The 56,350-nt window shown below is 63.3% G+C and carries 52 protein-coding genes and 2 tRNA genes (1 of these 54 cut by a window edge); 22 read left to right on the top strand and 32 right to left on the bottom strand.

Features of this window, described 5'->3' with window-relative positions:
* The 3 genes from Q0D44_RS15925 to traA form a co-directional block, all read right to left on the bottom strand.
* Positions 1–17: the 5' portion of a type II toxin-antitoxin system RelE/ParE family toxin gene (locus Q0D44_RS15925; RefSeq protein ID WP_294137941.1), read on the bottom strand. The gene continues 274 nt to the left of window position 1, outside the view; 17 of the gene's 291 nt are visible here — the first part of the coding sequence; it begins with the start codon at positions 15–17; its stop codon lies beyond the left edge, outside the window.
* 108 nt (positions 18–125) lie between these two features.
* Positions 126–878 carry a DUF6118 family protein gene (locus Q0D44_RS15920; RefSeq protein WP_294137940.1) on the bottom strand — a complete coding sequence of 251 codons (753 nt, stop codon included), beginning with the start codon at positions 876–878 and terminating at the stop codon, positions 126–128.
* A gap of 18 nt (positions 879–896) precedes the next feature.
* Entirely contained in the window at positions 897–3,893 is a 2,997-nt protein-coding gene (gene traA / locus Q0D44_RS15915; protein ID WP_294137939.1) for a Ti-type conjugative transfer relaxase TraA, read from the bottom strand.
* Between the two features lie 173 nt (positions 3,894–4,066).
* Between traA and Q0D44_RS15910 the strand changes: the two genes are divergently transcribed.
* On the top strand, positions 4,067–4,372 hold the full coding sequence (locus Q0D44_RS15910) for a conjugal transfer protein TraD (protein ID WP_294137938.1): 306 nt from the start codon (positions 4,067–4,069) through the stop codon (positions 4,370–4,372).
* A gap of 22 nt (positions 4,373–4,394) precedes the next feature.
* Entirely contained in the window at positions 4,395–4,625 is a 231-nt protein-coding gene (locus tag Q0D44_RS15905; RefSeq protein WP_294137937.1) for a conjugal transfer protein TraD, read from the top strand.
* Here the strand turns inward: Q0D44_RS15905 and Q0D44_RS15900 are convergent.
* Both Q0D44_RS15900 and Q0D44_RS15895 read right to left on the bottom strand, forming a co-directional pair.
* Complete coding sequence (locus tag Q0D44_RS15900; protein WP_294137936.1) at positions 4,622–6,136, bottom strand: HEPN domain-containing protein; 1,515 nt, start codon at positions 6,134–6,136, stop codon at positions 4,622–4,624. The two genes, Q0D44_RS15905 and Q0D44_RS15900, sit on opposite strands and share 4 nt — an antisense overlap.
* Positions 6,133–6,585, bottom strand: a complete 453-nt coding sequence (locus tag Q0D44_RS15895) for a hypothetical protein (protein WP_294137934.1) — start codon at positions 6,583–6,585, stop codon at positions 6,133–6,135. Before Q0D44_RS15895 ends, Q0D44_RS15900 begins: the two co-directional genes overlap by 4 nt.
* Before the next feature lie 324 nt (positions 6,586–6,909).
* Between Q0D44_RS15895 and Q0D44_RS15890 the strand changes: the two genes are divergently transcribed.
* Positions 6,910–7,116, top strand: coding sequence for a hypothetical protein (locus tag Q0D44_RS15890; RefSeq protein WP_294137933.1), 207 nt, complete (start codon positions 6,910–6,912; stop codon positions 7,114–7,116).
* A 369-nt stretch (positions 7,117–7,485) separates the two neighbouring features.
* Here the strand turns inward: Q0D44_RS15890 and Q0D44_RS15885 are convergent, their stop codons facing one another.
* From Q0D44_RS15885 to Q0D44_RS15875, 3 genes are all read right to left on the bottom strand, one after another.
* Entirely contained in the window at positions 7,486–9,687 is a 2,202-nt protein-coding gene (locus tag Q0D44_RS15885; RefSeq protein WP_294137931.1) for a hypothetical protein, read from the bottom strand.
* Between the two features lie 262 nt (positions 9,688–9,949).
* Complete coding sequence (locus tag Q0D44_RS15880) at positions 9,950–10,270, bottom strand: DNA-binding transcriptional regulator (protein WP_294137930.1); 321 nt, start codon at positions 10,268–10,270, stop codon at positions 9,950–9,952.
* Positions 10,260–10,685, bottom strand: coding sequence for a type II toxin-antitoxin system RelE/ParE family toxin (locus tag Q0D44_RS15875; protein ID WP_294137928.1), 426 nt, complete (start codon positions 10,683–10,685; stop codon positions 10,260–10,262). Before Q0D44_RS15875 ends, Q0D44_RS15880 begins: the two co-directional genes overlap by 11 nt.
* A 424-nt stretch (positions 10,686–11,109) precedes the next feature.
* Between Q0D44_RS15875 and Q0D44_RS15870 the strand changes: the two genes are divergently transcribed.
* Complete coding sequence (locus Q0D44_RS15870) at positions 11,110–11,313, top strand: AlpA family transcriptional regulator (RefSeq protein ID WP_107124454.1); 204 nt, start codon at positions 11,110–11,112, stop codon at positions 11,311–11,313.
* 60 nt (positions 11,314–11,373) lie between these two features.
* On the opposite strand, the gene Q0D44_RS15865 is transcribed toward Q0D44_RS15870, so the two are convergent.
* The 3 genes from Q0D44_RS15865 to recJ all read right to left on the bottom strand — a co-directional run bounded on the left by Q0D44_RS15865 (position 11,374) and on the right by recJ (position 14,715).
* A complete protein-coding gene (locus tag Q0D44_RS15865) occupies positions 11,374–12,609 on the bottom strand; it encodes an integrase arm-type DNA-binding domain-containing protein (protein ID WP_294137922.1) in 1,236 nt (411 codons plus the stop codon).
* A 164-nt stretch (positions 12,610–12,773) separates the two neighbouring features.
* Positions 12,774–12,848, bottom strand: a tRNA-Glu gene (locus Q0D44_RS15860).
* Positions 12,849–12,948: 100 nt separating this feature from the next.
* Entirely contained in the window at positions 12,949–14,715 is a 1,767-nt protein-coding gene (gene recJ, locus Q0D44_RS15855) for a single-stranded-DNA-specific exonuclease RecJ (protein WP_294137921.1), read from the bottom strand.
* Positions 14,716–14,864: 149 nt separating this feature from the next.
* On the opposite strand from recJ, the gene Q0D44_RS15850 reads away from it, so the two are divergent.
* Both Q0D44_RS15850 and Q0D44_RS15845 read left to right on the top strand, forming a co-directional pair.
* Positions 14,865–16,916, top strand: a complete 2,052-nt coding sequence (locus Q0D44_RS15850) for a BamA/TamA family outer membrane protein (RefSeq protein ID WP_294137920.1) — start codon at positions 14,865–14,867, stop codon at positions 16,914–16,916.
* Positions 16,916–21,133, top strand: coding sequence for a translocation/assembly module TamB domain-containing protein (locus Q0D44_RS15845; RefSeq protein ID WP_294137919.1), 4,218 nt, complete (start codon positions 16,916–16,918; stop codon positions 21,131–21,133). The genes Q0D44_RS15850 and Q0D44_RS15845 overlap by 1 nt, the downstream gene beginning before the upstream one ends.
* A gap of 128 nt (positions 21,134–21,261) precedes the next feature.
* Here the strand turns inward: Q0D44_RS15845 and Q0D44_RS15840 are convergent, their stop codons facing one another.
* From Q0D44_RS15840 to dapA, 7 genes are all read right to left on the bottom strand, one after another.
* Positions 21,262–22,047 (bottom strand): transglutaminase family protein, encoded by a 786-nt coding sequence (locus tag Q0D44_RS15840; RefSeq protein WP_294137917.1) that lies wholly within the window; start codon positions 22,045–22,047, stop codon positions 21,262–21,264.
* A 315-nt stretch (positions 22,048–22,362) separates the two neighbouring features.
* On the bottom strand, positions 22,363–23,436 hold the full coding sequence (recA, locus tag Q0D44_RS15835; RefSeq protein ID WP_006959190.1) for a recombinase RecA: 1,074 nt from the start codon (positions 23,434–23,436) through the stop codon (positions 22,363–22,365).
* A gap of 99 nt (positions 23,437–23,535) precedes the next feature.
* Positions 23,536–23,892 carry a response regulator gene (locus Q0D44_RS15830; protein ID WP_119745027.1) on the bottom strand — a complete coding sequence of 119 codons (357 nt, stop codon included), beginning with the start codon at positions 23,890–23,892 and terminating at the stop codon, positions 23,536–23,538.
* Positions 23,893–23,988: 96 nt separating this feature from the next.
* On the bottom strand, positions 23,989–26,418 hold the full coding sequence (locus Q0D44_RS15825; RefSeq protein ID WP_294137915.1) for an ATP-binding protein: 2,430 nt from the start codon (positions 26,416–26,418) through the stop codon (positions 23,989–23,991).
* 47 nt (positions 26,419–26,465) lie between these two features.
* The gene (locus tag Q0D44_RS15820) at positions 26,466–27,062 is read right to left on the bottom strand and encodes a DUF2062 domain-containing protein (protein WP_217675441.1); all 597 of its coding nucleotides are present in this window, start codon (positions 27,060–27,062) and stop codon (positions 26,466–26,468) included.
* The gene (gene smpB, locus Q0D44_RS15815) at positions 27,062–27,544 is read right to left on the bottom strand and encodes an SsrA-binding protein SmpB (protein WP_006959198.1); all 483 of its coding nucleotides are present in this window, start codon (positions 27,542–27,544) and stop codon (positions 27,062–27,064) included. Before smpB ends, Q0D44_RS15820 begins: the two co-directional genes overlap by 1 nt.
* A 44-nt stretch (positions 27,545–27,588) precedes the next feature.
* The gene (gene dapA, locus Q0D44_RS15810; RefSeq protein ID WP_294137911.1) at positions 27,589–28,467 is read right to left on the bottom strand and encodes a 4-hydroxy-tetrahydrodipicolinate synthase; all 879 of its coding nucleotides are present in this window, start codon (positions 28,465–28,467) and stop codon (positions 27,589–27,591) included.
* A 99-nt stretch (positions 28,468–28,566) separates the two neighbouring features.
* On the opposite strand from dapA, the gene Q0D44_RS15805 reads away from it, so the two are divergent.
* Complete coding sequence (locus Q0D44_RS15805; protein ID WP_294137910.1) at positions 28,567–30,654, top strand: lytic transglycosylase domain-containing protein; 2,088 nt, start codon at positions 28,567–28,569, stop codon at positions 30,652–30,654.
* A gap of 128 nt (positions 30,655–30,782) precedes the next feature.
* On the top strand, positions 30,783–31,268 hold the full coding sequence (greB, locus tag Q0D44_RS15800; protein ID WP_294137908.1) for a transcription elongation factor GreB: 486 nt from the start codon (positions 30,783–30,785) through the stop codon (positions 31,266–31,268).
* 212 nt (positions 31,269–31,480) lie between these two features.
* Here greB and Q0D44_RS15795 read toward each other — a convergent pair whose 3' ends face one another.
* The 5 genes from Q0D44_RS15795 to aspS all read right to left on the bottom strand — a co-directional run bounded on the left by Q0D44_RS15795 (position 31,481) and on the right by aspS (position 37,508).
* Positions 31,481–33,085, bottom strand: coding sequence for a GMC family oxidoreductase N-terminal domain-containing protein (locus tag Q0D44_RS15795; protein WP_294137907.1), 1,605 nt, complete (start codon positions 33,083–33,085; stop codon positions 31,481–31,483).
* A 76-nt stretch (positions 33,086–33,161) separates the two neighbouring features.
* On the bottom strand, positions 33,162–33,347 hold the full coding sequence (locus tag Q0D44_RS15790) for a hypothetical protein (protein WP_006957563.1): 186 nt from the start codon (positions 33,345–33,347) through the stop codon (positions 33,162–33,164).
* A gap of 74 nt (positions 33,348–33,421) precedes the next feature.
* A complete protein-coding gene (locus Q0D44_RS15785) occupies positions 33,422–34,735 on the bottom strand; it encodes a methyl-accepting chemotaxis protein (protein ID WP_294137905.1) in 1,314 nt (437 codons plus the stop codon).
* An 84-nt stretch (positions 34,736–34,819) separates the two neighbouring features.
* Positions 34,820–35,611, bottom strand: a complete 792-nt coding sequence (locus Q0D44_RS15780; protein ID WP_294137903.1) for a polyphosphate kinase — start codon at positions 35,609–35,611, stop codon at positions 34,820–34,822.
* Between the two features lie 112 nt (positions 35,612–35,723).
* Complete coding sequence (gene aspS, locus Q0D44_RS15775) at positions 35,724–37,508, bottom strand: aspartate--tRNA ligase (protein WP_294137901.1); 1,785 nt, start codon at positions 37,506–37,508, stop codon at positions 35,724–35,726.
* A gap of 125 nt (positions 37,509–37,633) precedes the next feature.
* On the opposite strand from aspS, the gene rnd reads away from it, so the two are divergent.
* The 3 genes from rnd to Q0D44_RS15760 are packed head-to-tail and all read left to right on the top strand — an operon-like array spanning position 37,634 to position 39,522.
* A complete protein-coding gene (gene rnd / locus Q0D44_RS15770) occupies positions 37,634–38,800 on the top strand; it encodes a ribonuclease D (protein ID WP_294137900.1) in 1,167 nt (388 codons plus the stop codon).
* A gap of 6 nt (positions 38,801–38,806) precedes the next feature.
* Entirely contained in the window at positions 38,807–39,088 is a 282-nt protein-coding gene (locus tag Q0D44_RS15765; protein ID WP_294137899.1) for an I78 family peptidase inhibitor, read from the top strand.
* Between the two features lie 44 nt (positions 39,089–39,132).
* Positions 39,133–39,522: a nuclear transport factor 2 family protein gene (locus Q0D44_RS15760; RefSeq protein WP_294137897.1), complete on the top strand. Its 390-nt coding sequence runs from the start codon at positions 39,133–39,135 to the stop codon at positions 39,520–39,522.
* 82 nt (positions 39,523–39,604) lie between these two features.
* Here Q0D44_RS15760 and Q0D44_RS15755 read toward each other — a convergent pair whose 3' ends face one another.
* Complete coding sequence (locus Q0D44_RS15755) at positions 39,605–40,390, bottom strand: TerC family protein (RefSeq protein WP_294137894.1); 786 nt, start codon at positions 40,388–40,390, stop codon at positions 39,605–39,607.
* Between the two features lie 217 nt (positions 40,391–40,607).
* Between Q0D44_RS15755 and Q0D44_RS15750 the strand changes: the two genes are divergently transcribed.
* The gene (locus Q0D44_RS15750) at positions 40,608–41,612 is read left to right on the top strand and encodes a class 1 fructose-bisphosphatase (protein ID WP_294137891.1); all 1,005 of its coding nucleotides are present in this window, start codon (positions 40,608–40,610) and stop codon (positions 41,610–41,612) included.
* Between the two features lie 392 nt (positions 41,613–42,004).
* Entirely contained in the window at positions 42,005–43,852 is a 1,848-nt protein-coding gene (locus Q0D44_RS15745) for an acyltransferase family protein (protein ID WP_294137889.1), read from the top strand.
* Positions 43,853–43,855: 3 nt separating this feature from the next.
* On the opposite strand, the gene Q0D44_RS15740 is transcribed toward Q0D44_RS15745, so the two are convergent.
* Entirely contained in the window at positions 43,856–44,749 is an 894-nt protein-coding gene (locus Q0D44_RS15740) for an N-formylglutamate amidohydrolase (protein WP_294137887.1), read from the bottom strand.
* Between the two features lie 142 nt (positions 44,750–44,891).
* Here Q0D44_RS15740 and cpdR point away from each other — a divergent pair, with 142 nt between their 5' ends.
* Positions 44,892–45,269: a cell cycle two-component system response regulator CpdR gene (cpdR, locus tag Q0D44_RS15735; RefSeq protein ID WP_017182848.1), complete on the top strand. Its 378-nt coding sequence runs from the start codon at positions 44,892–44,894 to the stop codon at positions 45,267–45,269.
* A 10-nt stretch (positions 45,270–45,279) separates the two neighbouring features.
* On the opposite strand, the gene Q0D44_RS15730 is transcribed toward cpdR, so the two are convergent.
* Entirely contained in the window at positions 45,280–46,611 is a 1,332-nt protein-coding gene (locus Q0D44_RS15730) for a dicarboxylate/amino acid:cation symporter (RefSeq protein ID WP_294137882.1), read from the bottom strand.
* 128 nt (positions 46,612–46,739) lie between these two features.
* Between Q0D44_RS15730 and Q0D44_RS15725 the strand changes: the two genes are divergently transcribed.
* Together Q0D44_RS15725 and Q0D44_RS15720 are read left to right on the top strand one after the other, a co-directional pair.
* Positions 46,740–46,814, top strand: a tRNA-Val gene (locus tag Q0D44_RS15725).
* 64 nt (positions 46,815–46,878) lie between these two features.
* Entirely contained in the window at positions 46,879–47,517 is a 639-nt protein-coding gene (locus Q0D44_RS15720; protein ID WP_294137879.1) for a 5'-methylthioadenosine/S-adenosylhomocysteine nucleosidase, read from the top strand.
* On the opposite strand, the gene Q0D44_RS15715 is transcribed toward Q0D44_RS15720, so the two are convergent.
* The 5 genes from Q0D44_RS15715 to petA all read right to left on the bottom strand — a co-directional run bounded on the left by Q0D44_RS15715 (position 47,512) and on the right by petA (position 51,390).
* A complete protein-coding gene (locus tag Q0D44_RS15715) occupies positions 47,512–48,051 on the bottom strand; it encodes a shikimate kinase (protein ID WP_294137876.1) in 540 nt (179 codons plus the stop codon). The two genes, Q0D44_RS15720 and Q0D44_RS15715, sit on opposite strands and share 6 nt — an antisense overlap.
* Complete coding sequence (locus Q0D44_RS15710) at positions 48,041–48,574, bottom strand: adenine phosphoribosyltransferase (RefSeq protein WP_294137873.1); 534 nt, start codon at positions 48,572–48,574, stop codon at positions 48,041–48,043. The genes Q0D44_RS15715 and Q0D44_RS15710 overlap by 11 nt, the downstream gene beginning before the upstream one ends.
* 78 nt (positions 48,575–48,652) lie before the next feature.
* Positions 48,653–49,504 carry a cytochrome c1 gene (locus Q0D44_RS15705; protein ID WP_294137870.1) on the bottom strand — a complete coding sequence of 284 codons (852 nt, stop codon included), beginning with the start codon at positions 49,502–49,504 and terminating at the stop codon, positions 48,653–48,655.
* A 15-nt stretch (positions 49,505–49,519) separates the two neighbouring features.
* On the bottom strand, positions 49,520–50,812 hold the full coding sequence (locus Q0D44_RS15700) for a cytochrome b/b6 (RefSeq protein WP_119749072.1): 1,293 nt from the start codon (positions 50,810–50,812) through the stop codon (positions 49,520–49,522).
* 11 nt (positions 50,813–50,823) lie between these two features.
* Positions 50,824–51,390: a ubiquinol-cytochrome c reductase iron-sulfur subunit gene (gene petA, locus Q0D44_RS15695; protein ID WP_006957600.1), complete on the bottom strand. Its 567-nt coding sequence runs from the start codon at positions 51,388–51,390 to the stop codon at positions 50,824–50,826.
* Between the two features lie 196 nt (positions 51,391–51,586).
* Between petA and Q0D44_RS15690 the strand changes: the two genes are divergently transcribed.
* From Q0D44_RS15690 to Q0D44_RS15680, 3 genes are read left to right on the top strand one after another with little or no spacing between them, the layout of a single operon-like run.
* Entirely contained in the window at positions 51,587–52,057 is a 471-nt protein-coding gene (locus tag Q0D44_RS15690; RefSeq protein WP_294137946.1) for a tRNA (cytidine(34)-2'-O)-methyltransferase, read from the top strand.
* Complete coding sequence (hemF, locus tag Q0D44_RS15685) at positions 52,054–52,956, top strand: oxygen-dependent coproporphyrinogen oxidase (protein WP_294137864.1); 903 nt, start codon at positions 52,054–52,056, stop codon at positions 52,954–52,956. Before Q0D44_RS15690 ends, hemF begins: the two co-directional genes overlap by 4 nt.
* A gap of 5 nt (positions 52,957–52,961) precedes the next feature.
* Positions 52,962–53,561 (top strand): GNAT family N-acetyltransferase, encoded by a 600-nt coding sequence (locus Q0D44_RS15680; RefSeq protein WP_294137862.1) that lies wholly within the window; start codon positions 52,962–52,964, stop codon positions 53,559–53,561.
* On the opposite strand, the gene Q0D44_RS15675 is transcribed toward Q0D44_RS15680, so the two are convergent.
* A complete protein-coding gene (locus Q0D44_RS15675; protein ID WP_294137860.1) occupies positions 53,543–54,337 on the bottom strand; it encodes a hypothetical protein in 795 nt (264 codons plus the stop codon). The two genes, Q0D44_RS15680 and Q0D44_RS15675, sit on opposite strands and share 19 nt — an antisense overlap.
* Positions 54,338–54,417: 80 nt before the next feature.
* Here Q0D44_RS15675 and lipB point away from each other — a divergent pair, with 80 nt between their 5' ends.
* The 3 genes from lipB to Q0D44_RS15660 all read left to right on the top strand — a co-directional run bounded on the left by lipB (position 54,418) and on the right by Q0D44_RS15660 (position 56,206).
* Positions 54,418–55,113 (top strand): lipoyl(octanoyl) transferase LipB, encoded by a 696-nt coding sequence (gene lipB, locus Q0D44_RS15670; RefSeq protein ID WP_294137857.1) that lies wholly within the window; start codon positions 54,418–54,420, stop codon positions 55,111–55,113.
* Positions 55,114–55,162: 49 nt separating this feature from the next.
* Complete coding sequence (locus Q0D44_RS15665; RefSeq protein WP_294137855.1) at positions 55,163–55,441, top strand: hypothetical protein; 279 nt, start codon at positions 55,163–55,165, stop codon at positions 55,439–55,441.
* Between the two features lie 69 nt (positions 55,442–55,510).
* A complete protein-coding gene (locus Q0D44_RS15660; protein WP_217675466.1) occupies positions 55,511–56,206 on the top strand; it encodes a hypothetical protein in 696 nt (231 codons plus the stop codon).
* Positions 56,207–56,350: the final 144 nt, after the last annotated feature.

Below are 56,350 nucleotides of genomic sequence, written 5' to 3'. Positions count from 1 at the left end.
ACGTTCCTGATTTTCATAAGTAGCGTCTACCAAAATGACCGTTCGGCGTCAAGCTACACCATACACCTTGCGATTCCTATGTTGCATCGAGCGCCTAGTTCGATGGCGGCCCTACTGTTCGCCGTTTAGCCGTTTCTTATGCGAATGGTGCAACGTATCGGCTTGCCTGCCTTGGCAACGGCCCTTTTGCACGCGGCAATGGTATCGCGGTTCTCGTGTGTTAGGTCGGCGGCGTCTACGATTGCCTGCCAGCTTTCCGGATTTCCGGCACGCATAAGGCGGATACCTGCATCCCACAGGGTAGGCTCGCCTAGCATGCGACTGGCAACCCGTTCCGGCCAAAGCCAGCTTTGCGGGCCGATGCTGGCCGCCCAGCCGGGATAAACCAGCCACAGAAGCGACATGGCCAGCGCCGCGCCTCCGCCGCAATAGAACATCTGCCAGCGCTGTTTCTGTTTGGTGCGAATGGCTCCGACCGCGCGCATCTGGTCCGCATGGGCTTGATGATGCAATTCCAGCGATTTCTTGATGGTCGCCTTATCAGTCGCTCGTGCGGCATCCGCCGCTATGTCAATCCGCTCTGCCATGCTCTCCGGCGTCAACTGCATGGCGGGCGCTTCCATGATTGTCTTCGTCTGCCCCGCCAGCGTCGCGAGATAGCCGTTCATCTTGGCAAGCGTTGGGCCGTAGTCGGGAAATTCGAGGCTCTGCTTCTCGATGGCGATATGCTCAAGCGCGCGGGCCATCACCGCCATGCGCCCTTCAAGCCGTTCCTCCATAGCGGCCACGCGCTCCGAGAGGTGCGCGAACGCTTCGGCGGCGGCATTGGGCCGGGGTTCCGGCTCCGGTTCGTTCAAAAGGCTCTGTTCGTCATCCATATCATGGTCTCCTTGGCGTTAGCGGCTCATGCCGCGACTGATGTCGCGTCCGTGATCGAGGGGGATGGAGGATGCGAGGTCGTGGGACAGACTTCGGCCCGCCTGCTGGCCGATCTCAAGTCCAAGCTCGCGGCTGCGCAGGCCCAACACCGATTCAAGCTGGGGGTCACGCTCAAGGCTTTTCGCCATGCCCGCCATCTGCTGCGCGGCACTTTTCGCACCTCTGAAATTGCCGTCGCGCACAAGCTCGGCGTGATGACGCTGCAATTGCTGCCACCCTTCCACGAACCGGTCGGCTCGGCTGTAGGGGTCCATGCGGATTTCGGTCTCCAACTGCATCGCGCGCACAGCCGCCTGGCCGCGCTCCTCGGCAGCCTCGCGGACAAGCTCCGGGCTGCTGCGGAAGGCGCTGTTCAGGTCCGAAGACCCTTCGGGGCGGATCGCGTCCAGAGCATCCCGCGCCCTGTCGACCGCCTCGCGCTGGTGCGGCATGGCGTCCAGACCCTGTGCGCGGGTCTGCTGGATCGCATCGAGCGCTTTGGCATAGCGCTCCACCGCGCCACGCACACCGCCAGCCCGAAGCGGCTGCGCGTCATGTTCGGGCTGGCGCTGAACGGCCCGCTCCTGCGCCGGGGGTTCGGCCTTCGGCTGGAAGCCCGCGAAAATGTCGTGTTCCCGCTGCTGCGGCGGGATAGTGGGCCGGAAATTGTCGAAGATCCCGCGTGCCTTCTCGACGATGGGCCTGACGATTTCCGCGATCCGTTCGCCAAAGCTAATGCCACGCCGCTCGGCATATTCCCTTGCTGGGTCGGCTTGTCTGTAATCGGTCGCCATATCCTTGCCGCGCTCGCGTGAGAGCGTGCGAACAAGCCGGGACTGATCGCGGAAATCATCGCGGCCATAATGAAGCGCCATGCCATCGCGATGGCGGGACATGGCGACATAAGCCCCGTGGCGATCCATCCCCGGCGTCGCCAGCACGTGGGCCTTGTCCACTGTCATGCCCTGCGCCTTGTGGACGGTGGCGGCATATCCGTGGTCGAGGTCGCTATAATCTTTGGTGTCGAACGATACGGAACGCCCGTCATCGGTGCGGACGAACATATGGCCTTCGCTTACCTGCTCGATGGTGCCCAGCGTGCCGTTTTTGACCTCAAGGCTGCGCTCGTTGCGCAGGAACATGATGCGGTCGCCCGACGCGAATAGTCGGTCGCCGCGCTCGGTCTTCACCTGGCGCTCGTCGCCTAGTTCGCCCGCATTGCGCATCGCCGCGCGCGCAGCCTCATTGAGGTCGCGAACTTCCGCATTGGTGTGGGTGAGGATGATGCGGCTGGCGTCTGGATCGGCTTGCCGTTCACGATCCCAGCGCTCGACAAGTTCACGCCGCGCATCTTCGCGCGTCTCGGCCTGATGTACCATGGCCTTGTCGGCATAGGCGGCAATGGCATCGCCGGTCCTGCCGGTCGCCAGATGCCGGGTAGCATCCTGCTGCCATCCTTCATGCTGGCGGCGAACCTGCGTGATTTCAACGCCGCCATGGCGCTCATGGATCGCGCGGAACGCCGCACCCGCCTCGATCGACTGCAATTGCTGCGGATCGCCGACAAGGACGACCTTCGCGCCAACGTCGGCGGCATGGGACAGCACGCGCTCCATCTGGCGCGTGCCGACCATGCCCGCCTCGTCGATCACCAGCACGTCGCGCGCGGTCAGCAAATCGCGGCCCTGCGCCCAGCCATGTTCCATACTGGCGATCGTGCGCGACGCGATGCCGGAGCCATTTTCCAGACCCTCGGCGGCGATGCCCGCAAGCGCCGCGCCGCGCACATTGAGGCCCGCGCTTTCCCACACCTCGCGCGCCACGCCCAGCATGGCGCTTTTGCCGGTCCCGGCATAACCCAGCACCAGTGACAAGCCGCGCCCGTCCGTTATATGGCGCAGCGCGGCTTCCTGCTCTGCTCCCAGAGCAAGACCACCACTCTCGGCGGCGCGACTGGCGTAGGTCGCCGCCGCCGAGAGACCATCGCTCCGGTCCATCGCCAGCCTGTCAGCCGCATGGCTCATCCGCTGCTCGGTCTCGATCATGTCGCGCGAGGTGAACCGATCGTCGCCGCGCCCGTCCTTGCCCAAGGCGATCAGGTCCGGCGAATTACGCACCGCGCGCATGGCGGCGTTGAACTGCTCCTGCCCATCGCTGTGCCGATGAATGAACATCGCCATATCGCGGTTGGTGAATGTCGCCTGTTGATGGGTGATGGCGTTGAGCGCGATGCCGGGATCGGCGATGATGCGTTCGCCATTCTCCCGCGCGATCTCTCGGTGCATCTCGGCGCGGTCGGCTTCCAGCCCATGGGCGTCCATCCGGTGCGCAGGACCGCCGATCTTGCTTTGCGGTTCGAGGTCGATGCCCTGATCGGCAAGGCTGCGGTGATCGATCCGCGCATTGATGTCGAGTTCGGCAAGGCGGGTGTTGACGTGGGTCTCCCAGCGTTCGCGCCAGCGCTCAACATTCTCATGATCGTTCCACTCGCGCACCTTCGCCCCGAAGCCAGCGGTGCCGTCCTCGCGCTGCACGACCTCCCGCATGGTGAGCATGACATGGGCATGGGGTTTGGGTTGTCCGTCCGCGCCGATGTCCCAATGCACATTTAGGTCGGCGATCATGCCGCGATCCACGAACTGCGCGGACACAAAATCGCGGGCCAGTTCGATGCCCTGCGTCTTGCTCATTTCGCGCGGAATGGCGAACTCGACCTCGCGGGCAAGCTGGGCGTCCTTGCGCTTCTCGAATGCCTCGACATCGTTCCAGAGGCGTTCGCGGTCGCGCCATTGTTCCGGCGCGCCTTCCGGCAACATGATTTCGCTATGCTCCACGCCGGAGCGGGCGCGGAAATCTTGGGGCCGGTCGAGGCGCTCGTCGTGCAGCCGCTCGCCCGCACGATAGGCAGCAGCGGAGACGGCGGAGCGCCCCGCCGCGCGACTGATGACCTGAACGGAGAAATGGAAAATCGCCATGATGGCAATCCATTTACGCCATCAAAGCGCACGTCGGAACGACGTATAAGCGCGCCCTTCTCGAAAATTTCTCGGAAGGGACTAGGCGGTGTCAGGCTGTCCCGGCGACTCTACTGCGCAGCGGGTGAGATCATCTTACCATAGCCCCATCGTCACTCAATGGAGACTTTGCAATGCGCAAACCCCGCGATTTTGATTCGGAACTCAAAGCCCTGGCCGACAAGGCCAAGGCGCTCAGGGAACGGCGCGTCCGCCAGCTTGGCGAACTGGTGTCGGCGACCGGGGCCGATACACTCGACGCCGATATACTGGCCGGGGCGCTACTCCATGCCGCTACGGTGAAAGACGCCGCGACAAAGGAGGGATGGCGCAAGGCGGGCGCGGCATTCTTTCTCGGCAAAGGCGGCGAGCCTGCGAGCGGACCTTCTGGCCAGCAAAGCGGCACTCTCCCGCTCGGCGGCGGCGCGGCATCGGCTTGAGGCTCGGAAGGCACGAACCGACATGCGGGATTGGCAGGTCAAGCGGCGGGAACGAACGCGGCATCTGATCGAACTGGGCGGCCTCGTCATCAAGGCGGGGCTGGTCGATCTGACCAATGATGACCGGGCAACGATCTACGGCGCGTTCCTCACCGTTGCCGACCGGTTGCGCGGCGAGGAACGCGCCAACGCTCTCGCCCTCTGGAGGCGCAAAGGCAAGCGGGCCTTCGAGGCGGAACAGGACGGCGGTTAGCGCGAAACTGACAAGTGAACATTGCTGTCCGGTTCGGCCTGATACTCGACCATCGCCGCGATGGGTGGACTGCTCTTGTCGCAGTAGCGCACGGTGATGAAGCCTTCTCTGATCGCAGGGCACAGGCCGGAGCCATAGAGAATGTCCGCCAGCGCGTCGAAGGTCGTCGCCTTGGCGCGATAGGCCCCGGTCCATTGCACCGTCCAAATGTCCTCGTTGGCCTTGACCCGGTAGCCCGCCCTCTGCGCAACATCCATGACCGCGCCCAACACGGTGTCTGCGCGCACGTCGAAGTCCAGTACGGCGGAGAGGTCTGCCGGTTCGGAACGCACGGCCTGCGCAGACTGCACCCGCCATAGCATTGCCTCCGCACCAGCCATGAAAAGGCATAGACCGATCACCGCCAAGAACAGATGGTCTTCCCAGCGCACGAACCTGGCAGAGCGCCAGAATCGCCGAAGCGGAATGAGCGGATTCCATCGGTACTGTGGCGGGGCGACACGTCGCACGATTCGCCATGTCCGTTGCAGCATGTTTGCCCGACCAGCAGGCTCGGAAAGGGCTATCGCTGTCGTCGGCACTTCGGGGGGCGGAAGCATCGGCGCTGGCAGGCTCGCGGCAAGCGAAGCTTGATGATCCGCGACGGCAAACGCTGCCCGTTCCTGCAATATTTCCACTCGCGCGAACGCCCATGACAGTTCCTCGCCCGAAATGCGGTATGATCGCCCATAGCGCGCTTCGACATAGGCGCGGCGTATGCAGCCGAACGCGCGCCGCTCAAACCGGCTATCGCGCGGCCATGCCGAACACAGACGCGGGTCCAGCGCTTCCGCCGCCTCGCGCAGTTCATCCAACGCATGGGTGCGCGGGGCGTGCAGGCTGATCGACTGCAAGACGGACAGATAGAAATGCTCGCATGCCTGATGCAGCATCAGCGCCGCCATCGGCGCATCGCCTCGGTTCCGATAGAAAGCCGCGCCAGCCAGAAAGCCGGTTCCGCGCTTATGCCACCGGATGAACTCCGCCACGCCCCGGCTAGCCCGTTCTCGCGCTGGCAGGTGGCGCGGCTCTTTCAGCCGCAAGCCCTCCATCTGGTAGAGCGCGATACCCTGCTCGGCGATGGTGACGAAATGCGGGACGCCTTCGGCAAGAGCGCCGTTCACCCGTTCAAGGCTTTCGACCGCCAGCCGCACCGGGCGGGTAATTTCGCCATGCTCCCACGCGCGGCGCAGCCTGTCACGCACCAGCCGCCAGTCGCGTTCGCTGCGGGCAAGACGCGGGTAGTTGACGATCACCAACAGGCGGAATGCTTCCCCCGGCGCAACATCTTCCCAGTCCTTCTCGGCGTGGGGACCATGCAGGATCAGGGTGAGGATGCGGCCTGCCCGGAAATGTTCGGAACATCGGCCCTTGGTTGTCTTCTCGAACGCCTCGAACAGGATTGTGACGACGTGAAGAAGCTCCTCCGTGATCGGCGCTGGCAGATGATCGGTATCGGTGCGCAGCATCATGACAGCGCCTCCTGTGGGCGACGCTGGCAACCTTTCGGGCGCGGGTGGCCTGTCACATCATGCACGCGATCCACCAAGGCACGGACAAGGGGTGTGATCGTGGCGGGAATGAAGCCGCCTGTGCGCGGCCGGTCTTCCTCCCAATCATGATAATAATAGCCCCACTTCCAGTAGGGCGAGAGTATCGCCGCCAGCCGCGCCATATCGGGGCAATCATGACCAAAGCCGCAGGCATTGGCGTAGGCCAGCGCCTTGGCGATGTCCTGCTTGATGTGGCGGGCATTCCACGCATCGGCAAAGCCCACGTCCAGCAGATAGGCGCACAGGGCCTGCTGGGTCACGAAACCGGCCTGATGCAGCGCTTCCTTTGCATGTCGCGGTTCGGCTAGGAAATCTGCTTCGAGCGTGGTCATCCAGCGTTCGGCATTGTGATAGCGGAAGCGGCTCACGCTTCGGCCCTCTTTAGTCCGCACCAGTGTCGCGGGTTCGTCTTCATGCCGCTGGTGGAGCGGTGACAGGGTCTTGGCCCAAGGCGAGGCGATGGCCGACGCCGTAACTGGTATGACGGTCAATCCGCGTAGCAGAGCGCGGCGAGATGTACCGATTTTCGAATCGTCAGACGGATATTCACCTTTCGCCATTGCCTTGCCTCCATCGGCTAGGTCCTCTGGATTACATCTCGCAAAGGACTATCAGATATCGCTTATACGACAAAAGAATGGCATTGATCAATAACCGATATCTCTTAGTGAACTTGTGATTGAACGGGCGTCATGGCCGGTTACGAGACTTCCATGGGAAGACCGCCGCTCGGAGTGAAAACAACCGTTGTCCGTCTGCCGAATGGCTTGGCGGAGCGCATTGACGATCTGATCGGCCCCAATCGGCGCGCTCAGTTCATCCGCAGCCTCGTTGAAAAGGAGGTTGAACGATTGGAGAGCGAACGTACCGCAAAATCGGGCAGGCATTCTTCAACCTGAAAGAAGCGTTCGGTTGCAGTTGTCGGGCAAATCGCCAATCCGGCGGTAATTCTCACCCATTCCTTGTGACACCGTGATTTGCAGGGGCATCGCAGAATTGTGTGGCTCGTGCCCGACGCCAATGCGCTTCCCGACTGACCGCAATGCGCCAGTTTACGCCGTTCAATTGGGCCAATGGCGCGCCCATGAGCAGTCAGTCCGCTTATGACCAGGGCTGGGACGAAGCAGTCATTCCCGACGAAATGCTGAAGCGCCGATCATGCCCGAAGCGGCCTGACCCGACTCGGCGAATGATCGGCGCGGAATGAGCAACTTTGATGCAAACCGGAAAGCCGCTTTTAGCGGCGTAGCGGAAACAGCGGACGATACCTAAAGTGAATTGAGCTGCGTCCATATTTCATCCGACGAGGCCGAACGCTGATCTGAGACATCCTGCATTCTGCGTGTGAAGCGGCGTTGAGGAACATACAATGTTCCATGATCCCCCCGTGTTTTCAAAACCATCTGGTGGGTCTCTAGGTAGCGAAGCGTAGCCTCAGCCGCTTTCGCATCCCAGTATCCCTCCGTGCCTCTCAACAAAGCGTCTTCCTGCCGCCCTCCTCCCGGCTGAAAAAATAATTTTTTCAAGAGGGCCATGAGCGTCTTGTGGGCATCGCTCAGGTTTAGTTCGCTAATTCTGCTAACGGTGAGCGCCGGTTCAAACTTTTCCGCGACACAGTTGTCTGCAAAAACATCTGGGAAGGCGTTCAAAGAGCCTATGCCCTCTACCATAGCGAATATGCAGTTGCCGAACCCGACTGATTCAAATTTTGAATCGTCGATCACAAGGCGCCTGACATAAACGTTTGAAACATTTAAGTTACTTGAAGTAGAACCAGAAAATGAGAGCAGCTCAATGTCGCCGCCAGTGATCATCAAACCATTATAGTTGTGATCGCCGCTTTCCAGTAAGCTAATTGTAGCCACTATGTCGCACGCTAGCTGCTGATTCCCGTTCTTGGAGCAGTTTTTGGCATATTGAACCGCTTGCCCGCTAGTGTGGCCTTTTGCAGCCAGCACCTCAACACCAAATGATTTTAGGGGCTGTACCCATTTCTTGGCGGCAACCTCAGCATCATAGGCTAGTATGGCCCCTGCGGTAGCTAAGCCGCGGAGACCGTCTTTCGCATACTGATCGATGAAACGGCGATCTGGGCTCCCCGCGCCCACGCGGCCTAGATAGGGAAGCCGCTGCAGTAGAATCGCAGCTTCATCGAGCGGTGCATATCCGGCTGCCTTGTAAAATGCTTCATTTACAGTTTCTGGGGACAGGTCGTCTTTACCGTCGGGTTTTTCGCGCGTCGATTGGGCTAGATTAAGAAGCACCTCCCGAAGCGTGCCAGTCTGAACTGTCGCGTGAATTTTGGTCTCGCGAACGCATACCGCATCAAAGACCTGTTCAAAGAATTCTACTTCGCCCTTCGCGGAGGACTGTATTCGGTCTATCTCTGCAGGATCAAGCCTAGCAAGAAGCTGACAAATGAGCGGCTTCTTGGGCATCCAATCCGGGACATTGCTTCGACCTGTCGCAAGTGAAATGTATGCAGCGGCTTCGGCATCGCTAAATTCGGCTGGACATTGCAGCAGGAGAAAACCTTCGCTTAGCCCAAGGCTTTCCGCCATCTCCTCATAAGTATCGAAATAGTGTTCTCGTCCGGTAATTAGAACTCCTGAACCCTTCGAGTTGGATAATAAGTCTCGCACCGCCTCGCTGCTGGCTCGCCGAACTTCTGCGAGGCGCTCAGTGGCACCTGACCACGATTGCGAGCCGATTTCATCGAAACCGTCCAAAAGCAAAGCATGCTGGCCTCGCTTGACGCTGCGTATCAAAACATCAGCAAAGGAAGATAGCCCTATTCGACTTAGATGATCGACAATAAGAGTATTAAATCTCCTGAATCCCCAATGATCTCGCAAGTTTATGGCGAACGGCGTGAATACGGATTCAAATTTAATCAGAGCGTTAAATGCTTCCATCAAGCAACGCGATTTTCCAGATCCAAACTCACCTAGCAAAACAACCTGACGGCCTCGAGCGACCTCTTTAGCAATATCGTGTACATTGTATTCGTTATTTTGGGGATCGCGATAGGTTATAGCCACATATGGAACCTCATCGGCCTCCCCAGTGTTTGGGTCTACGGCGCTGCCAAACGGAGCAAGCTTCCGCTCGTTAATGTATTGAGAAGATCCAAGAAATTTGCTCGCGAAATCGGCAATGCTATAAACCCCGATGTTGAGTCCATCTCCGGTAGTTTTTAGTGAGGATGTGTCACCGGACGTGACGAAATAGCACTCGGAATATATTTGCCTAGCCATGAGGGACAGGCGCATTGCGCCAAATTTGGTTACGTCCTCACGCAGCTTATCGAGTGTGTCGCTTTTCGAGACCTCGATTAAAATCCAATAGTCAGGGCGAACTTTGATAACCCCATCACACCTGACGCCGTTTACTAGCTCGGCAGTGCAGGGCGCTGCCCAAACAGATGCTGCAACCTTCCGAGCTTCCGCTTCAAGTACGCGCCAGTCCATATTCCCCCCATTTCCTCGCAACCGACGTGGGATGAACGAACGGTCGCATCGTGGCAACCCAAGGTTTTAATCGAACGGCCGCTTGTGGGGCAGCGGCGGCCCGTCAGCTTCATGACGCTCGGTCACGGCTTCTGTCAGATCCAGACGTCCGCGCGACCTAGGAGCAACGGAAATAGCTGGTCGGCAGGCGACCCAACGCAAGAGTCAGCTATTCTCGCACCCCAACTACAGACCGGACATTCGCCTAACGGCCATTGGACAGCTACGCGACCGCCTGTAATCCTTTGCGCTGGATGATCGACAGAAGACGCAGAGCAGGGCCGCCGGGCCGCTTCACGCCGCGTTCCCAATCCGACACGAGATTGCGCGAGACGTTGAGATAGGCGGCGAATACTGGTTGCGAGACATGCTCACGCTCGCGGATCGCCCGAATTTCATCGCCTGCCAGCGCAGGGGCGGGGGTAAGGCACGCGTCATCGAATGTACGCAGCGTCGCGCGCGACACCACGCCCGCATCGTGGGCGTCGCTCATCATTTCATGGATCGCGCCTGCAATCTCGCTGCGATAGCCTTTATCCTTCATCACGGTTCCCATCGTCTATCTCCACCAGCGTTCCCGACGCCACCAGTCGGTCCAATTCCCCGGCGCTCCACTCCAGCGCCTCGCTTGCCGCGTCGCGAAGCAGGGCCAGGTCCGCCTTTGTTATGTTCGCCTGTGCACTCTTGGCGAACCCGAAAGTGAATATCGCCCTGTCACCCTGCCGGAAAAGGATCAACGTGCGATAGCCGCCCGCCTTGCCTCGCCCTGTGCACGCGACCCGCTGCTTGATGACACCGCCGCCAAGATCGGCATCCACCAGACCGCTTTCTGCGCGCTCCACGGCTTCAACAAGCGAGGCATCAGCAATCCGCTCTTTTCGCGCGAAGCGCTCGAACCAACCATTTTTGAAGATGCGCGCGATGGCGGTTCTCCTGCTCTCTGTGATTCTATATAACACTTAGCATTATAGTTCAATATGGATAGGAAGGAACGACACGGTATCCGCCTTCTTGACAGCGCATAGGCTGCGGGTGAGCATGGGTTTGCTTCACGACGCTACCGACGGTGGTCCTTTCAAAGGAGCCTCCAATGACCGACTCGACCTAACGCCTGCTGGCTGTCCCCTGAGACGGGGCGGATGAGAAGGCGTGGCATGAAACTTTGGTACAGGCTGGGAAAAAATCTTCGCTGATCGCTATCAGTGAGAAGCCTACGCAAAATTCCGCCGTCTTCCGCCGCTGACCGCCAATTGCCGCCAGCGTTCACCGACCCATGAAAGCGTAGCTGCCTGCGCGCCCGGAACACTCTTGTCCGGGACGGCAAGGCATCCAATGCTCGTGGTCGGGGGCGCGTGCAACATCCTGATTTGAAGAGACTGCCCCATGAACAACAGTGATCGTATCATTCGCCTGAAAACCGTACTTGCCCGCACCGGGCTTTCGCGCACGACGCTTTATCGCAAGATGGGCGAAGGCACTTTCCCGCGCCAAGTGAAGATCAGCGTCCACGGCGCTGGCTGGCGCGAGTCCGCCATCAACCGCTGGATTGCCGATCCGGTAAGCTATCGGGAGGAGTTGGGCGTTTGATCATGTTGCCGTGCCCAACCTGTTGCAGGCGTGGGGCACGGCAACATCGACGGCTTGCGATCAGGCGGCTTGGCTCTTCGCCTTACCGAACTTGCCGGTTACGACCTTATGCCCGTCGCGCAGGAAGTCGAGATGGTCGGACCAGTGCTGCATCATGCGGACCCGCTCGTCCCAATATTCGCCCCGCGTGTATGCGCGACGCACGGCGTTGTTGTCGCAATGGGCAAGCTGCCGCTCAATCGCGTCGGGATGCCATAGTCCCATTTCGTTGAGCAGTGTCGCCGCCATTGCGCGGAAGCCGTGGCCGGTCATTTCATCCTGTGCAAAGCCCATGCGCCGCAAGGCGGCGTTGATGGTGTTCTCCGACATGGGCCGGTCCACCGAGCGGAGCGACGGGAACAGGTAGCGGCTATAGTCGGCATCATGTTCGATGGCACCAAGGATCGCCAATGCCTGCCGGGAGAGGGGGATAGTATGGGCGCGGCGCATTTTGGTCTTGTGCGCCGGGATGGTCCACAGCGCCTTGTCGAAATCGAAGTCGGCCCATTCGGCATAGCGTAGCTCGCCTGGGCGCACGAACACGTGCGGGAGCAGTTGCAGCGCTGCTTTGGTATTTGCAAAGCCCTCGAACGCCTCAATGGCGCGCAACAGTCCGCCCGCATTGTCCGCGCTGGTGATGGCGGCCCTGTGGACGGTCTTGGGCGCGATGAGAGCGCCGCGCAGGTCGGCGGCCACGTCGCGCTCCGCGCGCGCCGTGGCGATGGCATAGCGGAATATCTGACTGCATGTGCTGCGCAGGCGCTTGGCCGTCTCGTAGCGGCTCTTGCCCTCCATTTTGCGCAGCATGGTCAAAACCTCCTGTGCGGTGATGGCGGTGACAGGGCGCTTGCCCAGCGACGCATTGATGAAGGCCAGCAGCCAGCGCAGCTTCTTCATCGTGACGGAGGAGCGGCCTTCACGCTCGACTTTCACCAGCCATTCGTCGGCAACCGCCTTGAAGCTGTTGGACGCGGCCACGGTCGCGGCAATACGATCCAGCCTGATCTTCTCAGCGGGATCATTCCCCTTTGCCAGCACTTTGCGGGCGGCGTCGCGCTGTTCGCGGGCGTCGGCAAGGCCGATGTCGGGATAGATCCCGAAGGCCAACGTCTTTTGTTTGCCAAGGTGGCGATAATTCATCCGCCAGTAGCGCCCACCATTGGGTGCCACATAGAGGAAAAGGCCATCGCTATCGGTGAGTTTATAGGGCTTGGCTTTGCCCTTGGCTTTTTTGATCGCAGCGGCGGTGAGCGCCATGATGGTATCTCCTTTTCGAGGAGGGCCGCGATACCATCAGACATACCATCAAGTTGCTGGTATCCGGTGGTCCGAGACCGCTCCGTATGGGATACCTATACCATGAAAAAACCGCAGAAATCCGCCATTCCTGGCACATTCTGATACTCTCTGGGAGAGTATTTTGGTGACCCCTACGGGAATCGAACCCGTGTTTCAGCCGTGAAAGGGCCGCGTCCTAACCGCTAGACGAAGGGGCCGTTGGCGGCGCCACCGGATGGCGCTGCGAAGCGAGGCGGGCATTAGGAGGAGACGGCGCAGGGGTCAACCCCCTTTTGCGTGCAACGGCAGGCTTCGCCCTCAATCGGCCCAGGCGGCATCCTCCAGATGGAGTTCGGCGGCCGGGCGACTGCCCCAATCGTCAATCTTCGCGCGGCCCGCGACCCATAGCCGCCGGTCGCGCGGCGCGCCCAATATCGCCTGGCCCAGATCGGTTTCGGCCTGCCGGAAAGCGATGGTCTTGAATGACCGGCCATCCTCCCCGCCCATGATCGCACGCAAATGGCCATTGCCCACGATGTCGGCCTTGATCACGCGCATCGGCCCGGCGGCGATGCGGGGGGCTGGCCAGCCAGCGCCATAGGGACCGCCTGCCTCGATCGCGGCGATGAAGTCGGGATTGACTCCGGCGGGGGCCAGCACTGCGTCGATCAGCAATGCCCGATCATCGCGCGCCCGCGCCACGGCGGCGGACAAACGATCGTCGAGGAAATCGGCCAGCGCGTCCACACGATCCGCCGCCACGGTCAGCCCTGCCGCCATCGCATGGCCACCGCCCGCGACCAGCAGGCCGCTATCCTTGGCTGCCATCACCGCTGCGCCCAGATCGACCCCGCTGATCGACCGGCCCGATCCCTTGCCCACGCCCTCCTCGTCCAGTGCGATGACGATGGCGGGGCGACCTGCTTTCTCCTTGATACGGCCCGCGACGATGCCGATGACGCCGGGGTGCCAGCCCTGCCCGGCGATCACCGCGACGGCGCGATTGCCCTGGGCGGCCAGCAGCGCTTCGGCCTGTTCCTGCACGGTCGATTCGATCGCGCGCCGTTCTTCATTATACTGATTGAGTTGCTCGGCGATGCGCGCAGCCTCGGCGGGGTCCTCCGTCGTCAGCAGCCGCACCCCCAGATCCGCCTGCCCTACACGCCCGCCAGCATTGATACGCGGTCCCAGCGCAAAGCCCAGATCATGGCAGAGCGGCGCGCGGGTCAGGCGGCTGGCGTCGATCAGCGCGGCGAGGCCGATGTTGCGCCGCCTGGCCATGACTTTAAGCCCCTGCGCCACAAAGGCGCGGTTCAGTCCCTTGAGTTGCGCAACGTCGGCCACGGTCCCCAGCGCAACGATATCCAGCAATTCCATCAGCGCCGGTTCGGCCCGTGTCGCGAACCAGCCGCGCCCGCGCAGCACCCGCACAAGCGCCGCGCCCAGCAGGAAGGCAACGCCGACCGCGGCGAGATGGCCATGGGTTGCTGCCTCATCCCCCTCGTCCAGCCGGTTGGGATTAACGAGCGCCAGCGCCAAAGGCAGCGCCGCGCTGCATTTATGATGATCGACCACGACGACATCGACCCCGGTTTCGCGCGCCATGGCCAGCGCCTCGAACGCCTGCGCGCCGCAATCGACGGTGACGATCAGGGTCGCGCCCTCGCCCGCCAGCCGCACCAGCGCCTCGCCCGACGGACCATAGCCCTCCATCAGCCGGTCGGGGATATAGGGCCGCGCCGCCAGCCCCAGATCGCGCAGCAGGCGGATGAGCAGCGCCGCGCTGGTCGCGCCATCGACGTCATAATCGCCGAAGATGCGCACATCCTCGCCCCGCTGCACCGCGTCGGCCAGCCGATCGGCGGCGGCATCCATGTCGCGGAACAGGCTGGGATCGGGCATGAAGGCGCGGATGGTCGGGTTGCGGTGCGCCTCCAGCGCGTCGCGCGGGCAGCCGCGCGCCAGCAGCAATTGCGTCACCAGATCGTCGGGCAGATAGCCCGGTTCGCGCGCATCCGCCCCCTCCCCGCGCCATTTCCAGGGCTGGCCAGTAATCGAGCGGGCAATGTTGAGCGCAAATGTCATGCCGCCGCTCTAGACTCTGGGAAGCATGGAGGGAAGCGCGGGCCGTCGCGGCGAATCGTCCGCTCGACGGAACCGCCGCAACCCCTTGCGCGTATTGCAGGTTCGTCGGCCATCTATAGGGCTGGCGACCAAAGGGGCATGACGGACATATGATCAGACGACAGGCGCATCATGTCCGGCACATGTTGGGCCTAATTATCGCGACCGCATCCCCCCTGCCGTTGATGGCACAGACAGCGACGCCGCCCGAAGCCGAAGCGCCGATCCTGCCCGACGACCAGTTTGACGCGCGCCTGCCCTCGATCGACAGCTGGATCGAGCAACAGATGCCACAGACTGGCGCGACAGCCGAGCTGCCCGCCGCGACGGAGCCGATGCAGGAGCCGGAACTCGCCCAACCTTTGCCCGCGCTCGACAGCGTGACCGTGCCTGCCAATGTCGCGGCCGACACTGACCCGAACATAAAGACGCCCGATATCCGCTACGCCACCCGGATCGAGGGTTTCAGCAAGACGGGCCTTGAGGATGCGTTCCGTGATGCCTCCGCGCTGATCGATGGCGATGGCAAGGCGGAGACCGCCGCGATGGTGCAGGCGCGGGCGCAGGAGGATGAGAAGCTGGCGGTGCGGCTTTTCTATTCCGAGGGCTATTATGACGCGACCGCGCTCGCCAGCCTGGACCAGACCGGTAACGGCACGCTGACCGCCGTGGTTTCGGTGACGCCAGGCAAACGCTATAAGCTGGGCGATATCGTTGTGACCGCCGGGCCGACGGTGCCGCCGGGACTGGCGCGTGACAGCCTGCCGCTCAAGAGCGGGGACTATATCGTCGCCGCGACGGTCGAGGGGGCTGAAGCCAATGTCGCGCTGCGGCTGCCGGAACAGGGTTATGCCTTTGCCAAGGTGGGGGAGCGCGACATATTGCTCGATCCCGCGACCGTGACCGGTGCCTACACGCTGCCTGTGGATACCGGCCCGCGCGGTACCTTCCGCAAGATCACCACCAGTGGCGAGAAACAGGCGTTCGGTGCCGATCATATGGAGGTGATCCGCCGCTATAAGCCGGGCGAGATTTATGACAGCCGCAAGGTGGACGACCTGCGCAAGGCGCTGGTGGCGACCGGGCTATTCTCCAGCGTCGCGGTCGATCCGGTGCGCACCAACGAGGCCGGGCCGGACGGCACCGAATATGTCGATCTGCATGTCGAACAGGATGCCGGGCCGCCGCGCACGCTGGCGGGCGAACTGGGCTATGGCACGGGTCAGGGTTTCCGGGCGGAGGGGACATGGACCCATCGCAACCTCTTCCCGCCCGAAGGCGCGCTGATCGCGGGCGTGGTCGCGGGCACGCAGGAACAGGGCGTGTCGGGCACCTTCCGCCGGTCCAATGCAGGCAAGCGCGACAAGACGTTTCAGGCCGGCGCGCTGATCAACCATCAGAAATATGACGCCTATGAAGCCTTCACGGCGGGCCTGAACATCAGCTGGGCGCGGCAATCGACGCCGATCTTCCAGAAGCGCTGGACCTATAGCTATGGCGCGGAAATATTGCTGTCGAACGAACAGACGACGATTGACCCGGCGACCGGCCAGAATAAGCGGCTGACCTATTTCATCGGCGCGCTGCCGGTGCAGGTCGGTTATGACCGGTCCAACGATCTGCTCAACCCGACCAAGGGTTTCCGCGCCAGTGTGCGCGTGTCGCCCGAAGCCTCCTTGCAGGGCAATGTCTCCCCCTATGTGCGCGGCACGTTCGACCTGACCGGCTATTATCCCGTGTCTGATGCGCTGGTCATCGCCGCGCGCACCCGGCTTGGCACGATCAGCGGTGTGTCGCGTGACGATGTCGCGCCGTCGCGGCGCATCTATGCGGGCGGGGGCGGATCGGTGCGCGGCTATGGCTATCAGGAACTGGGGCCGAAGGACGCGAACAACGATCCCATCGGTGGCCGGTCGGTCAATGAATTTGCGGTCGAGGGCCGCTATCGCTTCGGCAATTATGGCGCGGTGGCCTTTGTCGATGCGGGGCAGGTCTATGACAGCGCGATCCCGAAATTTTCCGACATGCGCTATGGCGTGGGCATAGGCGGGCGTTTCTACACCAATTTCGGTCCCTTCCGCGCCGACATTGCGATGCCGATCAACCGGCAGCCGGGCGAGTCCAAATTCGCCCTCTATATCGGCATCGGGCAGGCTTTCTAATGACGCAGGACGACACCCCCACCCCGACTGTCCCCACCCAGACCGTCATCGTCCGCGAGGGTCGCCCGTTGTGGCAAAAGATCGCGATCGGGGTCGTCGGCCTTGTCGTCGCGCTGGTGGTGCTGGCGGCGGGGCTGCTGCTCGGCCTCAACACCCAGCCGGGCAAGCGCTTCCTGATCCAGCAGATCGCCGCGCTGAAGCTCGAATCGGGCATGGCTATCGAGGTCGGGCGGATCGACGGGTCGGTCTATAGCGACATGGTGATTCACGATCTTGTGCTGCGCGATCCCAAGGGCGTGTTTGCGGTATCCCCGCGCGTCCATGTGGTGTGGAAGCCGTTTCGCTATGTGAACAATCATATCTCGGTCAGCCTGCTGGAAACGCCTTTGGTCGTGCTGGCGCGCAGCCCGCAGTTCAACGCCACCCCGACCGATCCCAACGCGCCGATCCTTCCCGATCTGGACATTGACGTCGACCGGATGAAAATCGGCAAATTCGTGCTGGCCAAACCGGTGATCGGCCAGAAGCGCGAGATTGCAATCGACGGCGTAACCCATATTGCCGATGGCCGCGCCATCCTGTCCGCTGATGCCATCGTCGACAGCGGTGACCGGTTGCAGGCCAAGCTGGACGCGGTACCAGACCAGAATCGCCTCGCCATGAGCGGCACGCTCACCGCGCCCAAGGGCGGAGTCATCGCGTCCATGTCCGGCCTGACCGACGGGATGACCGCGACGCTGGATGGCAAGGGGACGTGGCAAGCGTGGGACGGGCGCATCATTGCGACCAGTCCCAAGGGGCAACTCGCCAACATTGCCATCGCCGCGCGGGATGGCGCCTTCACTGCCAAAGGCCCGGTGCGCCCCGGCCTGGTCATGGCTGGCACGGTCGATCGCCTGACAGCGCCGCAGCTGGACGTCGATCTGTTCGCAGGCCTCAACGAACGGCGGGTAAATCTGAAAGGCACGGTGCGATCGCCAGCCCTGACCGCCGATGCGCAGGGGATCATCGACCTTGGCACCAGCCGCTTCAGCGCGCTCAGGATCAACGCGGCGCTGCTGACCCCCGGCGCGATCATGGAGAAGGTGAAGGGCCGCGATGTGCGCGCCGCGATCATCCTGGACGGGCCGATGGCGACGCCGTTTATCGACTATGACATTACGGCCAAATATCTGGCGTTCGACGCCACCGGGATCGAGAATCTGAAAGCCAGCGGCCGCGCGGTGATTGACGCCGATCGCATCCGCATCCCCGTCAGCGCGACCGCAAGCCGGGTGACCGGCCTGAACGCCGCGGCGGGCGGACTGATGAACAATTTGCGGGTGAAAGGCGATTTCGCCTATGCGGGCGGGAAGCTGATCAGCGACAATCTGAAGATCGACAGCGACCGGGTCGATGCCACTGCGATCATATTGGCGGACCTTGATAACGCGCTCTATCGCGGGGCGCTTAAAGGCCGGGTCAATGATTATCGGATCGACGGCGTCGGCATCGTCAACCTGAACACCGATGTCGAGCTGGTCCCCGGACCCAAAGGCGGCTTTGGTCTGTCGGGTCGCTTTGGCGTGCGGACGGCGCGTTGGGACAATGCGTCGGTGCGCGATTTTCTGGGCGGCAATGCGGTCGCCACCGGGCGCATCGGCATGACGCCGGAGGGCAAGTTCACGCTGGCGGGGCTGAAGGGTGCTGCCCCCAATTTCACGATCCAGTCGGGATCGGGCAGTTACGACACAGACGGCCAGATCGCGTTCGACGCGACCGCTTCGTCGCGCCAATATGGGCCGCTGGCCTTGACCGTGCGAGGGACGATGGAGCGGCCGCAGGCGGTGCTGCGTGCGGCGCGGCCCAATGTGGGCGTACAACTGTCCGACGTCGTGGCAAAGTTGAACGGCGAGGCGGCGGGCTATCGGCTCGAAGCGACCGGCGGATCGCCTTATGGTCCCTTCTTTGCCAATGTGCTGATCCGCACGGCAAAGGGGCCGTTGACGATCGACATCACCAAGGCGCGCTTTGCCGGGGTGGATATGGCTGGCACGGTGCAGCAGAGTGCTGCTGGTCCCTTTACCGGTCAGCTCAGCATGAACGGGTCGGGCATCACCGGTGCGGTGCGGCTGGCAGCGGTTGGCAAGGCGCAGGGGGTGGACGTCAACGCCACCGCCAGCAACGCCAAGCTGCCCGGCGACGCGGAGGTGCTGATTGGCCGCGCCATCGTGACGGCCTCCATGGTTCTGACCGATCAGCCGCGCATCGTCGCCGATGTGCAGATCGCCAATGCCGCCTATGGCGATTATGTCGTCCGCACCGGGCGGGCGAAGATCGACTATCAGGGCGGGCGCGGCAAGGCGCAGCTGGTGGCCGACGGTTCCAGCGGCGTGCCCTTCTCCATCGCTGCCAACGCAGCGTTGCGGCCCAATCTCTATGCCGTGGCGTTGCAGGGCAAGGCAGGGAATATTCCCTTCCGTCTCGCCAACCCGGCGATCATCCGCACCGAGCCGGCAGGCTATCGGTTGGAACCGGCGACCTTGGTGCTACCGCAGGGCAAGGTCGATCTGGCGGGGCGTTTTGGTGACAGCACGGCCATACAGGCGCGGTTCAAGGATTTCGACCTTGCCATCATCAACATCGCTGCGCCGGGGCTGGGCATTGGCGGCAAGGCGACCGGGACGCTGGACTTTACGCAGACTGGCAATGCTTTCCCGACCGCGAGCACACGCCTCGCGATCGCCGATTTCCGCCGCTCCAGCCTGACCGCCGTGTCCGATCCGGTTTCAATGCGCATGGAGGGCAAATTGTCGAGTGCGGGCGGCGACCTGCGCGGGTTGATCCGGCGTGGCACGTCCACGCTGGGGCGGTTCGTCGCTACCCTCGCCCCGCCCGGACCCGGTGCCAGCTGGAGCGAGCAGTTGCAGGCGGCACCCTTGAGCGGTGGCATCCGCTATGCCGGGCCAGCCGATGTTCTGTTCTCCTTTGCGGGGCTGGCTGACCAGCAACTGACCGGCGGGCTGGCGGTTGCGGCGGATTTCAGCGGGCGGCTCACCGACCCGCGCGTCAATGGCATCGTCCGCGCCAATGCGCTGACCTATGAGAATGAGACGTTCGGCACGCGCGTCACCCAGATGCGGCTGGACGGTCGCTTCACCAACGACCGGCTGGAGATACGCGACTTTTCGGGCCGGGCGGGCGACGGCACGGTCAAGGCGTCCGGCTCCGTTGGACTGGCCGCCGACAGCGGTTTCCCGATGGACATCGCGATCGCGCTGGACCGCGCCCGGCTGGCGCGCAGCGAAGCGATCACCAGCGTGGTCAGCGGGACGATGGCCATCACCAACAGTCCGGCCAATGGCGGCCTGATCAAGGGCGACCTGACCCTACCCGAAACCCGTTACAAGGTCGCCTGGCAAGGCGGCACCGACATTCGCCAGTTGCAGGGCGTGCGGCGCAAGGGCGAGGGCGTCGATATTCTGGACCAGCGCATGGCTGCGCGACAAGCGGCTGCCAAGCCGGCGGACTGGAAACTCGATATAAGGCTGCGGGCCGACAATGAAATTTACGTGACCGGCATGGGGCTGGATTCGGAATGGAAAACCGCCATGCGGGTGACCGGCACCACCGCCAATCCGCGCGTGGTCGGCAGGCTGGAAGTGCTGCGCGGTCGTTATAGTTTTTCGGGCAAGCAGTTCGATCTGGAACAGGGTGTCATCACCTTTAACGGGCCGATGCTGAACCCGGTGCTGGCGATCAAGGCGCAGACCCGGATCGACACGGTGACGGCGGGCATACAGGTGAGCGGATCGGCGCAGCAGCCGGACATCGCGTTCATCTCCAACCCCACCCTGCCGCAGGATGAAATCCTCTCACGCATCCTGTTTGGCGATAATGTCGCCAATCTGTCGGCAATGCAGGCGGTGCAGCTGGCGGCGGCGCTCAATGGCCTGCGTGGCGGTAGTGGCGGGCTGAACCCGATGGGCAAGTTGCAGGGCGCGTCGGGGGTCGATCGCATTGGCATCGTCGGCGGCGACGAGGCGACCGGGCGCGGTACGTCACTCGCGGTCGGGCAGCATATTTCGAACAATATCTATGTTGAGGTCATCACCGACTCCAAGGGCTTTACCGCCACCCAGCTGGAGATCGCTTTGTCCAAGACGCTGAGCTTGCTGTCCAAGACTGGCACCAATGCCGGGTCGTCGGCGAACCTACGCTATTCCAAGGATTATTGAGGGGGCTTAGGCTCGTTCGTTACATTACCCGTTCGGGCTGAGCCTGTCGAAGCCTCGTCCTTCCCTTCAAGAAGAACTGCCCTTCGACAGGCTCAGGGCGAACGGAGGTGCGATGGCAGTTCCTTGCCTTATTCGTCTACGCGCGAGACGAGGATGGACTGGGCGTTCATCATGGCGTTGCCGAAGGCGGTCATGAAGGCGATGTCGGTAGCGTCGCGGCCTACGGCGATGCGGACCATGGTTTCGACCGGGGCAAGCCCGGTTGAATCGACGATATGCCATGCCCCGTCGAGCCAGACTTCGACGACCGCGTGAAAGTCTGGCGGATCGAGGCCCAACGCATAGACCGACACCAGACGGGCGGGAATGTCGCGCGAGCGGATCAGCGCGGCGGTGAGGTGGGCATAGTCGCGGCAGACGCCCTGCTGCGCGACGAAGGTGTCGGCGGCGGTGGTCGCGCCGTCGGAGCTGCCCGGCACATAGATGAGGTTGTCGTGAACCCAGTCGCGCAGCGCCGCGACCAGTGCGCCGCCCTCCAGATCGGGGAAATGGCCGCAGACGAAGCTGACGAAGCGATCGGCCTCGCAATAGCGGCTGGGCCAGATAAAGGGCAGCACCTCTTCCGGCAGGCTGGGCAGCGGGCTTTTGTTGAGGCTGACGAGATCGACCATAGGCCGTTCGACATCCACCGTAGCGCGGTAGGTGCTGAGCATCCGGCCCGTGCCGGTACGGGTCCAGGTGCGCCGCCCGACGCCGCTGCCGCCGACCTTGTTGGTCAGTGGCCCTGCATTGTTGATGATATGGGACTGGCTGACGATATGCTGGTCGGGCAGCGCGGCAGCCTCCACCGCCAACAATACATCGGTCGGTTCGGCGAAGTCATAATCCAGTATCGCCTCGATCGCGACGCGCATCAGGGGAGCCTTTCAGATTGGGGAAGGAGACGCGGTAACGCGCGAGCAGGGATTAGGGTGCAGAGCATTGCGATGCCGCAGGCAGAGCGCAAGCACGGGACAGGTCGGGCCGCTTAACTTCGCATATTTCCCGGCAAATCGGACATTATCTTACGCTAGCCTGATCCTATCGGAAAGTCCGTGGCGCTGGACCAGGACGGTAAAAGGCCCGCTGCGCAAGGGTTACGCGGCGGGCCTTTTCAGTGCGTGAAGCGAGAGGCGGACGAGCCGCGTCAGAGGCTGTTCCGGCTGATCCGGCCGGACAGGCGTCTGCGCTTATTCGTCATCATCCTCCGCTTCGGGTCCGGCCATCAACGCTTCGGCGACCACGTCGGTCTTGCCCCGGATCGCCTTTTCCAGACGGTCCGCCATTTCAGGATGCGTTTTCAAAAATGTCTTGGCGTTTTCACGACCCTGGCCGATGCGGACCGAGTCGTAGGAGAACCAGGCGCCCGATTTCTCGACGATCCCGGCCTTGACGCCTAGGTCGAGAATTTCGCCAATCTTGGAAATCCCCTCGCCATACATGATGTCGAATTCGACCTGCTTGAACGGCGGGGCGACCTTGTTCTTGACCACTTTCACACGGGTCGCGTTACCGACAATATCCTCGCGATCCTTGATCTGACCGGTGCGGCGAATGTCGAGGCGCACCGAGGCGTAGAATTTGAGCGCGTTGCCGCCGGTCGTGGTTTCCGGGTTACCGTACATCACGCCGATCTTCATGCGCACCTGGTTGATGAAGATCACCATACATTTGGAGCGCGAGATCGAGCCGGTCAGCTTGCGCAGCGCCTGGCTCATCAAGCGCGCCTGAAGGCCGACATGGCTGTCGCCCATCTCACCCTCGATTTCTGCACGCGGCACCAGCGCGGCGACCGAGTCGATCACCAGCACGTCGATGGCGTTGGAGCGCACCAGCGTATCGACGATTTCCAGCGCCTGTTCGCCCGTGTCGGGCTGCGACACGATCAGTTCGTCAATGTCCACGCCCAATTTCTTGGCATAGCCCGGATCGAGCGCATGTTCGGCGTCCACGAAGGCCGCGGTGCCGCCGCCCTTTTGCGCTTCGGCGATGACGTGGAGCGCCAGCGTCGTCTTGCCGGAGCTTTCCGGGCCGTAAATCTCGATGATCCGCCCCTTGGGCAGGCCGCCAATGCCCAGCGCAATGTCGAGGCCCAGCGATCCGCTGGAGATGGCTTCAATCTCCAGCTTTTCCCGGCTGCCCAGCTTCATCGCAGAGCCTTTGCCAAATGCCCGGTCGATCTGGGCGAGCGCGGCGTCCAATGCTTTTTGTCTGTCCATAGTCCCGTTCTTCTTGGAATCGATGAGTGTGAGCATAGCGGACATCGGCCTATTCCCTGTCAAGCGGACTGCGCCGATTCTCTCGACGCCTGGCGATGATGTATCCTGTTTGTTCTAGTAGAACAAGGGGGGAACGGAAATTTCCTATTCGCCCAATATTTTTCCCAACGCCCGCTCGACCGCGCCGATGGTGAAGGGCTTGGCGAGCGTCGGCCGGTCGGCATGGTGGGACGGCAGATCGTCGGCCATGCCGCCGGTCGCAAAGACGAAAGGCACGCCCTTCTGCACCAATATATCAGCGACGGGCCAGCTTTTCTCACCCTGCAAATTGCAGTCGAGCAGGGCCGCGTCAAAGCCGCCTTCGCGGGCATGGGCGCAGGCTTCGTCGACCGAGGCGGCGACCGCGTGCAAGCGGTAACCCAGCGCGTCGAGATAATCCTCCAGCATCATGCCGATCATCGCTTCATCTTCGACGATCAAAATGCTCTTAGCCGCCGACATGCCTTCGCAATCCCCTGTTGATACGCCTTTGCGCTAACCCATCGTTACGGGAATAGACAGGATAATCACCTTGATCGAGCGCAAGTTATTGTGGGGTCATTCCGCCACGGGCCGCATCGCCAGCGCGTCGCGCGCCGCTTCGGCCAGCTGATTGACCGAGAAAGGCTTGGGCAGGAAGGCGACGTTGGCGATGTCGATCGACTTGCGCAGCTGCTCCTCGGCATAGCCGGACATGAACAGGACCGGCAGGTCGGGGAAAGCGCGGCGCGCCTGCGCCACCATGGCGGGACCGTCCATATTGGGCATCACCACGTCAGAGATCAGCAGGTCGATCGCCACGTTCCCGGCCAGCACCTCCAGCCCCTGTTCGCCGTCGCTGGCGGTCAGCACGGTATAGCCCTGCCGCACCAGCGCCCGTTCGGCGACGGCGCGGACCATATCTTCATCCTCCACCAGCAGCACCGTGCCGGTGCCCCATGTCTCGCTGCGCTTGACCGGCGGTTTGACCGGGGCGACATCCTTGGCATCGGACCCGGCATAGACCGGCAGATAGATGACGAAGCTGGCCCCGCGTCCCGTTTCGGATTCGGCGAAGATATAGCCGCCCGATTGCTTGACGATGCCATAGACGGTGGAGAGACCAAGGCCCGTACCCTTGCCCAGTTCCTTGGTCGTGAAGAAGGGCTCGAAAATCTTGGCCAATATGTCGGGCGGGATGCCAAGCCCGGTGTCGGACACGCGCAGTGCGGTATAGTCGCCCACGGGCAGGATTTGCTGGCGCATTTCGCGCACCTTGATCGCGGGGACGCCATAGGTCTGGATATTGAGCGTGCCGCCTTCTGGCATGGCGTCGCGGGCATTGACCGCCAGATTGACGATCACCTGTTCCAGCTGGCCGGGGTCCGCGCGCACCGCGCCCAGATTGCGGCCATGGCTGACGTCCAGCTTCACATTTTCGCCCAGCAGGCGCTTTAAGAGATTGGAGACGTCCGCGACGATGTCGGGCAGTTGCAGGATTTGCGGCCGCAACGTCTGCTGGCGCGAGAAGGCGAGCAATTGGCGGGTCAGGCCCGCAGCGCGATTGCTGTTCGACTTGATCTGCTGAATATCGTCATAATCGCTGTCGCCGGGGGTATGGCGCATCAGCATCAGGTCGCAATGGCCGATGATCGCAGTCAGGATATTGTTGAAATCATGCGCGACGCCGCCGGCCAGCTGGCCGATCGCCTGCATCTTGGTCGCCTGCGCCACCTGCCGCTTGAGCTTGGATTCCTCGCTATTATCCTTGAGGCTGAGCAGCACCGCCGCCTCGCCAAGACCGCGCACGCCCGCCAGGCTGAGCGCGATCGGTTCGTCGGGCTGGTCGCGCATCCGCACCGCAATGTCGCCCGACATTTGCGGGCCGACGGCAAAGCGGCGCACCGCGTCGGCCACCGCGGCCTGATCCTCCCGTACCACCAGATCGCCGGGATAGCTGGGCTTGTCGCCGGGTTTCAGCCCCGCCACCCGCGCAAAGGCATTGTTGACGAACAGCACCCGCCCGTCGCGGTCGGCCATGGCGAGGCCAAAGGGCAGCAGCGAGAGCAGCGTTTCGATATAGGAGAGCGCCGACGTGCCGCCGCCGCCCGCCGGTTCGTCGATCAGCAGCAGCAGCATCGGGCCGTCCTGCGCACTGGCCTGCGCCGACACGCCATTGCCGTGGCTCGCGCGCTTCAACGGCACCTGCAACAGGCGCAGTGGCAGGCCGCCCTGCTCCTCGCGCGCCAGGAACAGCCGTCCCTTGTCATCCACCCGCATATGGCTGGCGAAATCGCGGCCTGTGATATTGGCGTCGATCCGCCCGGCTGCGCGCAGCAGGAAAGCGCCATTGGCGGCACGGATACGGCCCTCGCCGCCGATCATCACCGCCATCACGCCCGCCTCGCCCATCTGGCGGCCCGCTTCGCCAGTCAGGAAGCGATTGACGTCGTCGAGCGCGCTGGGCTGGCGCACCGGGGTGAAGCGCCAGAGCAGATAATCCTCCGCTCGGCCGGTACGCACCACCTCCACGTCCAGCCGGAGCGCGCCCTGCACAAGGCCTGCAACCTTCGCCTCACCATCGCGCCAGGCGGCGCGGGCGGCGACGGACAGGCTTTCGGTCAGCGCCGCATCGCCCGTGATGCCAGGCGGCGTGGGATAGCCGGGGAACCATTCGCCAAACAGGTCGCTGGCGCAGACCAGCCGCCCGGCGCGATCGGTGACGGCAATCGCCATGCTGGAGGCGTCGGCGGCGGCGCGGGCGACGGTCCAGTCCGGAATCGCTTCTTTGTCAGAGAGTTGCGGCGGATAGATGTGGCGATACCAGGCCATCAGCGCCGCGATGGTCAGGACGGTCGCAGCAAATCCGCCAGCCAGCAACCAGTTGCCAGCCGCATAGAAAACCAGCCCGGCCGACAGAGCCGCCGCCAGCAGCAGGAGCGGCAGGACCAGCCCCGATCGCGACTGGGTCAGCCACGCATCCCCATTGCTGTTTACCCGCGCGGCCATGGACGGCCTTCCCCCTGCATCGACACTGTCAAACCATCTTGCCTGTCCTAAAGGACAGAAGCGGCTTTCTCCAATGCGCTGCTTTCATGGACCTTGCCAATCCTCAATTTGCGCGCCTGCCATTTGCGGCCCATGCGGTGACGCCAGAACCAGTCGGCGATGACATAGCCGATGATCGCCGCCCCCACCGAAATGATCGAAAGGCCAAGCAGCATGGCGGGTGCGGCTTCCGACACCAGCCAGGCGGTCCACTGGCCGATCGTGGCATGATGATCGACCAAAGTCATGAAACCCGATGCGTCGGCGCTGCGACCCAGCATCCAGTTGCCGATATAGACCGACAGCCACAGGATCAGCGGGGTGGTCGCCGGGTTGGACAGGAAGGTCATGGCAGCCGCGACCGGGATATTGGCGCGGAAGGGCAGCGCCAGCAGCGCGGCCCCCGCAATCTGGATTCCGGGGATCAGCAGGAAAATGCCGACCAGCAGCCCCAGCGCCACGCCGCGCGGCACCGAACGACGGGTAAAGCGCCACAGCGACGGCTCCAGCACGCGGTGGGCGACGGGGGCGAGGAAGCGGTTATGCTCCAGGCTTTCGCGCGTCGGCGCATTGGCGTGCCACCAGCGGCTGAGGCGGTTGTCCATCAGCCCTTGTCCCGCATGATGCGCTGCTGGTCGCGCTTCCAGTCGCGATCCTTGATCGTCTCGCGCTTGTCGTGATTCTGCTTGCCCTTGGCCAGCGCCAGCTCGATCTTGGCGCGACCCTGGCTGTTGAAATAGACCATCAGCGGCACCAGCGTCATGCCCTGACGCGACACGGCACTGTGCATCTTGTGGATCTCCCGCTCATGCAGCAACAGCTTGCGCGGGCGTTTGGGTTCGTGATTTTCGCGGTTGCCATGGCTATATTCGGGGATGTTGCTGTTCACCAGAAACACCTGATTGCCCTTCACCTCGGCATAGCTTTCGGCGATCGAGCCTTCGCCGCCGCGCAGCGCCTTCACCTCTGTCCCCTGCAGGGCAATCCCTGCCTCGAACACATCTTCGATAAAATAGTCAAAGCGCGCGCGCCGGTTTTCGGCGACGATCTTTTTCTTGTCGAAGGTAACGGGACGGGGGCGGGCCATGGTTCCTGAATTAACTCACTTCACTATATAGGAACGGCGGACCGTTAAACGAGGCCCGCAATTTCCAGCGCGCGATCGACCGCGGCCCGGCTGGATTCCGACGGCCATGTGATCGGCAGGCGGACGTCGCCGGGCATGTCGGGCCGAACGCGCGTAAGCGCATATTTAACCGGGCCGGGTGAAGAATCGCTGAACAGGGCATCATGCAAGGGATAGAGACGATCCTGCAACGCCAAGGCACCATCCCAATCGCGGCGCGCGCAGGCGGCCTGAAAGTCGGCGACCAGACGCGGCGCGACATTGGCGGTGACGGAGATGCACCCCTTGCCGCCCATGGCGTTGAATCCCAGCGCGGTTTCGTCATTCCCCGACAGCTGGCAGAAATCCGGGCGGCAGGCGAGACGCTGTGCGGTGACGCGCCCCAGATTCCCGGTGGCGTCCTTGATCCCCACGATCGTCTGATATTCTTCGGACAGGCGGTGGATCACCGGCACGCCAATGTCGGTGATGGTGCGGCTGGGAACATTATACAGCACGATGGGCAGGGAGCAGCGTTCGGCGAGGTAGGCGAAATGCTGATAGACGCCGTCCTGATTGGGCTTGTTATAATAAGGCGCGACCACCAAGGCGGCGTCCGCCCCCGCCCCTTGCGCCGCATACATATGTTCCAGCGCGATTCGCGTGTCGTTGGAGCCGCAGCCCGCGATCACCGGCACGCGCCCGGCGGCCTGATCGACACAGATGGCGATGACGCGATTATGCTCCTCGACCGTCATGGTCGCGCTTTCGCCGGTGGTGCCGCACGGGACGAGCGCGCTCGATCCTTCGGCGATTTGCCAGTCGACCAGAGCGCGAAACGCCGCCTCATCCACCGATCCGTCGCGAAACGGGGTCACCAGAGCCGGAATCGAGCCGGAAAACATGATTAAACTCCTTCAATTCTCCGGCCGGCCGGGGCATGATCGGTCAAGCGGCGCGCTATAGCGCGTCATTCAGGCGCTGATAAGGATGCATTTGCGATAATGTCCAGCATGGCGACGCCCCGCATTGTCGAAAGTTATTGGATCCGTATGCCTCTTATTGCCCTTTTGCTGTTTACCGCTGGCGCAAGCGCTCAGACCGAAGGGCCGGTGCCTGCGGCCGCGCCTGCCTATCCGCCCGGCGCGGTGGTCCAGCCGCTGCCGGGGCAAGCCGCGCCGTCGGGCCAGTGGGACCAGGTCGCCAGCCGCGTCGGCATGGCCAGCGATTCGGCGATCGGCGCGACGATCAGCCAGTGGCGCGCGCTCCAGCAGAGCGATGGGCTGGGTTTTACCACCTATGCCAATTTCATCACCGCCAATCCCGGCTGGCCGGGCGAGGACCGGATGCGGCGGCTGGCGGAAACCGGGATCAATCCCGACAGCTATGATCCGCGGCAGGTCAGCGCCTTCTTCGCCCGCTTCCCGCCACGCACCGCAACCGGCCATGCCCGTAACGCCACGGCCTTGGTGCAGATGGGCCGGATGGACGAGGCGCGGGTTGCCGCGCGCAAGGCGTGGATCGGTGGATCGCTCAGCGTCGCGGACGAAGCGCGGTTGCTGTCCCTGTTCGGCTCCAGCCTGACGCCCGCCGATCATGACCAGCGCGCCGACATGCTGCTGTGGGGCAATGACACGGCGGGGGCAGCGCGGATGCTGGCTTATGTCTCGCCGGGTCGCCGCGCCGTCTATCAAGCGCGAATCGCCTTCCGCCGCAAGGCACCCGACGCCGCGATGCTGATGCAGGCCGCCGAAGCGGTGGGCGCGAGCGATGGCGGATTCGTCGCCGACAAGGCGCTGTGGCTGCGCGATAGCGGCAACTGGGTCGCCGCGCGCCAATATCTGGCGAATCGCAGCGCGCTGACCTACCGCCCCGCCAATGCGGAGAAATTCTACGAGGTGCTGCTGGGGCTGGCGCGCGCTGCCGCCAATGATAGCCAGTGGAGCTTTGCCTACGGCATCGCCAGCAAGATTGACGACGCGGTGCCGCCGGGCATCGACCTGTCCGATCAGCCGATCGGCGTGCGAGACGATTATACCAGCCTCGCCTGGCTGGCCGGGTCCACGGCCTTTTACAACCTTAATCGTCCCACTGACGCGGTGACGATGTTCCGCCGCTATGCCGACGCAGCCAAATCGCCCCAGACCAAGTCGAAGGGCTATTATTGGGCCGGTCGCGCGGCGCTTCAGTCGGGCGATGCGGCGACGGCCAACAGCTATTTTGCGCAGGCCGGGGTCTATCCCGACCAGTTTTACGGCCAGCTGGCGCTTGAACGATTGGGCCGTCCGATCCCGCCGCCCGCCACGGTCGAGCGCCCGGTGCCGATTTCCGCCGCCGAGCGGGCCGCGTTCGAGCAGCGGTCGGTGGTGCGCGCGGTCAAGGCGCTGGGGCAGATGGGCTATTGGGAGGATCAGGGCAAATTCGCCCGCGCCATCGCCAATAATGCCGACAGCGACACCGACCATTATCTCGCCGCCGAACTCGCCGAACGGATCGGCCGCACCGACATGAGCGTGATGGTTGGCCGCCGCGCCGTGTCGAGTGGCCTGACCGGCTATGGCACCAGCGCCTTCCCGCGCGTCCCCGTGCCGCCCGCCGCGCAATATAACTGGACCATGGTCCACGCGATCGCCCGGCAGGAAAGCCAGTTCGACAAACAGATCGTCAGCCATGCGGGCGCGCGCGGGCTGATGCAACTGATGCCGGGCACCGCGCGCGAACAGGCGGGCAAGCTGGGCCTTGGCTACAATCCCGCCTCGCTCAATGAACCCAGCTATAATATCATGCTGGGGTCGGGCTATTTTCAACGGATGCTGGACTATTATGGCGGCAGCTATCCGCTGGCGGTCGCGGCCTATAATGCCGGGCCGGGCAATGTGAACAAATGGATCGCCGCCAATGGCGACCCGCGCATGGCCGGTGCCGACATGCTCCGCTGGATCGAGCAGATCCCGATTTTCGAGACCCGCAACTATGTGCAGCGGGTGCTGGAAAATGCCGTCGTCTATGAAGCGATGAACCCGGAACGCGCGAAATTTCGCGGGACCAGCGCGGTACTGAGCCGCTATCTGGGGAAGCAGACGCCGGGGTGAGGCCGCCCCCTCCCTCCGTTCGCCCTGAGCGAAGTCGAAGGGTTCTGCTGAGCCGCAGGTGAAGCACCTTCGCTCCGCTCAGGCGAGGGCTTCGACAAGCTCAGCCCGAACGGTTATGGGATAGACGGATGACCACCCCGTATCCCAATTATATCTCGCCCGAAGGCTTCGCCAAACTGCGCGCCGAATATGACCATCTGCTGGGCGTCGAGCGGCCCGCGATCGTCGAGGTGGTGAGCTGGGCGGCGGGCAATGGCGACCGCTCCGAAAATGGCGACTATCTTTATGGCCGCAAGCGGATGCGGGAGATCGACTTCCAGCTGAAACGCCTGTCGAAGAAGATGAAGGACGCCAAGGTCGTCGATGCCCGCGCTCAGCCGGACAAAGCCCGCGTCTATTTCGGTGCGACCGTTACGATCGCCGACGAGGATGACAACCACCGCACCGTCACGCTGGTCGGCAATGACGAAACCGATATCGAGGCAGGCCGGATCGGCTGGTCCTCCCCTATCGCCCGCGCGCTGCGCGGCGCAGCGGTGGGCGACCTGCGCCGTGTGGTGCTGCCGTCGGGCGAGAAGGAATATGAGGTGATGGGGATAAGCTATCCGGGGTGACAATCCCTAAATCTCCCCTGCAAGGGCAGGGTAATCGCATAAGAACACTCGTCATTTAACTTCGTCATGCTGAACTTGTTTCAGTATCCATCATGCCCCAAAAGTCACCGCGCAGAACGAGAAATGGATCCTGAAACAAGTTCAGGATGACGATGAAGGAGGGGACAGCTTCATATACGATACCCTGCCTGCAACGGGACAATCACCACACCCTACCCTCGCCCCAGCACCATCGCCGCTGCCTTTTCCGCGATCATCATCACCGGCGCATTGGTGTTGCCGGACGTGATCGTGGGCATCACCGACGCATCGACCACGCGCAGTGCGTCGATGCCATGCATCCGCAATTGCGCGTCCACGACGGCGCGCGATCCCGTGCCCATCGCGGCGGTGCCGACGGGATGGAAGATGCTGCTGGCGATTGCGCCGACGCCTTCCAGTATCGCCGCATCATCCTCCCGCTCCGGGCCGGGGCGGAATTCGCGCGGGGCGTAAGGGGCGAGCGCCGCCTGTCCGACGATGGCGCGCGTCACCCGCACCGCCTCCACCGCGACCTGTTGGTCCTCGGCTGCCGAGAGATAATTGGGCCGGATCGCGGGCGCGGCCATTGGGTCTGCTGACCCCACCCAAACGCTTCCCCGGCTCTGCGGCCGCAAATTGCACACGCTGGCGGTAAAAGCGGGAAAGGGATCGAGCGCGCCGCCGAAGGCGGCCAGGCTCAAAGGCTGGACATGATATTGTAGGTTTGCGGTTTCAAAGCGCGGGCTGGATTTCACGAACAGCCCCAGCTGGCTCGGTGCCATCGCCATCGGGCCGGACCGGCGGGCGAGATATTCCATCCCCATCCATGCCTTGCCCAGCAAGGACGACGCCCGCGCATTGAGCGTCACTGCGCCGGTAACTTGCCACGCACAACGTATCTGGAGGTGATCCTGCAAATTCTCGCCCACGCCGGGCAAGTGATGGACGCTATCGATACCCAGCGCCGCGAGTTTGCTGCCGTCGCCAATGCCAGACCGCTGGAGGATCGCCGGTGATCCGATCGCGCCTGAACTGAGCAATATTTCGCCCTCGGCCCTCGCCTCGCACGCTTCACCGTCCAGCAGGAAGCGCACGCCGGTTGCGCGCCGATCCTTGATGATCACCCGGTCGATGCTCGCCCCGGTGACGACGCGCAGATTGGGCCGTTTCATCGCCGGGCGCAGGAAAGCATCTGCCGCGCTCCAGCGCCGCCCGCGCTTCTGCGTCACCTCGAAATAGCCCGACCCCAGATTGTCGCCCCCGTTGAAATCATCGCTGTGCGGCACGCCATATTGCCGCGCGGCTTCGCGAAACTTCTCCAGCAAGTCCCAGCGCAACCGCTGCCGTTCGACCCGTATCTCGCCGCCTGCGCCGTGCGCGTCGCTCGGCCCGCCGAAATGATCCTGCGCGCGCTTGAAATAGGGCAGCACATCGTCCCAGCTCCAGCCGATATTGCCCGCCTGCCGCCAGCCATCATAGTCGCGCGCCTGACCGCGCATATAGATCATACCGTTGATCGAGGAAGAACCGCCCAGCACCCGGCCACGCGGATAGCCGATCGACCGGCCACCCAGCCCTGCTTCCTCCTCCGTCTTGAGGCACCAGTCGGTGCGCGGATTGCCGATGCAATAGAGATAGCCGACCGGCACCTTGATCCACAGCCAGTCATCCTTGCCGCCCGCCTCCAGCAGCAGGACGCGGGTTGACGGGTTCGCGCTCAGCCGGTTGGCCAGCACGCACCCTGCGCTGCCCGCGCCCAGGATGATATAGTCATAGGCGCCGAAATCGCGGGGCATCGTATCTACCTCTCCGCCCGCGACCATGGCGCGAAAAGGTCGCCCGCCGCAAGCCGGGCGGGCGATATATCGCCCCCTAATCGTGCGGGCGCAGCGACCGGTTGAGGCTGTCCAGCACTTCGGCGATCGGTTCGGTCACGGTCACGCTGCGGCCTTCGCCAAAGCGGATGCGGGTGCCGTCATTGACGGACGAGACGAAGGTGACTTGCGACGCGTTGACGGCGGTTTCGGTGCGGTCAGTGCCCACGAACATGACGAGCATGGCTTCCTCTCCTTTTTATGGATGCACAGCCTATCGCCATTTGCGCGCGATGCCAGAGGGATTTCTGCCGATCGTCAGGTTGCGCGGATCGCCATGATGAAACCGCCCGCGCGCGCCTCCAGCCGATGGGCTTCCCCGGCCAGCCTTTGCGCGACCGATTGCATGGCCCGCGCGCCCAGCACGGTCGCATCCGCATTGCCGCTGATCGCCTGCGCCCCGGTACGGATATGATCGCTGGAGGACCCTGCCTCCGCCACGCTGTCGGCAATGGCGCGGCTGAAGGCGGCCTGCCGGGCAACCGCGTCGAACAGGGCGGCGGACAGTCGGTCGGCACGGGTCATGGCCGCGTCCATATGCATATGCCCCGCCGCCACATCGGCCACGGTCGCGCGGACATGCGCGATCCGCCCGGCAATGCCCGCTGCGGCATCGCGCGTCTGTTGCGCCAGCGACTTTACCTCGCGCGCGACGACGGCAAAGCCCTGCCCTGCCTCGCCCGCGCGCGCCGCCTCGATGCTGGCGTTGAGCGCCAGCATCGCCGTTGCGCCCGCAATGCTGTCGATCAGGGCGACGACCTCGCCAATATTCTCTGTCTCGGTTCGCAGCGCCTCACCCTGCGCCATGCCTGCGCGGCTGCGCGCGGCGGCGTCGCGCATCGCAGCGCCAGCGTCACGCGCCTCGCTGTCCATCGCCTGAAATATCTGGCCCAGTTCGACGCCGCCCGCCGCGATGCCCGCCAGACGATCGGCCGTCTGCGCGGCGGCCACCGCCATAGCCGCGCTGTCCGCGCCATCGCCCGCCGCGCGCTCGGCCGCTTGGCTCGCGAGCGCCGACAACTGATCGGCCATCGCCACCATGTCCGCGATCAACAGGGCGACATCGCCCTGAAAGCTGGCGCTTTCCCGCCGGATCTGTTCGATCCGTTCCGACCGCGCCAGCGCCACCCGCGTGTCGCGCTGCGCGGTCAGTCGCAGCAGCAGGGTGCCGTCCAGCACCCCGGCATAGCGCCCATCATCGGTCACGATCAGCCCCTCGCACGCGGTCCCCTGCGCGGCATAGAGATCGACCAGCCTGTCCACGCTCGCGCGCCGGTCCACATGAGCGCAAGGGCGGACATGATCATCCAGCCGCCCGCCGAAACTGGGGTTGCGCAGCAGGGCATGGCCGAAGGGATTGAACAGGATGCGGCGCATGTCGCGCTCATAAATTGCGCCGACAGGCCTGTTGCGTGCGTCCAGCACCGGCAGCAGGCGCAGGGCGGAATCCTGCTGGAAACAATCCACCGCCTCACTGAGCGGACGCCCCAGCCGGATCACCGGCTTGTCCTGCGCCAATGGCAACTCGGCCAGGCCGGGTGCATCAGGTGTGGATATAGGGGCGTGAAACATGGCCAAAGCCTTAGCCGCCCAATGGTAAACGAGCCGTTAGAATTTCATGACACTTTTGTTACAAGCGTCTGTTTTTGCTGTATTTTATTCGGATTTAGCGGGCTGGTAGCCAAAAGCCTGCTTGGCCAGTTTCACCACCGCCGGGTCGGCCGCCGGAAAATCCATCGGCACCAGCGCCTCCAGCCGTTCCGCCATATAGGTGAGCGCGGCGATGCGGCCGCCCTTGCGGTGATTATTGTCGATGACGTGCCAGGGCGCATGTTTCGTGTCGGTCTTTTTGAACATGGCGTGCATCGCGTCCAGATAGTCGGCGCGTTTCGCCCGGTTGCGATAATCGTCGGCGCCGGTTTTCCAGCGCTTCCACGGCACATCAAGCCGCTCGGCCAGTTGCTTGTCCTGCGTTTCCTGAGTGATGTGGACGAACAGTTTGACGATGTTCATGCCCGCGTCGATCTGCTGCTTTTCAAAGGCATTGATCTCGTCATAGCCGCGTTTCCAGTCGGCCTTCTTGGCAAAGCCCTCGACCCGCTCCACCAGCACCCGGCCATACCAGCTGCGGTCGAAGATCGCGATATTGCCGCTGGCGGGCAAGCGCGTCCAGAAACGCCAGAGGAAATGATGATCCCGCTCCACCTCATTGGGGGCGGCGATGGGATGGACCTGATAGTAGCGCGGGTCCCAGTCGGCCGACATCCGCTTGATGATGCCACCCTTCCCCGCCGCGTCCCAGCCCTCCAGCAAGATGACGCTGCGGCGCTTGTGCAGGATATGGGCGACCTGAATCTTGGCGAGGCGCTGCTGAAGCGCGGCCAGAGTGGCGTCATAATCGCCGTCATATTTCGGCGCGGATTCGTGGGTCGCAAGGTCGATGGTCATGGGCAGCAATCCTCAATCGTCATGCCGGACCAGATCCGGCATCCAGGGCGACAGAGACTGTGTCCGACACCCTGGATGCTGAAGCAAGTTCAGCATGACGAAAAAGGAAAACTCACCCCTTGGCCTGCGGCTCCACCACGCGGACATGCAATTCGCGCAGCTGCTTGAATTCGGCGGCGCTGGGCGCGCCCATCAGCAGGTCCTCGGCCTTCTGGTTCATCGGGAACAGCGTGATTTCGCGCAGATTCTGCGCGCCGCACAGCAGCATCACGATGCGGTCGACGCCCGCGGCCATGCCACCATGGGGCGGCGCGCCATATTGGAAGGCGCGATAGAGGCCGCCGAAGCGATCCTCGACATCCTGTTGGGACAGGCCGACAAGCTCGAACGCCTTGACCATCAGCTCTGGCGACTGGTTGCGGATCGAACCCGACGCGATCTCGAACCCGTTGCAGACCATGTCATATTGGAACGCATTGATGGTCAGCGGGTCCTGATTGTTCAGCGCATCGAGGCCACCCTGCGGCATAGAGAAGGGGTTGTGCGCGAAATCGACCGACTTTGTGTCCTCATCATATTCGTAGAAGGGGAAGTCGACGATCCAGCACAGGTCGAACCGGTCCTTGTCGATGAGGTCGAGCGTCTCGGCCACACGGTTACGGGCGAGGCCAGCCAGCTTGGCCGCCTGCGATTCCTTGCCAGCGGCGAAAAATACACCATCATTGGCGCCAAGGCCCAGCGCCGCGACCAGCTTGGCGGTCGCTTCCTCGCCATGGTTCTTGGCGATCGGGCCGCCGGGCACGCCGTCCTTGATGTTGATATAGCCAAGGCCCGAATAGCCCTCGCCCCGCGCCCAATTGTTCATTTCATCGAAGAATTTGCGGCTGCCAGCGCCAGCGCCCGGTGCCGGGACGGCACGGATCACGCTGCCGCTTTCGACCAGGCTGGCAAAGATGCCGAAGCCGGAGCCGACGAAATGGTCGGTCACATCCTGAATGATGATCGGGTTGCGCAGGTCCGGCTTGTCGCTGCCATATTTTAGCAATGCCTCAGCGTGCGGGATGCGCGGGAAGCTGCCCGCTGGCGTGACCGGCTTGCCATCGGCAAATTGTTCGAACACCTGGGCGATCACCGGCTCCATCGTGTCCCACACTTCTTCCTGGGTGACGAAGCTCATCTCCAGGTCGAGCTGGTAGAATTCGCCCGGCAGCCGGTCGGCGCGCGGATCTTCATCGCGGAAGCAGGGGGCGATCTGGAAATAGCGGTCGAAGCCTGCCACCATCAGCAGCTGCTTATATTGCTGCGGGGCCTGCGGCAGGGCGTAGAATTTGCCCGGATGGATGCGGCTGGGGACCAGAAAGTCGCGCGCGCCTTCCGGGCTGGACGCGGTCAGGATCGGCGTCGAATATTCGGTAAAGCCTGCGCCTTCCATGCGGCGGCGCATGTCCGAAATGATCTTGGTCCGCTTGACGATATTGGCGTGCAGCGTCTCGCGCCGCAGGTCGAGGAAGCGGTAACGCAGGCGGATATCTTCAGGATAGTCCTGCTCGCCCGCCACCGGCAGCGGCAGTTCGGCGGCGGTCGACAGCACGGTGACGGCGTCGGCGACGACCTCGATCGTGCCGGTTTCCATTTTGGGATTGGTCGCTTCGGGACCGCGCGCCACGACCGCGCCGTCGATCGTCACCACCGATTCGAGCCGCAGCCCCTCCAGCACGCGCAGCGCGTCGCTGTCCGCCTTCGCCACCACCTGGGTAATGCCATAATGGTCGCGCAGATCGACGAACAGCACCCCGCCATGGTCGCGCTTGCGATGCACCCAGCCGGACAGGCGCACGGTCGCGGCGACATCAGCTTCACGAAGGGCGCCGCAAGTATGGGTGCGATAGGCGTGCATGGCGTTTTGGTCTTTCAGCTTCGTTTTACGGAAATGACAAAGCCCTGACGGCAGGCTATGGGCATAAGGTCACTACGACCAGCCCGCCAGGGAGCGGGCCTGCCCATAATAAGATCGATGACCATATGCAAATCCATCCGCTGATTACCGACAGCAAGACACTTTCCGATTTTTGCGCCCGCATCGCCAAATCCCCCTATGTCGCCATCGACACGGAATTCATGCGCGAAAACAGCTATTGGCCCGAACTCTGCCTGATCCAGGTGGCCGACGCGGACGAAGCCGCCGCCATCGACCCCAAGGCACCGGGCATCGATTTGAAGCCCCTGCTCGACCTGATGGTCGATAATGAGGATGTGCTGAAAATCTTTCATGCCGGCGGGCAGGACATCGAGATTGTCCACAATCTGACCGGCAAGACCCCGCACCCGATGTTCGATACGCAGATCGCCGCGATGGCATTGGGGCTGGGCGAACAGATTGGCTACGGAAATCTGGTCGAGGCATGGCTGGGCGTGCAGCTGGACAAGGGCGCGCGCTTTACCGACTGGGCGCGCCGCCCGCTCGACAAGCGCCAGATCGACTATGCGATCGGCGACGTCACCTACCTCATCCAGATTTTCCCCAAGATGCTGGAAGAATTGCGCAAGACCGGGCGCGGCGACTGGCTGGACCAGGAAATGGAGCGGATCAGCGATCCCAGCCATTATGAGACGCTGCCCGAAGATGCGTGGAAGCGCGTCCGCATCGCCAGCAAGAAGGCCGATGTGCTGGGGCGGTTGAAAGCGCTGGCGGCGTGGCGCGAGATTGAGGCGCAGGAGAAGAATCTGCCGCGCGGGCGCATCGTCAAGGATGAAACGCTGGCCGACATCGCCAGCCACCCGCCGCGTAGCCAAGAGGATCTGGGCAAGGTGCGCGGCCTGTCCGCCACCTGGCGGACCAATGATATCGGCGCGCGGCTGATGGCGGCGCTGGGCAAGCAGCAGCCGCTGGCCAAGGACGAAATGCCCGACCGCGAGCCGCGCCGTCCGGGTCTGGGCAAGGATGGGGCGCTGGTCGCCGATCTGCTCAAGCTGCTGCTCAAGATCCGGTCGCGCGACATCAATGTCGCGTCGCGTTTGCTGGCGCGGAGCGACGATATTGAAGCGTTGGCGGCGGGGGTGCGGAGCGACCTCTCGATCCTGGAAGGCTGGCGCTACGAACAATATGGTCGTGATGCGGTTGATCTGGTCGAGGGGCGGCTGGCCTTTGCGGTCAAGGGCGGGCGGCTGAAGATGACGCGGACGGAGTAAACCACCATGCACCGCATCCTGTCCCTGACCGGCGCGCTTGCGCTCACCGCCTGCGCCACCGCCACGCCGCCCCCGATCGCGAACGGCGCGTGCAACCATGACGCCCTCGCCCGCTTCACCGGGCAGAAGGCGAGCGCGGAAACCGGCGCGGCGCTGCTGGCCGCATCGGGTGCCAGGACGCTGCGCTGGGGCGGCCCCGGCATAGCGATGACGATGGACTTCCGCCCCGACCGACTGACCGTCAGCTATGACGAGGCGATGCTGATCACATCGGCGCGGTGCGGGTAAACACTACAGCCGTTCGCTTCGAGCGGGCCTTAGGACAGTCATCCATGACCGCGACCGCCGACCTCGCCATCCGCATGGCCCGCGCGACCTTCAACCGCGCGCTGGCCGACGCGAACCTCAGCGCGATCGGCCCGCTGCTTGCCCCCAATGTCGTGCTGGTCGCCGGCACCGACAGCGCCCTTATCACCGGACGCAAGGCGCAACTGATCGCCTGGAAACGCGAATTTGCGGCCAAAGAGCGGCTGATCTATACCCGCACGCCCGACACGATCCTTGTGTCGCCGGTGGAACCCATCGCGATGGAACAGGGCCATTGGCAGGGCGTGGCCACAGGCAGCGGCGCAATGCTGGCTTCCGGCACCTACAGTGCCAAATGGCGCGAAATGGGTGGCGCGTGGATGATCGAGGCGGAGCTTTTTCTGACGCTGGCCTGATCGGGATGGTTGCGGACCGTTTGCCTGTTCCCCGGCGACGTGCGGGACGGGGAACAGCGCCCCTCAATAGCGCCCTATCCCCTTATTGCGCAGACTTTCTCGCCTGCGCCCGGCGGGCAAAGATGTTGAGGCACTCGACCAGCGTCGAGAACGCCATCGCCGCATAGATATAGCCCTTTGGCACATGCACGCCGAACCCGTCAGCGATCAGCACCGCGCCGATCATCAGCAGGAAGCCGAGCGCCAGCATCACCACGGTCGGATTGCGGGCGATGAAGTTGGCGAGCGGGTCGGCCGCCAGCACCATTGCGCCCACCGCCACCAGCACGGCGATGACCATCACCGCCAGATTATCCGTCATGCCCACGGCGGTCAGGATCGAATCGAGCGAGAAGATCATGTCGAGCAGGATGATCTGCACGATCGCGCTGCCGAAGGTGATCGTGGCCACGCTCTTCTTGTCCAGCACATCGTCGCCGCCCGCCGGATCGACGCTGTGGTGGATTTCCTTGGTCGCCTTCCAGATCAGGAACAGGCCGCCCGCGATGAGGATCAGGTCGCGCCAGGAAAATTCGGTCTCGAACGTCGGCGCGCCATATTGGTTGAGTGGGCCGACAATCCCCAGATTAAACACAGGCGCAGTCAGGCCGACGATCCAGGCGATCATCGACAGCAGGACGAGGCGCATACCGAGCGCCAGGCCGATGCCGATGCGGCGCGCCTTTTGCCGTTGATGTTCGGGCAGTTTGTTGGTCAGGATCGAAATGAACACCAGATTGTCGATGCCCAGCACCACTTCCATCACCACCAGCGCGACAAGCGCGGCCAAGGCGGTGGGATCGGTAAAGGCGGTAAGCAGGCTGTCCATATTGATCCTTCCGTCCGGTTTTTCGGCACGCCATCGCAACGACAGGAAGGTCCCCCGGTTCCCTGCGACACACTTTGTCACATGGGCGCGCTATCATCGGCAAAACTGTCGCCCAATCGACTGGACGCGGCGGGCCCAGTCGCTTAGCGAAGGCGCGTTCTCCTTTTCATGCTGCGGCGATGGCTGCGGCGCTCCAGTCCCAAGCGAAAGGCAGCCCATGGCCAGAACCACCCTCACCCGTTTCCTGATCGAACAGCAGCGGCTGGCCAATGCGCTGCCCGCTGAATTGCGCCTGCTGATCGAAACCGTGGCGCGCGCGTGCAAGACGATCAGCCATTCGGTCAGCAAGGGTGCGCTGGGTGAAGTGCTGGGCAGTCTGGACAGCGAAAATGTGCAGGGCGAGGTGCAGAAGAAGCTGGACGTGATCGCCAACGAACTGCTGCTCGACGCCAATGAATGGGGCGGGCATCTGGCCGCAATGGCGTCCGAGGAGATGGAGACGATCCACCGCATCCCCAATCGCTATCCCAAGGGCGAATATCTGCTGCTGTTCGATCCGATCGACGGGTCCAGCAATATCGACGTCGACCTGTCGGTCGGCACGATCTTTTCGGTGCTGAAAGCCCCCGACGAATGTGCCGGGCGCGAAGTGACGGAGGAGGATTTCCTCCAGAACGGCCGGGCGCAGGTCGCGGCGGGCTATGCCATTTATGGGCCGCAGACGCTGCTGGTGCTGAGCGTCGGCACGGGCGTGCATGAATTCACGCTGGACCGCGAAGTCGGCAGCTGGGTCATGACCGATCGCGACATGAAGATGCCGCAGGGCAAGTGCGAATTTGCGATCAACATGTCCAACCGCCGCCAATGGTCGCCCGGCGTCTCCCGCTATATCGAGGAGCGGGTGATGGGGGCCGAAGGGCCGTGCGGCGTGGATTATAACATGCGCTGGACCGCCTCCATGGTCGCCGACGTCCACCGCATCCTCAAGCGCGGCGGCATCTTCATGTATCCCGCCGACCACCGCACGCCGGGCAAGGCGCGGCTGCGCCTGATGTATGAAGCCAATCCGATGAGCTATCTGATCGAGCAGGCAGGCGGCGCGGCCACAGACGGCTTCATCCCGATCTTGGACGTGGACGCCACCAGCCTGCACCAGCGCGTCGGCGTGGTGCTGGGCGACAAGGCGGAGGTGGAATTGGTCACGGCCTATGGACGGGAATAGTCGCTTCGCGGCGTTCCTGTCCGGCGATGGTCATGGGTAGAGAAAGTGGGGGAGAGCGAAATGTCGCTCAATCCCCCTTGCTATGGCCTCGCCTTGCCGGTCTTACCGGCGGCCCCTCTCCAGAAACATGTTATATGGCGCGGCTGTAGCCCAATCGGCCTAGCCCAAGCCGAGACCAAAAAAAAGGGCCGATCCGCAGACCAGCCCAAAAAGTTTAGGAGAGGATGCCTGAAAGGCACAGTCTTTCTGTCGCCTGGGTAAAATTTTCGCAAATGCGAAGGATGAAAGCGCGATTGCGAAAATTGCAATCGCTTGCCGACATTTTAACCATCCGCGCCCCGAATCGAGTCGCGGTAAAGCAAATGTCAGGGCTTTGTCCCTAAGCGGGGCCAATGCATTATCGCCGCGACATTGACGGACTGCGGGCCTTGGCGATTCTGCCGGTGCTGCTGTTCCATGCCCATGTGCCGGGCTTTGGCGGCGGTTATGTCGGCGTCGACATTTTTTTCGTCATATCGGGCTATCTGATCACCGGCATCATCGCCCGCGAAGTCGATGAAGGCCGCTTCTCGCTGACCCGCTTCTACGAGCGGCGCTTCCGGCGGATTGTCCCGGCGCTGGGCTTGATGATCCTGGTCGTGGTGGGCTTGAGCGCCCTTCTCTATCTGCCCGGCAATCTGGAGGGCGTGCCGCGATCCGCGCTGGCCGCGACCTTGTTTGCCTCCAACCTGTGGTTTTTCACCGACACCGGCTATTTTGCGGGCGGCGCGGACGTCAAGCCGCTGCTCCACACATGGTCGCTGGCGGTGGAGGAGCAATATTATATCGGCTTCCCGATCCTGCTGATGATCATCGCCCGCTTCGCCCCGCGCTGGCGCACGGGGGTGGTGGTGATCATCGCGGCAGGATCATTGGCGCTGTCGATCGCGATGCAGCGCGATACCAGCGGTTTTGCTTTCTACCTGCTGCCGACCCGTGCCTGGGAGTTATTTGCCGGGGCTTTATTGGCGTTGGGGGCGGTGCCTGCGTTGCGGGGCCGCTGGTTGCGTGAGGGGGTGGCATGGGGCGGGATCGCCGCCATTGCGCTGGCCGTCACCTGCTATGATCGCGACACTTTGTTCCCCGGTATCGCCGCCCTCGCCCCGGTACTGGGTGCGGCCGCGCTGATCCATAGCGCGCCGGGGACCAGCGCCGGGCGGTTGCTCGGCTGGTCGCCGCTCGTGGGAGTGGGCCTTGTCTCCTACTCGCTCTATCTGTGGCACTGGCCGGTCATCGTGTTCACCGAATATGCCACCGACATGGCGGTGGCGGGCTGGACGTGCATCGCCGTGATCGCCGGGTCGGTGATCGCGGCGATCCTGTCCTGGCGCTTCGTCGAACGCCCGTTCCGCGATTCGCAGGCGGTTCCGGCGCGGACGATCTTTCGCTTCACCGGCGCGACGATGGCGCTGCTGTGCGGCCTGTCGCTGGCCTTGCTGGCGGCGGGACCATGGCCGTCGCGATTTGCGCCGACGGTGCTGGCGCAGGCGGCGGGGCGTAGCGACATCAGCCCGGAGCGCAAACGCTGCCACGACATATTCGCCCGTGGCGCGCCCGCCTGCGTGCTGGGCGCGGCGGTCGCGCCCGATGCGATGCTGTGGGGCGACAGCCATGGGGTGGAACTCGCCTATGCGCTGGCGCTGGAGGGCAAGGCGCAAGGGCGGGCGCTGGTGCAGCGCACGACGTCCAGTTGCCCGCCGGTGCTGGGCTATGATGCGCCCAAGGATGCGCGCTGCGCAGCGGCCAATCGCGCCGCCTTTGCGGCGTTGCGCGCCGATCCGGCCATCCGCCGCGTCTATCTGGCCGCCTTCTGGGCCAATGGTGATTTTGACGATCCCGGCTTTGTCGCCAGACTGGACCGCACCATCGCCGCGATCCGGGCGGCGGGACGGGAGGTCGTGCTGATCGGCCCGGTGCCGCCGCAGCCCTTCGACGTGCCGCGCCGCCTTGCCCATCTAGCGCGTGCGGGGCGGCTGGCTCAGGCGGAGGGTGTAGCGCGATCCTGGGTGGACGGACGCACCGTCCATTTGCGCGCGCTGTTTGCGCGATGGCAGGCGCGTGGGGTCCGGCTGATCGATCCGGTCGCGGCGCTGTGCGATGCCCGGCACTGCGCGATCGAGCGCGACGGCAAGCCGCTCTATTTCGATTCGCACCATCTGAGCGTAGCGGGCGCGCGGCTGGTGATTGCGCGCGGTGGCTGAACCCTATTCGGCCGCCATCGCATAGTGAGCGCGCGGCAATTCGTTCGCCAGCGCTTGGGCGATGGCCGTGATGATCCCCTGCATCCGGGCCAGCCCCGGTCCCGGCTGATCCAGCGCGTCATCCAGATAAAGGCTGCGGTCCACCTCTATCTGAATCGCGTGCAGCCCGCACGCAGGCCGACCATGGCGTTCGATCAGATGATCGCCCGCATAGGGATGATTTTGCGCCGCGACGATGCCATGGCCAGCGGCGACATCCGCCGCCAGCGTCATCAGCCGGGCGGAGGCGCTGCGCCCGAAACGATCGCCCAGCACGATGCCCGGCGCGACCTGCCCGGCGGCAGGTGGCGGCAAGGGCGGCATGGAATGAAGGTCGATCAGGATCGCATGGCCATGGGCGTCGCGCGCCGCCGTCATCAACCGGGCCAGTTCGGCATGATAGGGCCGGTGGATCGTTTCGATCCGGCGTTGCGCCTCGCTCCACGTGACGGGCTTGTGCCATAATTCATGCGCGCCGACCATGCGGCGGGGAATGAGGCCCAGTCCGCCGCGCAGCTTCACGCTGCTCTGAAGCGCGGCATCGCGCGGCACGCCGACCAGCATGGCAGGGTCGATTTCGCGCTCATGGCGATTGAGGTCGATCAGTGCGCGAGGGGCGCGGGCGACGACCACGGTAAAGCCGCACGCGATCAGCGGATGGACCAGCAGGTCGGCCCAGCGATCCTCCAGCCGTTGCAACTGCTGCCGCCGCACCCGCGCCTGTGCCAGCAGTTCGGACGGGTAGTCGCGCCCGGCATGGGGCACGGAGAGGATGATGGGCCGGTCGGGGATGGCGGGGCCAAATCGGTCGAAACCCGCCTCTGTCCGGGCGGGAGGATGCGGCGCGGGACGATCCAACGAGGCTCCTTTCACCAGCCTGCCCAAAAATGGTTACTCGGCTGGATAATATTTACACCTTGTCGCATATATCGGTCAGGGACGCCACCCTGACGGGGGCATGGGGGACAAGCCGGAAACGGCAACAAGAGTAGCTGGCGCAATGGTTCGCATATTACTGGCCGAAGATGATGAGAGTATGCGGGTCTATCTGGCGCGCGCGCTGGAACGGTCCGGCTATGAGGTTGTGGCTGTGGCGACCGGCACGGAAGCCCTGCCGCATATTGCGTCTGACCGGTTCGACCTGTTGCTGACCGATATCGTGATGCCCGAAATGGACGGGATAGAACTGGCGCAGCACGCAGCGTCCGTAGCCCCGGACATGCGGATCATGTTCATCACTGGCTTTGCCGCCGTGACGCTGAAAGCCGGGAAAGCGGTGCCGCAGGCCAAGGTGCTGTCCAAGCCGTTCCACCTGCGCGATCTGGTGCTGGAAGTCGAACGGATGTTCGGCAGCGAGAGCCTGACCGGGCTGAACTGAACCCCGCTCCTCAATCCTCGATCACTTCCTCCATATCAGGCGTTGGGTTGAGCGGGATGCCGGCCATGGCGGCGGCGAATCGCTCCCGGTCCAGTCCCTTTTCCCAGGCCGACACCACCACCGTTGCGACGGCATTGCCGACGAAGTTGGTGAGCGCCCTTACCTCGCTCATGAAGCGATCGACGCCCAATATCAAAGCCATGCCCGCGACCGGCACCGACGGCACGATCGACAGCGTTGCTGCCAGGGTGATGAAGCCCGCACCGGTCACACCCGCTGCACCCTTGGACGAGATCATCGCCACCAGCAGCAGCAAAACCTGCTGTTGCAGGGTGAGATCGACATTGCACGCCTGCGCGATGAACAGGGCCGCCAGCGTCATATAGATGTTGGTGCCGTCCAGGTTGAAGCTGTAACCGGTCGGCACGACCAGCCCGACCACCGACTTGCGGCACCCGGCCCGCTCCATCTTCTCGATCAGGCTGGGCAGCGCCGCTTCGGAGGAGGATGTCCCCAGCACGAGCAGCAATTCGGCCTTGAGGTAGCGGATGAGGTGCAGGATGTTGAAGCCCGCCAGCCGTGCGACGGTGCCCAGCACGACGAGAACGAACAGCAGCGAGGTCAGGTAGAAGGTCGCGACCAGCCCGGCCAGATTGGCAAGCGTACCGACGCCATATTCGCCGATGGTGAAGGCCATCGCGCCGAACGCCCCGACCGGCGCCGCCTTCATCAGGAAGGCGACCAGCTTGAACACGGCATGGCTGGCCGATTCGAGGACCGCCATCAGCGGCGCAGCCTTGTCCCCGATCATAGTCAGCGCAATGCCGAACAAGATAGCGACAAACAGGACTTGCAATATGTTGCCGTCCGCGACCGCCGACACCATGGTTGCGGGGATGATACTCATCAGGAAGCCGGTAAGCGTGGTTTCATGCGCCTTGTGCGCGAAGTCGGCGACCTTGCCCGCATCCAGACTGGCCGGATCGATATTGAGACCCGCGCCCGGTTGCACCAGATTGGCGACGATCAGCCCGACAATGAGCGCGAGCGTCGAAAAGGTCAGGAAATAGGCGAAGGCCTTGGCCGCGACCCGGCCGATCGCGCCCAGTTCCTTCATCCCCGCAATGCCGGTGACGATGGTCAGGAAAATGACCGGGGCGATGATCATCTTCACCAGCTTGATGAAGGCGTCGCCCAGCGGCTTTAGCTGCACGCCCATATCGGGGAAGAAATGGCCGATCGCCACGCCCAGCGCGATCGCGATCAACACCTGGACATAGAGCTGGCGATACCATGGCAGACGCGGCGTCGTCTGGATCGGCGAGGATGGCGATGGCAGCATATGTCTTGGCGTCCCCCTGTTTGCGCCGCAGCATATGGGCCGTCCCTGCGCTGTCCAGAAGAATGTCGCAGCCCTGCAATTTCCCGCTTGCGCAGCTCCAGTCCCCCGGCTATTGGCCCAACTCCCGTGGGCGTATAGCTCAGTGGTAGAGCACTGTGTTGACATCGCAGGGGTCGCAAGTTCAATCCTTGCTACGCCCACCATGACAAAGCCCGTCGCCTGTTTTCAGGTGGCGGGCTTTCTCTTTTGTCACAGGCGGAGGACCAGATGATCCCGGTTTGCGAGACGATTTCAAACCAGCGCCTGTTGTTCGTGATGGCGGCGGAGGCGGAATATGGGCCGCAGTTGCGCGCCCGATTCGCGCCGCTGATGACGGGCGTGGGTCCGATCGAGGCGGCGCTGGCGACCGGCGTTGCGCTGCATGACATGGCGCGGGCGGATGCCCTGCCCGATCTGGTCGTGTGTCTGGGCTCGGCCGGATCGCGGGTGTGTGGGCTGGGTGAGGTGGTGCAGGTCGCCAGCGTGTCATGGCGCGACATGGATGCGTCGCGACTAGGGTTCGTGAAGGGCGTGACGCCCTTTGTCGATCATCCGGTCGACCTGCCGCTGGTGACGCCATTGACGTTGCCGACTGCGCGGCTGTCGACCGGTGCCAATATCGTGGGTGGCGATGACTATGCCGCGATCGACGCCGACATGGTGGACATGGAGACGTTCGCGGTAGCCCGCGCCTGCGCCCGCTATGGCGTGCCGTTGATGGGGCTGCGTGGCATTTCCGATGGGCCGGGTGAGTTAGAGCATATCCATGGCTGGACGGCGTTGCTGGGCCTGCTGGACGAACGGCTGGCTGTTGCGGTGGATGGACTGGAGACAGCGCTGCGTTCGCACGCGGGCCGCAACCTATAGCAGAGCAACGATGCGCTCGGCCGCTTGTTCGGGCGACATCAGGCCGGTGTCGAGGGTCAGTGACGGCGCTGGCATGACGGCCATGCAGCGATCGCAATCGGCGCGAATGGCGCGCAACAGATCGAGCGAGCGCAACTTGCCAAATGCAGCGCGGTCGGGATCGGCAATCCGCCCATCCTGCACATCAGCCGCGACGGTCAGCGCGATGAAGCGCATTTTCCCGCCTGCCGCCTCCACCAGCGATTGCAGGCGCTGCGGGAAATCAGGCGCAACGCTGGGTTCCGGCGCAAAGGTAAAGATCAGCGAACGCCCCGCATCAATGGCGGCTACCATCGCCTCAATCCAAAATCGCTCCCGCAGCCTTACAAACTCCGGCGATCCAAACGGAAAGAGGGCTGCGACCGCGTCCACGACCAGATGGTTATGAAACAGCGCAAGTCCGGTGCGGTCAGCAACGATCCGCGCAATCGTCAGCTTGCCGGCCGCTGCGGGGCCATAGAGAAAGACCAGGGTCGGGGTCGTCTCAATGGCCATCGAACGTCATGATCGCGTGAGCGACGATGCCGTCTGCCTCCAGTGCCGCCATGCCGCCGAGATCGGGCAGGTCGATCGCGAACAGCGCCATCAAGACGCTGGCCCCCTGTTCGCGCAGCAGTTGCGCCGCCGCCAGCGCCGTGCCGCCAGTGGCGATCAGATCGTCGACCAGCAGCACGCGCGCGCCCTGCGGCACCTGGCCTTCATGCAGTTCCAGCCGATCGGTGCCATATTCCAGAACATAGTCGATGCCGACAGTCTTGCCGGGCAGCTTGCCCTTCTTGCGCACCGGCACGAAGCCTTTGCCCAGCGCAAGCGCCAGTGCTGCGCCCAGGATGAAGCCGCGCGCCTCGATGCCGACGATCAGGTCCGGGTCGAGTGGCCGGGCGATATCGGCCAGCCGTGCGGTCAGGTCGCGCAGCCCCTCCCCGTCGGCCAGCAGCGTCGTGATGTCGCGAAACTGGATGCCCGGCTTGGGAAAGTCGGGAATGGTGCGGATGAGGTCGGTCAGGTCGCTGATCATGGCGTCCCTATAGACAAAGGGCGCAGCTTCCTCAAGAAACCGCGCCCTTTGCTATGCTTGTCCTGTCGGACGGGCCGGTCAGGCGGCCTTTTTCTTGTCCGCCCAGATATTCTGATAGGACATATAGGCCAGGCCCGTGGCGATCAGCAGGAAGATCAGCGTCGCCAGACCCGCACGGTGGCGGTTTTCCAGCTTGGGTTCGGCGGTCCAGGTCAGGAACGCCGCGACGTCCTGCGCCATCTGGTCGACCGTCGGCTTGGGCTGGCCCGGACCATAAGTCACCTGACCGTCTGCCGTCAGCGGCGGCGCCATGGCGAGGTTCAGGTTGGCGAAATAGGGGTTGTAGTGCAGCCCCTCCGGCGTCTTGGCATCAGGGAACTTTTTGAGCAGTTCGGCGGGCTGCGCCTGATAGCCGGTCAGCAGCGAATAGACATAGGCGCTGCCATGATGGCGGGCCTTGGTCATCAGCGACAGGTCTGGCGGGATCGCATTGTTGTTCGCCGCCGCCGCCGCGACATTGTTCGCGAATGGCTTGGGGAAATAATCCGACGGCACAGGTTCCCGCGTGGAGGCTTCACCCGTGGCCGGATCGACCGACGGAGTCTTGATCGCCCACTGCTTGGCGATCGCCTTCACTTCGGCTTCGTTATAGCCAAGCGCTTCGAGATCGCGGAACGCCACGAACTTCAGGCTGTGGCAGGCCGAGCAGACTTCCTTGAACACCTGGAAGCCGCGCTGCAGCTGCTGCTTGTCATAATGACCCAGCGGCCCGTCGAACGAATAGGCCACATGCTTGGGCAATTTGTGGAAAGCCTTTTCCACGGTCGGTACTGGCGGTTCGGAGACATAAGCCACCGCACCGATCAGGAAGGAGATGAACAGCCAGCCTGCAAAGAAGAGGCCGACGAGGAATGCGCCAATGCGAACCATGGTCTTATCTACCCCTTATTCGGCCGGGACCGCGACGGTTGCGCCGTCGGTCTTGCCATATTTTGCCAGCACGGCCTCGGTGATCGAGCCGGGCAGCGGCAGCGGCTTTTCAAAGCGCGAGATCAGCGGAAGGATGATCAGGAAGTGGGCGAAATAATAGGCCGCCGCGACCTGGCTCATCATCACGAACGGCTCTTCTGCCGGCGCGCCGCCCAACCAGCCCAGGATCAGCACGTCGATGACGAGGATCCAGAAAAACTTGTTGAAGGTCGGTCGATACTTGCCCGACCGCACCGGCGAGGTGTCGAGCCAGGGCAGGAAGAAGAGCAGCAGGATCGATGCGAACATCGCCAGCACGCCCAAAAGCTTGGCGGGGACGAAGAAGAAGTCCACGGTGAACGCACGCAGGATGGCGTAGAAGGGCCAGAAATACCATTCCGGCACGATGTGCGCGGGGGTCGAGAGCGGGTTCGCCTCGATATAGTTATCCGGGTGGCCCAGGAAGTTGGGAGCGAAGAACAGCAGCGCACAGAAGGCGATGAGGAACACGCCCGCGCCGAAGCCATCCTTGGCGGTGTAATATGGGTGGAACGGCACAGTGTCCTGCGGCCCCTTCACTTCCACGCCGGTCGGGTTCGATGAGCCCGGAATATGCAGCGCCCAGATGTGCAGGATGATGACACCGGCAATCACGAAGGGCAGCAGGAAGTGCAGCGAGAAGAAGCGGTTGAGCGAAGCGTTGCCGGGAGCAAAGCCGCCCAGCAGCCAGGTCTGGATCGGTTCGCCGACCACGGGGATCGCGCCGAACAGGCCGGTGATCACCTTCGCACCCCAGTAGGACATCTGGCCCCAGGGCAGCACATAACCCATGAAGGCGGTCGCCATCATCAGCAGGAAGATGACGAGGCCGAGCAGCCACACCATCTCGCGGGGCGCCTTGTAGGAGCCGAAATAGAGGCCGCGGAAGATGTGGAGATAGACGACGATGAAGAAGAAGCTGGCGCCGTTGGCGTGGGCGTAGCGCATCAGCCAGCCCGCATTCACGTCGCGCATCGTCTGTTCGACGGTGCTGAACGCGACGAGATCGTTCGCGCCATAATGCATGGCCATGATCACGCCGGTGACGATCTGGATCATCAGCGCCAGACCGGCCAATACGCCGAAGTTCCAGAAATAGTTGAGGTTGCGCGGCACGGGATAGCCCGCGCCCACGGCGTTATAGGCGAGACGCGGAAGCGGCAGCTTCTCGTCGATCCACACCATCACCGGATTTTTCGGCGTATATTGCTCAGCCCAGGGAAAGCTCATCGTTTCTTACCTCAGCCTACGAGAATGGCGGTGTCGGAAGTGAAGCTGAACTTCGGCACTTCCAGGTTCTTGGGCGCGGGGCCTTTGCGGATGCGCGCGGCGGTGTCGTAGGACGAACCATGGCATGGGCAGAAATAGCCGCCATATTCGCCCTTATTCTCACCTTCGCCCGCGCCCAGCGGCACGCAGCCCAGATGGGTGCAGACACCCATGGTCACCAGCCACTGCTTCTTGCCGTCAACGGTGCGCTCTTCCAGCGTCTGCGGATCGCGCAGCGTGGAGGCGTCCACCTTGTCGGCTTCGGCGATTTCCTTTTCCGTCAGCTGGCGCACGAAGAGCGGCTGGCTGCGGAAGGTGGTCTTAATCGCCTGACCCGGCTGGATCGCCGAAAGATCGACTTCGGTCGATGCAAGCGCCAGCACGTCGGCGCTGGGGTTCATCTGGTCGATCAACGGCAGGACGACGGCAACAGCGCCGACTCCTGCAAAACTCACCGCAGCGATGTTGATGAAATCGCGACGACGCACCCCATCATCGCCGGATAGACCCGTGCTGTCTGTATGTTCAACGATCGCCATGCACCTTAACCCTTGCAAGAACGTCCCTGATCCCGCCGCAGCGCCGTTGCCGGCACCTTTATGTCAAGGAATTCGGATAGCCATGCGAAATGGCCCCGCCTTCCCCCCGGCGTGGTTCGCGGGCCTGATAACCTCAGTGCGCGCTCTTTGCCAACAGCAAAGTCACGCACCCTATGACAATTTGCCGCGCTGCATTATGGCGCGGGTCATGCGTATAGCCCTTTACCAACCCGAAATAGCGGGCAATGTCGGCGCGATCCTGCGTCTGGCGGCCTGTTTCGCCGTGCCGGTGGACATCATCATGCCGACCGGATTCGCCTTCTCCGACGCACGCCTCAAGCGCGCCGCGATGGATTATGGCGCGTCGGCCGATGTTGCCCGTCACGCCAATTTCGCGGCGTTCGACGCGGAACGGCGGGCGCAGGGCAGTCGTCTGCTGCTGATGAGCGCCCATGCGTCCCAGCGCCTGCCCGACGTCGAATTCCGCGCCGACGATGTGTTGTTGATGGGATCGGAAAGTGCGGGCGTGCCGGTAGAGGTGCGCGATATCGCCGATATTCGCATCCGCATCCCTATGGCGGAGGGGTTTAGATCCTTGAATATCGCCGTTTCCACGGGCATCGCCGTCGCCGAAGCCCTGCGCCAGACCGGAAAGTTCCCGCAATGACCCCTGCCCCAATAGCCCCAGCCCCTGTGCCGACCGTTCCCTTTGCCCTCGATTCCCGGCAGCAGGCCGCGCGCGCATGGTTCGAATCGCTGCGCGACCGAATCTGCGCCGCGTTCGAGGCGATCGAGCGGGAAGCGGGAAGCGATGCCAGCTTTGCCTATACCCATTGGGACAGGGAGGCCGACGGGCAGGCACCGGGCGAAGGTGGCGGCGGCGTTCGGGGCGTGATGAAGGGCAAGATATTCGAGAAGGTCGGGGTCAATGTCTCCACCGTCGGCGGCGAATTCGCCCCCGGATTCGCGCAGACCATCCATGGCGCGGACGAAAATCCCGCCTTCTTCGCCACCGGCATCAGCCTGGTCGCGCATATGGCCAACCCGCATGTCCCCGCCGTGCATATGAACACGCGCTATCTGGTCACGACCAAAAGCTGGTTCGGCGGCGGCGCGGACCTGAATCCGCCTTTGCCGCGCGAAGAGGATACCGCCTATTTCCATGATGTGCTGAAAAACGCCTGCGACGCGCATAACGCGGACCATTATCCGCGCTTCAAAGCGTGGGCGGACGAGTATTTCTACATTCCCCATCGCGGTGTGCATCGCGGGGTCGGCGGGATTTTCTATGATCATCTCGAATGTGCCGACGATGCAGGGTTCGACGCGAACTTCGCCTTCACCCGCGCGGTGGGCGATGCGTTTCTGGACGCCTATCCGCCGATCGTGCGGCGGCGCATGGGCGATGCGTGGAGCGAGGCGGACTATGCACAGATGCTGGAATGGCGCGGTCGCTATGCCGAATTCAATCTGGTGCATGACCGGGGGACGCTGTTCGGCCTCAAGACCGGGGGCAATATCGACGCGATCCTGATGAGCCTGCCGCCGATGGCCAGCTGGAGCTGAGCGCGATGGGGCTGAGCACAGTCGCGCCGGGCATGGTAGCGGCGGTCGTCACCCATTTGGAGATGCGGACACGTCCCCGCCCCGCGCCGATCCCGCCCGCCCCGCTGCAACTGGTGCGGTGGAGGGCGCCGAAACTCGACACCTATCGCGCGCTGTTCCGCCGGGTGGGCGAGCCATGGCTGTGGTTTTCGCGGCTGGTGATGAGCGACGAATCGCTGGCCGCGATCATCCATGATCCGATGGTGGAGATTTACGCGGTCACTGATCCAAGCGGCATAGAGGTCGGGCTGCTGGAGCTGGACTTCCGGGCGATGCCCGACTGCGAACTGGGCTTTTTCGGGCTGGTGCCGCAATTGAACGGCAAGGGCCATGGTAAATGGCTGATGGCGCAGGCCAAGGCGCTGGCGTGGCGCAAGGGGGTGGAGCGATTCTGGGTCCACACCTGCACGCTCGATAGTCCCGCCGCGCTGGGATTCTACATCAAGGCGGGGTTTGTACCGACCAGGCGCGAGATCGAGATATTTGCCGATCCGCGCCTGGCCGGGATTTTACCGCGCGACTGTGCGCGCCATGTGCCGCTGCTGGATCAGGCCGCCGACGCCTGACGATAGAGGCGGGCGATCATGACGAGCATATAGACCTGCAACACAGTCGAAATGGCGGCCCCCGCAACGCTGCCAGCCAGCCGTGCGGCATCCGCGCCACCAATGACACTGCCGAGCAGGCCGAATATCGCCTGCGCCGCCGCACTGGTGATCGCCGACAAAATGGTGATGATCAGGATGAAGGCCAGCAACCGCCAGAAATGGCCGCGGGTGAGCGCCCATGCCTGCCGCAGCGAGGGCATGATGCCGGCACTGCCGTCTATCACCACCGGGTTCAGCAGCATCAGGCGGATACTCGCAAACAGCGCCACCCCGGCGACCGCGAATCCAAGCAGAACGGCGAGACCCGCCGCCAGCGCCTTCGACACGAGCGACAACAGGACCATCACGATCACGACGGCTAGAACCACCACCATCAGCGCGCCGATGACGGCCAAGGCCGTACCGATCAGCACGGGCAGGCGGTGGAAGCCGAGGCGCAGGGCTTCGCCGACGCTGATGCCGGGACGCAGGGCCAGCGCAAACAAGGTGAGCGACCCGAACCAGACGAGGAGGACCGCTACTATCAGCCCCAGCCAATAGCTGGCCGGAACCGCAGGCATGGTCGATGCCGTGGGCGCAAGCGACCAGGCGGCCAGTTCTGGCGGGGTCATTTCCTGCAGGATCAGTCCCGGCAGCGCCACGAACAGCAGCGCAACGGGAAAAAGCAGCGTGGCTTCGCGGGCGACGAAGGCCACTGCCTCCTGCCATGCCTTGCCGATCGACATCGTCGCCATATCTTAAATTGCCTGCCTGATAGCTGCGTAAAATTGGGTCGAGACTTGATCGCTCGTCCGGCCCAAGTCAAGGAAGGGTCATGAGCCAAACTCCTCCCTTTCCCGCTGACGTCGAATGGCGAGTGGATGCCACGCCGGTCGCTTACCCGCAAGCGCTGGCGGATATGGAAGCGCGCGCCGCCGCGATCCATGCGGGTGAGGCGAGCGAGCGGGTCTGGCTGATCGAGCATCCGCCGCTCTATACCGCCGGGACCAGCGCCGATCCCGCCGAACTGATCGACCCGCGCTTTCCCGTGTATGATGCCGGGCGCGGCGGGCGCTATACCTATCATGGGCCGGGACAGCGGATCGGCTATCTCAATATCGACCTTGGCAAACGCGGCAAGGATGTCCGCAATTTCGTCCATCATCTGGAAGGCTGGATGATCGCGGCGCTGGGCGATCTGGGCATTGCCGCGCGGCGGGCGGAAGGACGGATCGGCATCTGGACCGACGACGCACAGGGGCGGGAGGCGAAGATCGGCGCGCTGGGCATCCGGGTGCGGCGCTGGGTCACGCTCCATGGCTTTTCAATCAATGTCGATCCCGATCTGTCGCATTTTACCGGCATCGTGCCGTGCGGGATCAGCGACTATCCGGTCACCAGCATCGCGGCGCTGGGCGGCACGGCCTCGATGGCCGCGCTGGACGGTGCGTTACGGGCGCATTTCCCTGCTTTTCTCAATCGCTTGGGCCGATGCGGCACGGGGGTTGAGCAATGCGGAACGGACCGCTAGGGTCTGGCCTTTCGCCGGGCGGAGGCTGCCGGGCCTGAAGGAGACCCGGATGCGCCGCAACGCAATGACCGTAGCTTTCGCCATGCTGTTCGCGCTTGCCGCCTGTGGCAGTGCCGACAAGGGCGGCAACAAGGTCGAGATGAAGGATATGGAAGTGGTGGATGGCACCGCGACCGACGCCATGACCGATCTGGACGGGGTGCAGAGCGAAGGCACGGCGGTCGCGCTGCCGAGCGGCAATGCCGCCGACAATGCGGGCGCTGCGGTGGCCAAGCCCGCTGCCGAAAAAGCGCAGGGTGAGGATGCCGAGGTTCTGGCCGATCAGTGACGGTTCAGGTCTAGTTGATTGAGAGAATATGAGGGGGACATATACCGTCCCGTTGGAGAGTATCGTTTCATGAGCTTCCGTTCCCCGTTGCGCCCCATCCTTGCGGGTCTGGCGCTGGCCGTCGCGCCAATGATGGCGCAGCCTGCCGCCGCACAATTTTTCTGGTCGCCGCCCGACCTGTCCGCACCGCCGCTGACCGATGCGGCCGCCGCGACGGCGATGGGCCTGCCAGGCGCCAATGCCGCCGAGATCAAGGCCGGGCTGGTATGGAACCTGCGCGCGGCGCTCAATATCGCCGCATTGCAATGCCAGTTCGAGCCGACGCTGCTGGCGATCAGCAATTATAATGCGATGATCGCCCATCATGATGCGGAGCTTGATTCGGCGCAGACCGTGCTGCTCGGCTATTTCCAGCGCACCGTGGGCAAGGGGCGGCCGGGGCAGGCCGCGTCCGACCAATATGGCACGCGCATCTATTCGGGCTATTCGACGGTGCAGGCGCAAAAAGGTTTCTGTCAGGCGGCCACGGTCGTCGGGCGGCAGGCGATTTTCGCGGATCGCGGCACGCTGCATGAAGTGGCGCGCAACGGCCTTGCCTCGATCAAAAAGTCGCTCGTGGTCGCGGGTGAGCAATATTATGGATCGCCGGGTTATGACTATCGGGTCGCTATGCCCTCCTTCTCTCCCCAATGTTGGAAGAAGGGCGTTTTATTGCCCGCGTGCCAACAGCAATGGAATGCGCAGACGGGCGTGACGCAGCCCTGAGCGCGATGATTTCTGGGTGAAACTCCCAACCTCCGTTCGTTTCGAGCGAAGTCGAGCATCTGTCTTGTTGGTCAAGCATGGATTGGGGACCAAGTTCGATTTTCGGCAACGAGGCGATTGGCGAGGACGACGATTTTTCTAGCG

The sequence above is a fragment of the Sphingobium sp. genome, assembly GCA_023266575.1.
GTDB lineage: Bacteria > Pseudomonadota > Alphaproteobacteria > Sphingomonadales > Sphingomonadaceae > Sphingobium.
The sequence above is the reverse complement of the archived record's forward strand: the minus strand, read 5'-3'. Positions and strand labels throughout refer to the sequence as shown.

Coding starts and splice junctions, on each gene's coding strand:
- Q0D44_RS15920 (WP_294137940.1), bottom strand. CDS start 878: ATGGATGACGAACAGAGCCTTTTGAACGAACCGGAGCCGGAACCCCGG.
- traA (WP_294137939.1), bottom strand. CDS start 3,893: ATGGCGATTTTCCATTTCTCCGTTCAGGTCATCAGTCGCGCGGCGGGG.
- Q0D44_RS15910 (WP_294137938.1), top strand. CDS start 4,067: ATGCGCAAACCCCGCGATTTTGATTCGGAACTCAAAGCCCTGGCCGAC.
- Q0D44_RS15905 (WP_294137937.1), top strand. CDS start 4,395: ATGCGGGATTGGCAGGTCAAGCGGCGGGAACGAACGCGGCATCTGATC.
- Q0D44_RS15900 (WP_294137936.1), bottom strand. CDS start 6,136: ATGATGCTGCGCACCGATACCGATCATCTGCCAGCGCCGATCACGGAG.
- Q0D44_RS15890 (WP_294137933.1), top strand. CDS start 6,910: ATGGCCGGTTACGAGACTTCCATGGGAAGACCGCCGCTCGGAGTGAAA.
- Q0D44_RS15885 (WP_294137931.1), bottom strand. CDS start 9,687: ATGGACTGGCGCGTACTTGAAGCGGAAGCTCGGAAGGTTGCAGCATCT.
- Q0D44_RS15880 (WP_294137930.1), bottom strand. CDS start 10,270: ATGAAGGATAAAGGCTATCGCAGCGAGATTGCAGGCGCGATCCATGAA.
- Q0D44_RS15870 (WP_107124454.1), top strand. CDS start 11,110: ATGAACAACAGTGATCGTATCATTCGCCTGAAAACCGTACTTGCCCGC.
- Q0D44_RS15865 (WP_294137922.1), bottom strand. CDS start 12,609: ATGGCGCTCACCGCCGCTGCGATCAAAAAAGCCAAGGGCAAAGCCAAG.
- recJ (WP_294137921.1), bottom strand. CDS start 14,715: ATGACATTTGCGCTCAACATTGCCCGCTCGATTACTGGCCAGCCCTGG.
- Q0D44_RS15850 (WP_294137920.1), top strand. CDS start 14,865: ATGATCAGACGACAGGCGCATCATGTCCGGCACATGTTGGGCCTAATT.
- Q0D44_RS15845 (WP_294137919.1), top strand. CDS start 16,916: ATGACGCAGGACGACACCCCCACCCCGACTGTCCCCACCCAGACCGTC.
- Q0D44_RS15840 (WP_294137917.1), bottom strand. CDS start 22,047: ATGCGCGTCGCGATCGAGGCGATACTGGATTATGACTTCGCCGAACCG.
- recA (WP_006959190.1), bottom strand. CDS start 23,436: ATGTCCGCTATGCTCACACTCATCGATTCCAAGAAGAACGGGACTATG.
- Q0D44_RS15830 (WP_119745027.1), bottom strand. CDS start 23,892: ATGTCGGCGGCTAAGAGCATTTTGATCGTCGAAGATGAAGCGATGATC.
- Q0D44_RS15825 (WP_294137915.1), bottom strand. CDS start 26,418: ATGGCCGCGCGGGTAAACAGCAATGGGGATGCGTGGCTGACCCAGTCG.
- Q0D44_RS15820 (WP_217675441.1), bottom strand. CDS start 27,062: ATGGACAACCGCCTCAGCCGCTGGTGGCACGCCAATGCGCCGACGCGC.
- smpB (WP_006959198.1), bottom strand. CDS start 27,544: ATGGCCCGCCCCCGTCCCGTTACCTTCGACAAGAAAAAGATCGTCGCC.
- dapA (WP_294137911.1), bottom strand. CDS start 28,467: ATGTTTTCCGGCTCGATTCCGGCTCTGGTGACCCCGTTTCGCGACGGA.
- Q0D44_RS15805 (WP_294137910.1), top strand. CDS start 28,567: ATGTCCAGCATGGCGACGCCCCGCATTGTCGAAAGTTATTGGATCCGT.
- greB (WP_294137908.1), top strand. CDS start 30,783: ATGACCACCCCGTATCCCAATTATATCTCGCCCGAAGGCTTCGCCAAA.
- Q0D44_RS15795 (WP_294137907.1), bottom strand. CDS start 33,085: ATGCCCCGCGATTTCGGCGCCTATGACTATATCATCCTGGGCGCGGGC.
- Q0D44_RS15790 (WP_006957563.1), bottom strand. CDS start 33,347: ATGCTCGTCATGTTCGTGGGCACTGACCGCACCGAAACCGCCGTCAAC.
- Q0D44_RS15785 (WP_294137905.1), bottom strand. CDS start 34,735: ATGTTTCACGCCCCTATATCCACACCTGATGCACCCGGCCTGGCCGAG.
- Q0D44_RS15780 (WP_294137903.1), bottom strand. CDS start 35,611: ATGACCATCGACCTTGCGACCCACGAATCCGCGCCGAAATATGACGGC.
- aspS (WP_294137901.1), bottom strand. CDS start 37,508: ATGCACGCCTATCGCACCCATACTTGCGGCGCCCTTCGTGAAGCTGAT.
- rnd (WP_294137900.1), top strand. CDS start 37,634: ATGCAAATCCATCCGCTGATTACCGACAGCAAGACACTTTCCGATTTT.
- Q0D44_RS15765 (WP_294137899.1), top strand. CDS start 38,807: ATGCACCGCATCCTGTCCCTGACCGGCGCGCTTGCGCTCACCGCCTGC.
- Q0D44_RS15760 (WP_294137897.1), top strand. CDS start 39,133: ATGACCGCGACCGCCGACCTCGCCATCCGCATGGCCCGCGCGACCTTC.
- Q0D44_RS15755 (WP_294137894.1), bottom strand. CDS start 40,390: ATGGACAGCCTGCTTACCGCCTTTACCGATCCCACCGCCTTGGCCGCG.
- Q0D44_RS15750 (WP_294137891.1), top strand. CDS start 40,608: ATGGCCAGAACCACCCTCACCCGTTTCCTGATCGAACAGCAGCGGCTG.
- Q0D44_RS15745 (WP_294137889.1), top strand. CDS start 42,005: ATGCATTATCGCCGCGACATTGACGGACTGCGGGCCTTGGCGATTCTG.
- cpdR (WP_017182848.1), top strand. CDS start 44,892: ATGGTTCGCATATTACTGGCCGAAGATGATGAGAGTATGCGGGTCTAT.
- Q0D44_RS15730 (WP_294137882.1), bottom strand. CDS start 46,611: ATGCTGCCATCGCCATCCTCGCCGATCCAGACGACGCCGCGTCTGCCA.
- Q0D44_RS15720 (WP_294137879.1), top strand. CDS start 46,879: ATGATCCCGGTTTGCGAGACGATTTCAAACCAGCGCCTGTTGTTCGTG.
- Q0D44_RS15715 (WP_294137876.1), bottom strand. CDS start 48,051: ATGGCCATTGAGACGACCCCGACCCTGGTCTTTCTCTATGGCCCCGCA.
- Q0D44_RS15710 (WP_294137873.1), bottom strand. CDS start 48,574: ATGATCAGCGACCTGACCGACCTCATCCGCACCATTCCCGACTTTCCC.
- Q0D44_RS15705 (WP_294137870.1), bottom strand. CDS start 49,504: ATGGTTCGCATTGGCGCATTCCTCGTCGGCCTCTTCTTTGCAGGCTGG.
- Q0D44_RS15700 (WP_119749072.1), bottom strand. CDS start 50,812: ATGAGCTTTCCCTGGGCTGAGCAATATACGCCGAAAAATCCGGTGATG.
- petA (WP_006957600.1), bottom strand. CDS start 51,390: ATGGCGATCGTTGAACATACAGACAGCACGGGTCTATCCGGCGATGAT.
- Q0D44_RS15690 (WP_294137946.1), top strand. CDS start 51,587: ATGGCGCGGGTCATGCGTATAGCCCTTTACCAACCCGAAATAGCGGGC.
- hemF (WP_294137864.1), top strand. CDS start 52,054: ATGACCCCTGCCCCAATAGCCCCAGCCCCTGTGCCGACCGTTCCCTTT.
- Q0D44_RS15680 (WP_294137862.1), top strand. CDS start 52,962: ATGGGGCTGAGCACAGTCGCGCCGGGCATGGTAGCGGCGGTCGTCACC.
- Q0D44_RS15675 (WP_294137860.1), bottom strand. CDS start 54,337: ATGGCGACGATGTCGATCGGCAAGGCATGGCAGGAGGCAGTGGCCTTC.
- lipB (WP_294137857.1), top strand. CDS start 54,418: ATGAGCCAAACTCCTCCCTTTCCCGCTGACGTCGAATGGCGAGTGGAT.
- Q0D44_RS15665 (WP_294137855.1), top strand. CDS start 55,163: ATGCGCCGCAACGCAATGACCGTAGCTTTCGCCATGCTGTTCGCGCTT.
- Q0D44_RS15660 (WP_217675466.1), top strand. CDS start 55,511: ATGAGCTTCCGTTCCCCGTTGCGCCCCATCCTTGCGGGTCTGGCGCTG.